Source organism: Paenibacillus campinasensis (assembly GCF_002272015.1).
Classification (GTDB): domain Bacteria; phylum Bacillota; class Bacilli; order Paenibacillales; family Paenibacillaceae; genus Paenibacillus_AQ; species Paenibacillus_AQ campinasensis.
The window spans coordinates 1-57,671 of record NZ_NPBY01000082.1; the positions used below are offsets into that span (position 1 = coordinate 1).

The 57,671-nt window shown below is 53.5% G+C and carries 42 protein-coding genes and 1 pseudogene (1 of these 43 running past the window's edge); 29 read left to right on the forward strand and 14 right to left on the reverse strand.

The window, feature by feature from the left end; all coding sequences use genetic code 11:
• Positions 1-219: 219 nt before the first annotated feature.
• The 10 genes from CHH67_RS23065 to CHH67_RS23110 all read left to right on the forward strand — a co-directional run bounded on the left by CHH67_RS23065 (position 220) and on the right by CHH67_RS23110 (position 15,122).
• The gene (locus CHH67_RS23065; protein ID WP_179292208.1) at positions 220-1,224 is read left to right on the forward strand and encodes an alpha/beta fold hydrolase; all 1,005 of its coding nucleotides are present in this window, start codon (positions 220-222) and stop codon (positions 1,222-1,224) included.
• Between the two features lie 414 nt (positions 1,225-1,638).
• A complete protein-coding gene (locus CHH67_RS23070) occupies positions 1,639-6,723 on the forward strand; it encodes an S-layer homology domain-containing protein (RefSeq protein WP_244908311.1) in 5,085 nt (1,694 codons plus the stop codon).
• Positions 6,724-7,037: 314 nt separating this feature from the next.
• Positions 7,038-7,565: a TlpA family protein disulfide reductase gene (locus CHH67_RS23075; RefSeq protein ID WP_095267723.1), complete on the forward strand. Its 528-nt coding sequence runs from the start codon at positions 7,038-7,040 to the stop codon at positions 7,563-7,565.
• 172 nt (positions 7,566-7,737) lie between these two features.
• Complete coding sequence (locus CHH67_RS23080; RefSeq protein WP_095267724.1) at positions 7,738-8,079, forward strand: Na-translocating system protein MpsC family protein; 342 nt, start codon at positions 7,738-7,740, stop codon at positions 8,077-8,079.
• A gap of 334 nt (positions 8,080-8,413) precedes the next feature.
• A complete protein-coding gene (locus tag CHH67_RS23085) occupies positions 8,414-9,496 on the forward strand; it encodes an ABC transporter substrate-binding protein (RefSeq protein WP_095267760.1) in 1,083 nt (360 codons plus the stop codon).
• A gap of 27 nt (positions 9,497-9,523) precedes the next feature.
• Positions 9,524-10,453 (forward strand): nucleoside hydrolase, encoded by a 930-nt coding sequence (locus tag CHH67_RS23090; protein WP_095267725.1) that lies wholly within the window; start codon positions 9,524-9,526, stop codon positions 10,451-10,453.
• Positions 10,454-10,579: 126 nt separating this feature from the next.
• Entirely contained in the window at positions 10,580-11,401 is an 822-nt protein-coding gene (locus tag CHH67_RS23095) for an ABC transporter permease (RefSeq protein WP_095267726.1), read from the forward strand.
• Between the two features lie 4 nt (positions 11,402-11,405).
• Positions 11,406-12,197, forward strand: a complete 792-nt coding sequence (locus CHH67_RS23100) for an ABC transporter permease (protein WP_095267727.1) — start codon at positions 11,406-11,408, stop codon at positions 12,195-12,197.
• Between the two features lie 17 nt (positions 12,198-12,214).
• Positions 12,215-13,273, forward strand: coding sequence for an ABC transporter ATP-binding protein (locus CHH67_RS23105; RefSeq protein WP_095267728.1), 1,059 nt, complete (start codon positions 12,215-12,217; stop codon positions 13,271-13,273).
• 43 nt (positions 13,274-13,316) lie between these two features.
• The gene (locus CHH67_RS23110; RefSeq protein WP_095267761.1) at positions 13,317-15,122 is read left to right on the forward strand and encodes an adenine deaminase C-terminal domain-containing protein; all 1,806 of its coding nucleotides are present in this window, start codon (positions 13,317-13,319) and stop codon (positions 15,120-15,122) included.
• Positions 15,123-15,305: 183 nt separating this feature from the next.
• Here the strand turns inward: CHH67_RS23110 and CHH67_RS23115 are convergent, their stop codons facing one another.
• Positions 15,306-16,682 (reverse strand): helix-turn-helix domain-containing protein, encoded by a 1,377-nt coding sequence (locus CHH67_RS23115; RefSeq protein ID WP_095267729.1) that lies wholly within the window; start codon positions 16,680-16,682, stop codon positions 15,306-15,308.
• Positions 16,683-16,908: 226 nt separating this feature from the next.
• On the opposite strand from CHH67_RS23115, the gene CHH67_RS23120 reads away from it, so the two are divergent.
• Positions 16,909-17,520, forward strand: coding sequence for an RNA polymerase sigma factor (locus CHH67_RS23120; RefSeq protein ID WP_095267730.1), 612 nt, complete (start codon positions 16,909-16,911; stop codon positions 17,518-17,520).
• Positions 17,481-18,452: a hypothetical protein gene (locus CHH67_RS23125; protein WP_095267731.1), complete on the forward strand. Its 972-nt coding sequence runs from the start codon at positions 17,481-17,483 to the stop codon at positions 18,450-18,452. Before CHH67_RS23120 ends, CHH67_RS23125 begins: the two co-directional genes overlap by 40 nt.
• Before the next feature lie 93 nt (positions 18,453-18,545).
• On the opposite strand, the gene CHH67_RS23130 is transcribed toward CHH67_RS23125, so the two are convergent.
• Positions 18,546-19,481, reverse strand: coding sequence for an ArsR/SmtB family transcription factor (locus tag CHH67_RS23130; protein ID WP_095267732.1), 936 nt, complete (start codon positions 19,479-19,481; stop codon positions 18,546-18,548).
• A gap of 117 nt (positions 19,482-19,598) precedes the next feature.
• Here CHH67_RS23130 and CHH67_RS23135 point away from each other — a divergent pair, with 117 nt between their 5' ends.
• Positions 19,599-22,409: a glycoside hydrolase family 2 protein gene (locus CHH67_RS23135; protein ID WP_244908308.1), complete on the forward strand. Its 2,811-nt coding sequence runs from the start codon at positions 19,599-19,601 to the stop codon at positions 22,407-22,409.
• A 222-nt stretch (positions 22,410-22,631) separates the two neighbouring features.
• On the opposite strand, the gene CHH67_RS23140 is transcribed toward CHH67_RS23135, so the two are convergent.
• The gene (locus CHH67_RS23140) at positions 22,632-23,804 is read right to left on the reverse strand and encodes an MFS transporter (protein WP_095267734.1); all 1,173 of its coding nucleotides are present in this window, start codon (positions 23,802-23,804) and stop codon (positions 22,632-22,634) included.
• Positions 23,805-24,108: 304 nt separating this feature from the next.
• Here CHH67_RS23140 and CHH67_RS23145 point away from each other — a divergent pair, with 304 nt between their 5' ends.
• Together CHH67_RS23145 and CHH67_RS27245 are read left to right on the forward strand one after the other, a co-directional pair.
• Positions 24,109-24,699, forward strand: coding sequence for a TetR/AcrR family transcriptional regulator (locus CHH67_RS23145; protein ID WP_095267735.1), 591 nt, complete (start codon positions 24,109-24,111; stop codon positions 24,697-24,699).
• 15 nt (positions 24,700-24,714) lie between these two features.
• Positions 24,715-24,812: pseudogene (locus tag CHH67_RS27245) on the forward strand (transposase); the annotation flags it as partial.
• 220 nt (positions 24,813-25,032) lie between these two features.
• On the opposite strand, the gene CHH67_RS23150 reads toward CHH67_RS27245, so the two are convergent.
• A complete protein-coding gene (locus tag CHH67_RS23150) occupies positions 25,033-25,692 on the reverse strand; it encodes a M50 family metallopeptidase (RefSeq protein WP_095267736.1) in 660 nt (219 codons plus the stop codon).
• 168 nt (positions 25,693-25,860) lie between these two features.
• On the opposite strand from CHH67_RS23150, the gene CHH67_RS23155 reads away from it, so the two are divergent.
• The 9 genes from CHH67_RS23155 to CHH67_RS23195 all read left to right on the forward strand — a co-directional run bounded on the left by CHH67_RS23155 (position 25,861) and on the right by CHH67_RS23195 (position 40,220).
• Positions 25,861-27,828, forward strand: coding sequence for a TerB N-terminal domain-containing protein (locus CHH67_RS23155; RefSeq protein WP_095267737.1), 1,968 nt, complete (start codon positions 25,861-25,863; stop codon positions 27,826-27,828).
• A gap of 142 nt (positions 27,829-27,970) precedes the next feature.
• Entirely contained in the window at positions 27,971-29,308 is a 1,338-nt protein-coding gene (locus CHH67_RS23160) for an ATP-binding protein (protein WP_095267762.1), read from the forward strand.
• Complete coding sequence (locus tag CHH67_RS23165) at positions 29,305-31,491, forward strand: DEAD/DEAH box helicase (protein ID WP_095267738.1); 2,187 nt, start codon at positions 29,305-29,307, stop codon at positions 31,489-31,491. Before CHH67_RS23160 ends, CHH67_RS23165 begins: the two co-directional genes overlap by 4 nt.
• Positions 31,492-31,915: 424 nt before the next feature.
• Positions 31,916-32,929 (forward strand): LacI family DNA-binding transcriptional regulator, encoded by a 1,014-nt coding sequence (locus CHH67_RS23170; RefSeq protein WP_095267739.1) that lies wholly within the window; start codon positions 31,916-31,918, stop codon positions 32,927-32,929.
• A gap of 266 nt (positions 32,930-33,195) precedes the next feature.
• Complete coding sequence (locus CHH67_RS23175; RefSeq protein WP_179292210.1) at positions 33,196-34,185, forward strand: ABC transporter permease; 990 nt, start codon at positions 33,196-33,198, stop codon at positions 34,183-34,185.
• A 25-nt stretch (positions 34,186-34,210) separates the two neighbouring features.
• Positions 34,211-35,095, forward strand: coding sequence for a carbohydrate ABC transporter permease (locus CHH67_RS23180; RefSeq protein WP_095267740.1), 885 nt, complete (start codon positions 34,211-34,213; stop codon positions 35,093-35,095).
• Positions 35,096-35,211: 116 nt separating this feature from the next.
• Positions 35,212-36,822, forward strand: a complete 1,611-nt coding sequence (locus tag CHH67_RS23185) for a type 2 periplasmic-binding domain-containing protein (RefSeq protein WP_425320454.1) — start codon at positions 35,212-35,214, stop codon at positions 36,820-36,822.
• 56 nt (positions 36,823-36,878) lie between these two features.
• Entirely contained in the window at positions 36,879-38,219 is a 1,341-nt protein-coding gene (locus CHH67_RS23190) for a glycoside hydrolase family 30 protein (RefSeq protein WP_095267742.1), read from the forward strand.
• Between the two features lie 303 nt (positions 38,220-38,522).
• Entirely contained in the window at positions 38,523-40,220 is a 1,698-nt protein-coding gene (locus CHH67_RS23195; protein ID WP_095267743.1) for a sigma-54-dependent transcriptional regulator, read from the forward strand.
• A 162-nt stretch (positions 40,221-40,382) separates the two neighbouring features.
• On the opposite strand, the gene CHH67_RS23200 is transcribed toward CHH67_RS23195, so the two are convergent.
• Entirely contained in the window at positions 40,383-40,880 is a 498-nt protein-coding gene (locus tag CHH67_RS23200) for a metallophosphoesterase family protein (protein ID WP_095267744.1), read from the reverse strand.
• Between the two features lie 521 nt (positions 40,881-41,401).
• Between CHH67_RS23200 and CHH67_RS23205 the strand changes: the two genes are divergently transcribed.
• The 3 genes from CHH67_RS23205 to pdxA are packed head-to-tail and all read left to right on the forward strand — an operon-like array spanning position 41,402 to position 44,706.
• Complete coding sequence (locus CHH67_RS23205) at positions 41,402-42,391, forward strand: 2-keto-3-deoxygluconate permease (protein WP_095267745.1); 990 nt, start codon at positions 41,402-41,404, stop codon at positions 42,389-42,391.
• Positions 42,392-42,409: 18 nt separating this feature from the next.
• Positions 42,410-43,708 (forward strand): four-carbon acid sugar kinase family protein, encoded by a 1,299-nt coding sequence (locus CHH67_RS23210; protein ID WP_244908309.1) that lies wholly within the window; start codon positions 42,410-42,412, stop codon positions 43,706-43,708.
• Complete coding sequence (gene pdxA, locus CHH67_RS23215) at positions 43,705-44,706, forward strand: 4-hydroxythreonine-4-phosphate dehydrogenase PdxA (protein ID WP_095267747.1); 1,002 nt, start codon at positions 43,705-43,707, stop codon at positions 44,704-44,706. Before CHH67_RS23210 ends, pdxA begins: the two co-directional genes overlap by 4 nt.
• A gap of 142 nt (positions 44,707-44,848) precedes the next feature.
• Here pdxA and CHH67_RS23220 read toward each other — a convergent pair whose 3' ends face one another.
• The 9 genes from CHH67_RS23220 to CHH67_RS23265 form a co-directional block, all read right to left on the reverse strand.
• Positions 44,849-45,679, reverse strand: coding sequence for a DUF4367 domain-containing protein (locus CHH67_RS23220; protein ID WP_095267748.1), 831 nt, complete (start codon positions 45,677-45,679; stop codon positions 44,849-44,851).
• Between the two features lie 19 nt (positions 45,680-45,698).
• Positions 45,699-46,358: an RNA polymerase sigma factor gene (locus CHH67_RS23225; RefSeq protein ID WP_244908310.1), complete on the reverse strand. Its 660-nt coding sequence runs from the start codon at positions 46,356-46,358 to the stop codon at positions 45,699-45,701.
• Between the two features lie 356 nt (positions 46,359-46,714).
• Positions 46,715-47,767 (reverse strand): hypothetical protein, encoded by a 1,053-nt coding sequence (locus tag CHH67_RS23230; RefSeq protein ID WP_095267749.1) that lies wholly within the window; start codon positions 47,765-47,767, stop codon positions 46,715-46,717.
• 124 nt (positions 47,768-47,891) lie between these two features.
• Positions 47,892-48,899 carry an alpha/beta hydrolase gene (locus tag CHH67_RS23235; protein ID WP_095267750.1) on the reverse strand — a complete coding sequence of 336 codons (1,008 nt, stop codon included), beginning with the start codon at positions 48,897-48,899 and terminating at the stop codon, positions 47,892-47,894.
• A 71-nt stretch (positions 48,900-48,970) separates the two neighbouring features.
• Entirely contained in the window at positions 48,971-49,732 is a 762-nt protein-coding gene (locus tag CHH67_RS23240; protein ID WP_095267751.1) for a kanamycin nucleotidyltransferase C-terminal domain-containing protein, read from the reverse strand.
• A 249-nt stretch (positions 49,733-49,981) separates the two neighbouring features.
• Positions 49,982-50,560, reverse strand: a complete 579-nt coding sequence (locus CHH67_RS23250; RefSeq protein WP_095267753.1) for an LOG family protein — start codon at positions 50,558-50,560, stop codon at positions 49,982-49,984.
• 344 nt (positions 50,561-50,904) lie between these two features.
• Complete coding sequence (locus CHH67_RS23255; RefSeq protein ID WP_095267754.1) at positions 50,905-51,882, reverse strand: electron transfer flavoprotein subunit alpha/FixB family protein; 978 nt, start codon at positions 51,880-51,882, stop codon at positions 50,905-50,907.
• A 381-nt stretch (positions 51,883-52,263) separates the two neighbouring features.
• A complete protein-coding gene (locus tag CHH67_RS23260) occupies positions 52,264-53,031 on the reverse strand; it encodes an electron transfer flavoprotein subunit beta/FixA family protein (RefSeq protein ID WP_095267755.1) in 768 nt (255 codons plus the stop codon).
• Between the two features lie 59 nt (positions 53,032-53,090).
• A complete protein-coding gene (locus CHH67_RS23265) occupies positions 53,091-53,681 on the reverse strand; it encodes a fatty acid metabolism transcriptional regulator FadR (protein WP_095267756.1) in 591 nt (196 codons plus the stop codon).
• 700 nt (positions 53,682-54,381) lie between these two features.
• Here CHH67_RS23265 and CHH67_RS23270 point away from each other — a divergent pair.
• Complete coding sequence (locus CHH67_RS23270) at positions 54,382-56,562, forward strand: (Fe-S)-binding protein (RefSeq protein WP_095267757.1); 2,181 nt, start codon at positions 54,382-54,384, stop codon at positions 56,560-56,562.
• A protein-coding gene (locus tag CHH67_RS23275; protein ID WP_095267758.1) for a 3-hydroxyacyl-CoA dehydrogenase/enoyl-CoA hydratase family protein crosses the window boundary here: on the forward strand, positions 56,559-57,671 show its 5' end (the start). It continues 1,326 nt past the right edge of the window; only the first 1,113 of its 2,439 coding nucleotides appear in the window; its start codon is at positions 56,559-56,561; the stop codon falls past the right edge of the window. The genes CHH67_RS23270 and CHH67_RS23275 overlap by 4 nt, the downstream gene beginning before the upstream one ends.

Below are 57,671 nucleotides of genomic sequence, written 5' to 3' on the forward strand. Positions count from 1 at the left end.
AGTAGGCATCCCGTGGAAGCGCAAAGCATCAAGCCCGGCATGTGGCGCAAAGGCAGGAGGCCGGGCGAATAATCCGCCTCCGGACCGGGTTAGATCAACGCCCGGAGACGGAGGTTATCTTTTTCGAATTTTGATACCCTTACTTCAATCGCGTGTAGGATGCTTAAGCACTCATTGTCTGTCTTCCTACAGCGCAGGTCGAATAAGGGAGGAACCGCAATGTCGTTTCGTATCGTTCATGGGTACACGCCGCCGATCCGGTCGAAGGACGGAAGCCATCCGCCGAAGAGCATCGCCTCTATGGAGATATTCAATCTCAGAGGCTTCCCGCAATGGGTGGTCCTGCGGGGGCATGACACCGACAATCCGCTGCTGCTGTTTTTTCACGGCGGGCCAGGAGCTTCGCAGACTGGAGCGCAGCGCAGATATTTGGCGGGGCTCGAAGAGAAGTATACGGTGGTGAATTGGGATTACCGTGGAGCGGGGAAAAACTATCAGCCCGGAATCCCGCCTGAAACAATGACGATCGGCCATCTGCTTAAGGATGCCCGCGAGCTGGCGGTCCAGCTTCTACAGAAATTCGGGCAGCGTCGACTGTTTGTCATGGGTCATTCATTCGGCGCCTTGTTCGGGCTGCGTTTTGTCAATGTTTACCCGGAGCTGGTGCGCGCTTATGTGGGCATCAATCAGCCGACAGACCGCGCGGCAGAGGAAGGACGCTCGTATGAATGGGTATATCAGGAGGCAGAGAAGCGAGGACTGAAAAAGGCAGTTGCAGTGCTGGAGCGTATGGGGGCCCCGAGGAACGGTCTATATAAAACGATGAGTGATTTTGTCCAGCAGCGAAAGCTGTTGACAAAGCTGGGGGGCGTCGCTTTTGAGCAAAGTCCGACTCAGATCAATGTAATCAGCAATCTGTTTACCCCCGAATTGTCATGGCCGGAGCGGTTTCGTTTCATGAAAGGGTTCTCGTTTAGCAACGAGCATCTCTGGGATGAATTTGTGGGACATAATCTGTTTGAGCAGATTCGGGAAGTTCGGGTTCCGGTGTATTTTGTGGCTGGGGCGCATGATCGAATATGTCATGACCTCATTATGGAATACGTTAAACAGCTTAAAGCGCCAAGCATCCATGTGGACGTATTCGAGAAATCCGGGCATCTTGCCTGCTTCGAAGAGCCGGACAGATTCATGAGGCTGATGACAGAAGAAGTGCTGGTATAGTCGAAGAGCGGATGAATGAGGCGTAATAAGAGGATAAGGGAAGTAGATTTTACAGGTTGACCATGCGGCGTTTGTTCATTGATCTATGACGCGACCGATTGGTGCTGATCAAAAATCCTGTGTTCCTTTAATCAAGAAGAAAAGGAGCCGGGATTTTTTTTGATTTCATTTTGGCATTGTAGAGTTTTTGTAGAGATGCAGCTGGTATCATTACTAAGTTAGGAAGAAAGTAACAAAGAGTAGGTACTTAGTAACAAGGGAGAACGATCACAATCTATAGGTCGCATCCATTGTCCTGATGAATGCAGCTAGCGAGACATATACAAAAGAGTGCCACTAATCAAGGGGAAAGAGGAGAGGAGAATTATGTTGAGTACCAGATCATCTTTACGGAGGGGCCGACGGTATTTGTCGATGCTCTTGACGATTGCCATCGTCTTGAGTTCATTTGCCCCCGCCGCTGTCGCCAGCAGCTCAGGTGCGGGAGGGGCTGTTGAAGGCGTTACTTACTTCGTCGACCATGATAACTGGGGAGGGCCGGGTTCAACCGGAATAGATGGAGACCTGGATATCGGGATCAAGAATCAGAACAATTCCCCGGCAGACAACTATGATAAGTTTCCAATCGAGTTTAAATTCGATGTGGACAAGCCGGTACCGGGTGATGCCGAGGCTTACCTGCTTATTCGCGCTTATGATGTGGATGAGGAAGACGGGAACTATAACGATAGCACCAACGGCGAATGGGACCGCGTATATTTCTCGTCCAATCCCGAGCATATCCGCATGAACCAGCGCTACACGCAGTGGAAATATCCCATTCCCGGTGCGAACATTCCGAATAATGGTTATATGAATGAGATGCACCAAGACGCTTATGTCGGAGCTCTTTCGGGCAGCGACACCAAGTGGAATACGACGGTACTCCCGATCGAGGCCGGCAAAATCGTGCAGGGAGAGAACTACGTAGGGATTACGATTCATCACTACTATCAAGATCCGAGCAATCCCAACTCCAATTGGCAGATGACGGTGGACTGGGGGCAGCTTGTTATTAACGGAGGCTCCCGCAGCAAAGGGGAGATTACTTATGCAAGCCTTGAACCCGGCAGCGTCAATAATGAACTCATTGTTAATACGGAGTTTATGCCGAAGGTGAACGGAGACTTCTCCATTGAGGTCAGCTTAATTGAGAAGGCTACAATCGGCGGGGATGTCGTGGATCAGAACCTGGCCATCGGGCAGAAGCGGATCAGAGGCGGCCAGGCGAACACACTCAACAAAAATGAAATCGTCCTGAAGGACGTGAGGCTCGATCCGAATAAAGAATACACGCTTAACGTGATCTTGTATGAGGATGGGGGAGCGCTCACAGAAAGCCCGAAGGATGTCAACAATACGCCAATCAGTATCGACATCGATCCGATGGAGGTACAGCATATCTATACGATGTCTACATTTGATCCGAAGGTCGAAGACATCGAGCTGAACAACAGACCTCAGTATGAGCCGACATGGTTTAGCCTGAACGATTTCGAGGACAAGTTGTTCAAGATCAATGGGCGGCAGGATAACACACTTGAAAAAGTTAAAATCGTGACGCTGCCCGATCCGTCCACCGGTCGCCTCGTCTTCGGACAAGATGATGTCGCCGCAGGGGACGAGCTGAATGCTGCGGAGCTAGGGAACCTGAGATTTATCCCGACTGCGAGCGGCGGGTTCAATCAACCGGTCACCTTCGAGTGGAATGGTTACGATCAGGACAAGAAGAAGTACGCACAATTCAATGCCGAAGTCGTCATTTCGCCGAACCTGGCGCCAGTACTGGACAATGTCAACATCCCAGTGAACAAGGGAACAACTGCTGTTCCGGTGGGAGATGGCATAAACCGGGCGGTACAAGATGACCAGGCACCGTTGCAACCTGACCATGTGGCAGTACTTTCACTGCCATCTACCGGGACTTTGATGCTCGGACAGACAGCGGTCACGCAGGGAATGGAGATCCCTTGGGCGCAGCTGCCGGCATTGACGTATGTGCCGGAGAGTGCGAACCAGACGGGCACGGTGACGTTTTCCTGGAACGCATCAGACGGACTTCAGTATGCGAAAGATCCGGCAACCGTCACGATTACCATTAACCATCCTCCTGTCGCTCTGGATGTCGTGAAGACAGGACTTGAAGGCAGGCCGGTCGTTATCCCAGCAGTAGAGTTTAAAATGACCGATGCGGATGGAGACGACCTGAAACTCATTGACATCGTCAACGTGGATCCATCCATAGGGAAGCTTCAGTATACTACGGTAACCGATGGCACTTACCGGGACATTGCGGGACCGATTGATTACGCTACCCTGGCCTCCGTTATCTTTACGCCTGCAGCGGATCTGCCACTATACCCTCCGGTTGTGACCCAATGGAGGGCACAGGACGGGAAGCAGTTCTCGGAGCAGCCAGGCAGCATTACGATTACGTATGACGGAAGACCGATTGCTCACCCGCAAATCATCGAAGCTGAGGAAGGTTCCGGTGTTATTCCGGTGATCCTGACGGGAGAGGATGCGGAGAGTGCCGTTCTGGCCTATGACATTATCAGCCAACCGGCTAAAGGAACGCTGGAGCCCTCCGCAAATGGAAGCCAGCATTGGATATATCGTCCGGATCCAAGCTTCGTTGGCGGGAAAGATTCATTCCGGTTCACCGTAACGGATGATGTATATCATCAGAGCAGCGAACCGGCTGAAGTGACGATTGTTATTAACCGTACCCTCGATGGGTGGGTAGGCGATCAGCAGCAGGGAGATAACGAGGTCGTTACTGCCATCCCAGGCAAACCTCTCGCGCTTAACGCTGTCAGCTCCCTGCATGCGCAGAAGGTAAACGCCATCGTGAACGGGGTTGTGGTTCCGCTGACCGAGGTCAATCCGGCAGGAGCCGAGGCGGCGGGGTACCGGACTTGGAGCAACAGCCACTGTATCATGGCGCTGGGCATAGCTCCAGGAAATTGCGTTCTTCCGATGGATACGGCAGCCGGCCTGCACCTGGTTACATTCGAGGCGTTTAACGGAGCCGGGCAATCACTCCCTGCGGAGATGAAGCTGCAGGATAACCAGTTCAAGGTGGTGGGTACGAACCTGACACTGCTGGCGAAGCCTGAGTCCATTCCAGGGGACGGTAAATCAACGACGGAATTAACTGCTGTCGTGAAGGACGGAGACGGAAAGCCGGTGGAAGGGGTCGCGGTGACTTTTGAAGCGCCCGCAGGTCAGGGCGAGTTCGTGGGTCCACATACGGCGGTAACGGACCAAGACGGCAAAGCGGTGGTTGTGTTTAGATCACCAAAGATTAGCGGCGTGAACAATGAGACGATTGAAGTCACCGCAACCGTGGATGAGCCTGCACGAGGATTGTACGGGAAGGACAACATTCAGATTACGTTCCAGCCGGCTGTCGTTCGAGGCATGATTACAGAAGGCGAATCTCATCGTCCTGTCGCCCATACTCCGATCCGGATTACACTTGATCTAAATGGCGATGGCATCATCGAGGCGGGCGTCGACTTCATTGCAACCGTGGTAACGGACGAGCACGGGGCCTACTCGTTGCCTGTTCCGAAGGGAGATGCCACGTACAACGTGGAATTTACCCGGGAAGTTATGATCGGCGGCGTTCCGACGCCAGTAACCTATGCGCAGAAGGCGAGAGTCGATAAAATCGCTGGCAACAGTGAAGTGTTTGATTCGGAAAAGACGGTCACAGGCATGGTGTTGTTCCAGAAGAGCAACGGCCTCACCAGTTTGCTGAACAACAGCATGATTGATAACATGAAGGTTTATCTGAAGGATGAGAATGGCGTCTATATTACGGATGCGTCCGGCTCCAAGAAGCCGTTCGAGTTAGGTAAACAGGGTGTCTTTACCGCAGACGGATTGGAAGCCGGGCAGAAGTATGTGCTTGAAGTATGGTATGAGATGGAGATTTATGACGAGCATGGACCGACCGGCAAGTACAAGGAAATTGCGATCAACGGGAAGCGTGATCCACAGAATCCGGATGTGATCCGCTATCCAGAGATTGCATTGAAAGCCAACGGGGAAGTGAATCTCGTACAAGATCTTGTAGATCCGTACGGAACCATATCAGACGGCCATACCCAATTGCCGATCGAGGGCGCTGATGTAACCTTGTATTATGCCAACACGGCAAGAAACAAGGCGAACGGCGTGACACCGGACACGAAGGTATACTTGCCGCCGCTGCCTGGTTTTGAACCTAACAACAATGAAAGTCCGAGCCAGAAGAGTGACTCGAAGGGCTTCTATGCTTACATGGTCTACCCTGAAACTGATTATTATCTGGTTGTTCGCAAGGACGGCTATAACAGCTACACAAGCCAGACGATTTCCGTAGAGTGGGATATCGTCAAACATGATGTGAAGTTATATCGGCCAGCGAGCGGGGACGTATCAAGTCCGGCTCAGCCGGGGAGCAGCCCTCAACAGCCTGCCGTATCCCTGGATCTGGCGGTAGACAGCAATCTTGTTCAGGAAGGGTCGGAGTCCAAACTGCGTGTTTGGTACAAGAACGAAGCTGCTTCTCCTCTGCAAGGGGGTGTAATTACCATCACGCTGCCGGACGGCACGGAAGTGATTGATGCCCAGGGCGGTCAGGTGGAAGGCAACACGATATCCTGGAGCATCGGACGTCTGGCAGGCCAGCAGTCCGGGGAGTTTATCGTGACATTGAAATGGCCGCAGCTGGATAGCAAGGAAGCGGTGTTTGATATCAAAGGCAGCTTCACAGCGAACGGACAGGGGGCTTCGGAAGCGCGCGGTTCGTTGAAGATCCAAGTCTTCTCTACGCGCTATGAATCGCTAAGTCACCAGCGTTACATTCTCGGCTACCCGGACGGGGAGTTCAAACCGAACCGGTCCCTGACGCGTGCTGAATTGGCAGCGATTGTTGCCCGTCTGACGGAGAATAGCGTGCTGGATACCCCGATAGCTTATTCCGATGTTCCATCGGATTACTGGGCTGCCAACTATATTCGAATTGCAACCAAGCATGGCTATTTCAACGGATTTGCTGACGGCACCTTCCGTCCGGATGTTCAGGTGACGAGAGGCGAGCTGGCGATGGTCATGACGCGATTCCTTGATCTTGAGGTCAGCCAGTCAGGAGAGATGCACTTTAACGATATCGATGGACACTGGGCATCCGATGCGATCGAAGCTTTATATCGCAATAAGTTCCTGAGCGGCTATCCGGACGGATCCTTTAAGCCGCGGAATTCCATCATACGTTCTGAAGCGGTGACCTTGATTAACCGGATGCTGTATCGTGGTCCGCTGCAAGGCCTTGAACCATTGTTCCCGGATATGCCGAAGTCGCATTGGGCATTCGGGGATGTCCAGGAGGCCACCATCTCCCATGAGTCGGTGCGTCAAGCGGATGGAAGCGAGCAATGGATCCGAAACATCGCGGATGATGTGAAGTAACCGAAGCGAGGCGGAGACGCAAGAAGACAGACGCTTTGCTTTGAAAGCCATCCAGGCATGTCCGGGCTATGCACGGCTTGCATAGAGGACAAGATGTGACTGAAACCAAACCCATAGGAAGGACATTCTTAATAAGTGGCCTTCTTATGGGTTTTTTTTGCGTACATCATGCAGGCATGTAATCTCTGTTACTGGAATCAATTGTACTAGGTGGTAAACTTTTGATTAGGCAATATCATTTTCACCTAAAGGTACGATGGCTTATTGCCGATAGGAATTACAGGTTCTGATATTTAAAGGGTGGAGGAGCTTTTATGAGGGGAAAATGGAGTCTAATTGGAACAGGCATCATTTTGCTGGCTTTTATCGCGGCTGTTCTTATGGTAGTGACGGATTATAAGGCTCCGGCGAAATCTCGGGAATCGGCTGCTGCACAGCTGACGCTTAATCGCCTTCAGGATCTGGAGCCGGTGACCGTTGATTTTGCGGAGAAGCCGACGGTGCTGTTGTTTTTTACATCATGGTGCCCATATTGCCAGGAAGATGCACCCAAGATGGTCACGCTACACGAGAAATACAAGGACCAACTTAATCTGTATGGCATTAATCTTGCTCACCGTGATGAAGAAAGTGAAGTGAAGCAATATGTTCAATCGTTTCAAATCGAATATCCTATCTTGCTCGATGAAGACGGTGAGGTATACGCTCAATATGCCGGAAACGGATTTCCATCGCTGTATTTTTTCGATTCGGAGGGGAACGTTATACAGGAGCTTGTAGGGGCAACTGATATCGATACCATAGAGCAGCTTTTTGTCTCTTTCCTGGAAGGATATCATTGATTCGGATGGCTAATGCCGGACATTCCCTGGTTGCTTAAACCTTCATTGTTCGGGTTTTATAGGTTTTTTGAAGCTAAAATTGTTCTTAAAGCTTGCCCAATGCCGAATATTTATGTATAATCAAACGTGTCAACGCTTCGAATGTACGGTAGTAAATGATGAAGGTGGTATCATGGAACTGCTGGACAGCAATGAGAGCAAGAAGAAGATGTGCCAGTATTACAATGAAATCTCGAAGGAACTGTTCGGCTTCGGTACCACTCTCCTGAGAGTGAGCATCGATCAGAATATTGTGACCTTCTATGCGAAACACCGGCGCTCGCCGCGCTCCGACGCCCTGGAAGGGGAGGCCCCCGGCTTAAAGCTGGAAGTGGACTTCCGCATGTCTGTCTTGTATAAGAAGAAATTCCGGGAGAAGCTGGAGGAGCACATGGGGCTATCCATTGAAGCTATATTGCGGGATTATGATGCGTCTACACAGTGGGCGATCACGAATGTCATTTTGAAGTCTTGACGGTCTCAAGGCCCGGAAGGTTCACAGGATGACAATCCCTGACAATTTCATATGATGGCGTTTGACTTCGGATTGATTCTGAGGCAAAAACCGATGATACGATTGACTGGCGGGTATCGCTTTCCTTTGTTTACGAAGAAAAGTGTTCTTGTTTTCTACAAGAATGCTTTTCTTTTTGTTTTTTTATAATAAGAAATCATCTCAGAGGGGCAAAAGGAGGGACGGGGCAGGATCATCTTAGCCATGCGATCATTCCACCGATCAGAGGATGGATGAGAAGAAACAAGCCAAACCTTAAACTAACATTATATTTCAGGAGGTCTATAGAACAATGATGAAAAAATGGTTGAGCGGGGTAACTGCAGTCGTTATGACATCGGTATTGCTGGCAGGTTGTGGTGGTGCAGGCAACACAAGTGATAATGAAACGGCAGGAGATACGGGCGGCAGCGCTGCGGCGCCAACGAAGCTGGTTGTTTCTACTTGGGGATTCTCTGAGGATTTTTTCAACGAAGAAGTGTTCGGTCCATTTGAGAAAGAGCATAATGTCGATATCGTGGTTGAGGTCGGCAACAACGCGGAACGTCTGAACAAGGTTCGTCAAGGCACATCCGAGGTTGATGTGATTTATCTGTCGGATTATTATGCACAGCAGGCCATTGATGAAGGATTGTTCGAATTCATTGACCGCGCGAACATTCCAAACGTTAACGATATCTATGAAATTGCCCAAGCTCCGCTCGGTGAGAATTATGGGCCCGCGTACACGGTAGGCCAGCTCGGGATTGCTTACAATCCAAACCTGGTGTCCATAGAAGTCTCGTCCTGGAGCGATCTGTGGGATCCGGCATTTGCGAACAACCTGACTATGCCTAACATTACGGCGACAGCAGGTCCGATGGTTGTGGATGCGGCATCGTATGCTGCAGGCAAAGACAGCTTTGATGAGGAGGCGGCTTTTGCCAAGCTTCAAGAGCTTAGCGGCAACATCGTCAAGTTCTACAGCCAGACCTCTGAATTCGTGAACATGTTCGCTCAGGAGGAGATTGCCGGAGGCCCGATCATGGAGATGTACTTTAAGGATCTGCAGGTGGCTGTCCCTGATGCCAAATTCGTTACGCCAAGCGAAGGCGGTTATGCGGTTATGAATACGATCAATGTCGTGAAGGGCACCAAGAACAAAGAGCTGGCTGAGAAGTTCATTAACTGGCAGCTGAGCCAGGAAGTACAGACTGCATCGGCTAAAGCCAAGGTAGACTCTCCGGTCAATACCAAGGTGGAGCTGACAGCGGAAGAGGCGGAGGGCATTACGTATGGTGCGGAGCTCGTGGAATCGCTGAACAAGCTGGACATGGAGTTTGTAAACCGCAAGGCCAAAGAGTGGACGGATCGCTGGAACCGTGAGATTGCCCGCTAATGGCCTGCTAACAGGAGCTGATTGAATATGAATAGCCGGATCATCCTTGATGTAGATACCGGAATTGATGACGCGCTGGCGATTATACTGGCCGTCAAAAGCCGCAAGCTGGACATGCTCGGGATTACAACCGTCTGCGGAAATGTATCGTTGCAGCAGGCGACAGAGAATACCTGCAAGGTGCTGGAGCTGATAGATGCGACTGACGTGCCGGTGATTGCCGGCGCGGCCAGCCCGCTGATTCGCAAGTCCCATTATGAGCACCGCGTTCATGGCCAGGACGGGCTCGGCGGGGCACTGCCCGAGCCGCCTGTGTCTAAGCAGGCGCAGGAAGGATTCGCTCCGGACTTCATCATCGAGCAGGTGATGAAATACCCGGGTGAAGTCACCCTGATCATGACCGCGCCGCTGACGAACCTGGCACTGGCGCTGATGAAGTGTCCGGAGCTGCCTCGTTATCTGAAAGAGGTCATCTTCATGGGCGGTGTCGTACGCGGGCATGGCAATGTGACCCCGACGGCGGAATATAACACCTTCGCCGATCCGGAGGCGGCCAGGATGGTGCTGCATGCCGGGATCGATCAGCTTACACAGGTCGGCCTGGATGTCACCAGGCAGACGCTGCTGAACGATGCGGCCATCGCGAAGCTGACGGATTCAACACTTCGCAGTTATGTGGCGAAGAGCACGGAGATTTACATCAACCGCTATGAGCAGATGAATGGCGTGCGGGCTTGTGCCCTGCATGATCCTCTGGCTGTGGGCGTGGCGCTGAATCCGGAGCTGGTGGGCCGCAGGAAGTATTATGTGGACGTCGAGACCGCAAGCCGGCTGTGTGATGGACAAATGGTGTGCGACATTCAGAATCGGCTGGGGCAGGAGCCCAACCTGCTGGTCTGTGAGACGGTGGATGCCGATCGGTTTCTGGAGATGTTCATCGGGGTTCTGAATTCCTGATCCCCGCCCCCTTCGGGGCGGCGCGATCAACAGCAAGATGCGTTGCATGCAGCAGAACAACAGGATATTGATGTAATGATGTTTGGTATGTTATAACACTCATTCCTAATGTACAGGAGTATCACGATGAAAAAATCAGCAGTGTACTGGCTACTGCTGCCCGGATTTGTGTTCCTGGCGGCGTTCATGGTCATTCCGATCGTCCTGACCATCGGGTCGACTTTTGTTCAGGAGAATGCGTTCACCCTTGACGGGTATTTGCATTTCTTCAAGGACCCCTACTTTCTGAAAATATTGCTGACAACACTGCAGGTCAGTGTCGTCACCACCCTGGTGTGTGTGGTGCTCGGATTTCCGACGGCTTACTATATTTCGCGCAAGGCGCCGCGGCGGAAAGGGATACTGCTCGCGCTCGCGATTTTTCCGCTGTTAACGAGCCCGGTTGTGCGCTCATTCAGCTGGATGATCATTCTGGGGCGCAAAGGGCTGATCAACAATGCCTTGGTTGGGCTTGGCCTGATTGATCAGCCGCTGGATATATTGTACACTCCGGCAGCGATGATGATTGGTTTGACACATCTGTTCCTGCCGCTGATGATTATTTCTCTTGTCGGGGTGCTGGAGAATATTGATCAGGATCTGCTTAAGGCAGCCCAGAGCCTGGGCGCCTCGCGCTTTACAGCCTTTCGCCGGGTGGTATTCCCGCTGGCGGTACCGGGACTTGTGATCGGGGCTGTGCTCGTCTTCGTAGGCAGCCTGACCGCGTATACAACGCCGGCGCTGCTTGGAGGCAAGCAGCGGGTGATCGCCACGTTCCTGTACCAGAATGCCATGACGCTCAATGACTGGTACCTGGCTTCGGTCATCGCAGCGATTATGATTGCCATTACGTTTATTGTGGTCGGCGTCATGAACAGAATGGCCAAAACTTTGAATCCGAAGGGGTAGACATATGCGGGAGAAACATTTCGGTCTAGGCCTGTTCAGCCTGCTGGTCTTTATCTTTCTGTTAGGGCCGCTGCTGATCATATCCGTCACTTCATTTGAGCCCGGGACGGTGCTCAAGTTTCCGCCAGAGGGCTTTTCGCTTCGCTGGTATGAGAATATTTTTAAGACAGGCGGATTTATCCGCACGTTTCAAATATCGATCATCGTTTCGCTGCTTGGGAACCTGCTGGCGTTAATCCTCGGGATCCCGGCTGCGTATGCGCTGAGCCGTTATGATTTCAAAGGCAAATCGCTTCTGAACGCCATCTTCCTGTCCCCGGTGCTCATTCCCGGGATCGTGCTTGGTTTTACCCTGATGAAATATTTGATCGTCGTGTACCAATTGCCGATGTATCTCGGGCTGCTGATTGGCCATACGATTATCATGCTGCCGTTCATCATCCGGGTCATTGCTTCCAGCTTGTCGAGCTTCGACTTTGCGGTTGAGGAAGCGGCGCTCAGTCTGGGGGCGGGACGCGTGAGAACGTTCTTCCAGGTGGTGCTGCCTAATATCCGTTCGGGGATTCTGGCAGCGGTGCTGATCGCTTTTCTGGAGTCGTTCAACAACGTGGACATCTCGGTCTTCATGACCGGGCCGGGCGTAAGCACGCTGCCGATTCAGATGCTGACGTATGTCGAGAACTATTTTGACCCGACCATTGCGGCCATATCTGTGCTGCTGATGGTGCTGACCGGGCTGCTCATGTTCTTCATTGAACGGATTATGGGCGGACTGACTTATTTCACTAAACGATAATTGGAGGCGCACAAGTGATGGCATTGCTGACATTGGACCAGGTATCGGTCGCGTATGACAACCAGACGATTCTCAAGGATTTCAGTCTGGAGCTGGAAAAAGGCAAGCTGCTCTCCCTGCTCGGACCGAGCGGCTGCGGCAAAACAACAACCCTGCGCCTCATCGCAGGTTTCCTGGAAGCGAAGCAGGGCAAGTTCCTGTTCGGTGGCAAGGATTATACCCGGGTTCCGGTGAATAAGCGGAATTTCGGTTTTGTGTTTCAGAGCTATGCGCTGTTCCCGCATTTGTCCGTCTATGACAACGTCGCTTTCGGTTTGCGGATGCGGAAGGTGAAGGACCGCGATGTTTCCGAGCGGGTGATGCGCATGCTGGAGGTTGTGAACCTGAACGGCTTCGAGAAGCGGTTTCCGCAAGAGCTGTCGGGTGGTCAGCGTCAGCGGGTGGCGATCGCCCGGGCGCTGGTGATTGAGCCGGATCTGCTGCTGTTCGATGAGCCGCTCAGCAACCTGGATGCCAACCTTCGGGTCAACATGCGGGTGGAAATTCGCCGCATCCAGCAGGAGCTTGGCATTACGACCCTGTACGTATCCCATGATCAAGAGGAATGCTTCTCCATCTCGGATCAGGTGGCCATTATGAACAAGGGTATTGTGGAGCAGCTGGATCGTCCGGAGACGATCTTCAAATATCCTGCGACTGAGTTTGTGGCACGATTTATCGGATTTCACAACTTTATTGAATTTGACGAGCGGTCCGATGCAGGAGATGCGATCTCGCTCAAGGTGGGTGGCCGGCTGTTCACGGCAACCGCGAATCCTGGAACGGTGCGTCCAGGCGCTCGCAAAGGCGCCATTCGTCCCGACGACCTCATCGTCAGCGGAGATACTGGCCAGGAGGCCGCGAATGCGCTGCCTGGGATGATCAAGGTCAGCACGTACCTGGGCCGCAGCTATCAGTATGTCGTTGAGACCGAGCTGGGTGATTTCACCGCCAATCAGGAGATGGAGACGCCATACTTCAGCGGGCAACGGGTGAACCTGATTTTCCCGCAGGACAAGCTCGTGCTCGTGGAATAGAGCAGGCAGCAGGAAGCAGCAGATGAAGAAGGAGATTATGCCGATGCGTGCAGATCAACTGATTGTGAATGTAAACGTGTATAACAGTTCCTATAAAAGATTCGAGCCGAATAACGTAGCGGTTCTGAATGGCAAGTTCATGTATATCGGGCCCGGCGGCCCGGAGCTGCTGGAGGCGGATGAGGTGATCGACGGCCAGGGGAAGTATATGATCCCCGGGCTGATCGACATCCATCTGCACATCGAGAGCTCGATGGTGACGCCGGCTACATTTTCTCATGGACTGCTTCAGTGCGGGGTCACTACGATTGTTGCTGAGCCGCATGAGATGGCCAATGTGTTCGGACTGGAAGGGGTGCAGGAGATGATGGCCGCCAGCCGCGAGACGGTGGTGGACATGTTCTATTCCATTCCTAGCTCCGTTCCGGCCACGCCGATGGAGACAACTGGCGGCTCCATCGAGATTGAGGATATGGATGTGCTGCTTGCGACGGGGGAGATCATCTGCCTCGGGGAGATCATGAACTACGTGGATGTTATCCGGGACCCTGATTGCAAGACAAATCAGATTTTGCGACATATCCGCCAGAACTATCCGGACCTTGTCATTGAAGGACATACTCCGAAATTGCTAGGACTGGACCTGCATCGGCTGATTTATGCCGGAGTTGATTCCGACCATACCCATCAGAGTATTGAGGGATTGGAGGCGAGAATTGCAGCGGGTATGTTCATTGAGATTCAGGAGAAATCGATGACGCCGGAAGTGATGAAATATTTAATGGAGCATGAGGTATCTCAGCATTTCTGCTTTGTTACGGATGATGTGATGCCGGATACCTTCGTTGCGCGCGGGCATCTGGATCATATCGTTCGTAAGGCAATAAGCATGGGCATGCGCCCTGAGGATGCGATTTATGCGGCGACATCCACCCCGGCCTTGCGCATGAAAATGACCGACCGCGGCAGCATTGCTCCGGGCAAGGTGGCAGACTATATGCTGCTGTCGGATATTAGCGCACTGGCGATTGAGCGGGTGTACAAAAATGGACGGAAGGTGTACGACGCATCAGAGCCTTATGAGCAGCAGCGCAGCAGCGGACAGTTCCCGCCGCATTTTTACCGGAGTGTGAAGCTGTCTTCACTGGGTGCGGATGATTTTGTGATCCGTGTCGCCGACGCCGGCGGCAATGACAGGGTTAACGGAACGAGAGCTGGGGATCAGGTGCATAGCAGAACGGAAGCTGTCCGGGAGAGTGGTTCGGCTGCCGTTCCGGAAGAGGATGTATTCCGCTGCCGGGTGATGATGGTGAAGGACGGATCTACCTTTGTTGAAGAGCATATTGCCCAGGTGAAGGCGGTTGACGGAGAACTGCAGTGGGAAGGCAGCGAGTATGGCCTGATCGCGACCTTTGAGCGCTACGGTATGAACGGCAACCGTGCTTACGGTCTCATTGGAGGCGACACCATTAAGCGCGGGGCCATTGCCACAACCTATTCACATGACAACCATAACCTGCTGGTTGTTGGACGGAATCGGGCTGACATGGTGCTGGCTGCGAACCAGGTAATTGAGAGCCAGGGCGGCTTCTGTGTGGTTGAGGACGGGCAGGTGCTGTCCATGCTGAAGCTGCCGGTGGGCGGCATTCTGACGGAAGAGCCGCTGACTGAGGTGTCCCGGCAGGTGAAGGAGCTTCGCTCGGCGATGCTGTCACTCGGGTATGTGCATTACAACCCGATTATGTCGCTCAGCACGCATTCGCTTGCCGTCAGCCCGGCCTTGAAGATCACGGATCATGGCCTGATTGATGTGAATGCCGGTAAAGTGGTGCCGTTGATAGTGGATTGATCTTTTCTTGTGTGATTTTATAGACGAAAGACCCTTTGGTCGTGCCTTGTTTAGGCGCGGTCAAGGGGTCTTGTTGTCGGCGTTTAAAGCTTCTAACCTCCGCCTATACCGTGTACAAACAAAGTGAGGAATATAGTAGGGATTGTAATGACAGCAGGTAATATTACGCCACTAACAATTATTTTAGTAAACTTTTTGTTCATGAGATGTACACACCTCTTCGTTTAATTTTTTAAATCTTTGCTGTTGAGCAGAGTCAGCTATGTTTCTATATTGGTTAAACATAGTAAGGCATCTTATGATAGTTGCTTCACTATTTATTTTAGCAGAGAATTCTAATCCCTCAAGTAAATAATCTAGTCCATTTGATTGATTATTCCGCAAATAGTATTTTCCTAGATCAGCTAGGAATTGTGCATATTGCTCAGCCATGATCGGTTTATTGTATTCTCCGAACACGGTGTAATAAGTCTTATAGGGAATATAATCCTGAAAACGGATTAAAATCGAATCAATGTTGCAATCATATTTATTGGCGGCTCTGACTATATAACAAAGACCAACAAAAATTTCGTCAGGTCGTTCAGATAGATATTCAATGTAATCTTGCAAAATTTCTGTTTCTCCGGATAGTAGGCGCAATAGATACTGGTTGGCGGTGGAGAACTCGTTAAATTGCTTAATAACAATCCTGGATTCTTCCGAATCCTCCTGAATCCAACTGTCCGCATTGCAATATAATGTGGCATAATATATTGCTTTTTTATACTCTCCGAAATGCTCGTAAACGCCAGATTGCAACAGTCGAGCATAAAGCATATAAAAATATATAGGGCGAGCGGGTTGTTTTTGATCAGTGTGTTTGCATTTGGAGCGAAGCAAGAGATCATATTGTATGGATGCAATACGATACATTTCCTCTGATAATTCATTAACCTTCCCCCACTCATGCAAAGAGGCATATACATGAGCCAGATGCTTTAACCCTTCTAATTGGTCAATTTCATCCAGGCGGTCTACATAGGGCTCGAACAAAGTAGCGGCGCGTAAATTCTGTTTGAGATCGTCACCTAAAGAGAGGAGAAATAAACGGTAATGACAAATAGCCAGCCGCTCCGAGTGTTGATATTTCTCAATAATACTTACACCGCGGTAGAGTAGCTTTGCTGCTTCTTTCATATCCTTGGCAAAGAGTTCCTCTGCCACATCAAAAATCATAGAACCATAGCTGATGTCCTCCAGCAGATTATGTAAAATGATTTCAATACAGTCGAGCCGTCCAATTTCCGCGGAGCGGATCAGAAAAGGGCGCAGTCTCCGCCAGTTCGGTGCTGCCAAGGTAAAGCACTCCTCGGCGAAGCGGGAGTAGAAGTGATCCTCTTCTAATTCCATAGCTTTGGTAATAGCATCCAGTTGACTTACGGAAAGAGGTTGATTTTGGTTCGCGATTCGGCTTAATGATCCAGAATTGATGTTAGCTTTAGCAGCGAACTGAGTCAGGGTTAAATTATTGTCTTGTATGTATTTTAATATCTCTGCTCGTATTGTGTTCAGTACCATATAGAACACCATCCTTTGAAATCCATTATCTGGATTAATAAACCACATATATCAAAATAATATATACTAATTTTACATTGGTCAATATTTCCTTCTGTAATTAAATCTGGTAACCGAAATCCGGTGTTAACCTCTCTCTTCATCATAAAAATAGCGGCCGCATCAGGATGGTTGGCAGGCAGATTTTTCACTCGTTAATTGTTATACAGATAGATACCTAAAGGAGGTGGGTCTCACGTTACAGGAAAATCAACAAGACGCCAGGCAGATCGAGAGCGTCGTTGCGAGTGTCCAGCGGGGTGAAACCGAGCGGTTTGCTATCATCATCGATGCCTATCAGCAGCAGATATTCCGTTATTGCTGCAGAATGCTGGGCAATGTGCAGGATGCGGAGGACGCTGTTCAGGATATTATGGTGAAAGCCTACCAATCGATCTCGAGGTACAGGCCGGAAGTCAGCTTCTCTGCTTGGCTGTACCGTATCGCCTGCAATCACTGCCTGAATCTATTGCGGAGGCGCAAGCTGCATAGGCAGATCATGAACATTTTCAGACCGTCGCTTCTGGCCGCAAGTCCCGAGCAGGAGATGGAGAAACGCCTGTACAGCTATCCCTTGGAGAAGGCGCTGGCGGAGTTGACGCCGGAGGAACGAAACATCCTCGTATTGCGTGTGCTGGAGCAGCGGTCTTTTGCCGAGATGAGTGAGATTTTGCATATTAGCGCGAATGCGCTGACGAAACGGATGACAACAATCAAACGAAAGGTGCAGGCGGCAATGGCTGCAGAGGAGGAGATGACATGCCAAGAACCGAATTCGGTCATGAGCACGAAAATATGATACGAAAGCTTGCCCGTGAAGAGCATTTGCCAAACATCGATGTGACGGAGAGGGTCATGCAGCGAATTCATCACAGATCGTCTTCCAGGCCATGGCGGAGGCTGCTCAGCCCTATGGGCGCCGTAATGGGGATGTGTGTCTTGCTGCTGGTATCAGCAACGGCTTACGCGACCGCCGAGTTTATTCAGATACGGAACGCAGCCGGAGAAGTCAAGGTTCAGTACGTCTCCCCGGAGTCCAGGCCGGAGGCCGCGTCAGGGGACGACAAGTTTAAGAAGCAGGTGCTGGCCGAGGCGCAGCCCGGAGAGCTTATCGCTTATTACGTCAAGGACAAACGTGTGGGCGGAGCCAAGGCTGCCGGAGAGCAGGCTTCGTTGAAGTTCGCCTATAAGGAGCGGAAGCTGGAGGATTATGGAGCGTTTGTCCGGGAGATGAACAGAGTGGACGTCCCTGTGATGCCGGAGAAGATCGGAGAATACCTGTTTGACTACGGCACGGTACGGCCCTATTACACGGTCAATTCGATTGACGGGGATGTCTCGTTATACAACCGCACGGTCGCCGAATTGACAGCCAGGGCGCAGTCGGAGGCAGGCCGCCTGTTCATGGCGTCGATCCCGTGGACGCGAGCGTCGTCGGTAAGCGGGATATACTCCCTGGAAGGGGCGCATATCGGCATCCATGCCATGATGCTGTACGGCGCGGATGTCAAAGTTCAGCAAGAGGCGGAGAATGAGGCCGAAGTATTAGAACTGGGCTCCCGCACCATCATTTACAATGATGTTCAGAAGGAGCATGTTCAATACCGTTATCTGAACTGGTACAACGAAGAACAGGATGCCTACTACTCCCTGACCATGGATGGCGGGAAAACATTAACCAAGGAACAGCTGCTCAAGCTGGCCGAGGAACTGATGAATAACGGTTTATAGTCTCATGCTGCACAACGAACCCCCGGTGCCATCCGCTATACGGATGGCACCGGGGGTTGTTTGGTTGTTGCGGCTGTGAAGGAGGTGCCCCAGCTAGGCTCCCTCATGATTGCGTACAAAGGACAGCACGATGTCCTGGGGATGATCCCCAAAGCCGGAGCCGAACAGGTTCATGCCATTGGGATGAGCAGCATCCCGGCTCACCTCGAAGCGTACGCGGATCGGACGGTTGAACGACAGCTCCAGGTCCCCGATGGTCGTAGGACTCGCATCCTGTCCGTTGACCTGGCTTCCGCTGCCGGTGATGCGCCATTCGGTCAACAGGCCGTACTCGCTTCCGCTCCTCCATCGCTCGGGGGTGAGCTTGCCTTTGCGGTCTCCGAAATCGGCGGGGCTCGTCCACGTTCCGACAGGGAGATCGTTGATGATCAGCGAAATATCGGAGGGCCAATTCGAATTGAAGGAAGGGGCCTCCGAGCACAGCTCCGCGCGCAGGCGAAGCTCGTCGAGTGCGGCGCCGGGCGGCATCGGATTGGCGAAATAATATTCGACATAGCCCGCTCCCGAGAACCACAGAAGTGCGGCCTCGGTTCTCTCTGGCATGTAGAACGCGCGCGGATCGTCAGGCGAGCCGATCAACGATCCGTCCCTCGCGGCCATGCCGCAGGTAGGCTCAATTGAGCAGTGTGAGAACATGCCGATCGGCATATGAATTTCCTCGATTCGCTGCAGTCCCTCACCCGGCCTGGTCGGCAGCTCCAGGAAGATCGAGCGGCAGGTGACGGCGCAAATCTTCTCCCGATTCGCCCCTTGACTGGACACAACGAGATCGGCCTGCTCCAGCATCTGAACATTGATGGAAACGGTCGGCTGCGCAACGCCAAGCACCTCGGCAAGTTGACCGACACTCATCGGTTTTTCCCCCAGCGCTTCGAGAATCCGAACCCGGACATCGCTAGACAATGCTTTGGCTACTTCTACAATCCGCGAGGCGGGATAACGGTAGGTTTCCTGTTTCCATTCACTCATCGTCTCGTTCCTTTACTGAAGAGATTGTATGGTTCCAAGTGTACACTGAAATTTATATATTGTAAATTTATAATATACATTGCGATTTTTATATATAGATGCTAGAATAGGGGCAAATTGAAACCAAAGAAAGGTTGTGTTGTTATTATGGCGATCCCTGCAGCACCTGCCATTTCTACAGAAATCCCGCGTCCGGAGTATCCTCGACCGGATTTTGAACGAACCGATTGGTTGAACCTGAACGGCAAATGGTCATTCCAGCTTGAAGATTCGGCAGCAGATGCAACGCAGCAAGGAAGCGGCTCTGACGAAGCATATGCGCAGCGGGCTGGCGGTGCGGCGGCTCTGTTCGACTCCGAGATCCAGGTGCCGTTTTCCTGGGCAAGCCCGTTGTCCGGTATCGGAAGCGACACGAAGGGCGTCGGCTGGTATCGGCGGGCGGTGCAATGGAAGCCTTCTGAAGAGGGGGCGAATGTTGTTCTGAAGTTTGGCGCCGTGGACTACCGCTGTGATGTGTGGGTGAACGGCCAACATGTTGGCGCTCACCAGGGTGGCTACAGCCCGTTCGAGTTCGATGTGACCGCTGTGTGGCAAGCAGAGCAGGAGAATGTCATTGTCGTGCGTGCGGAGGATAATGATCATGACTACCAGACCCGGGGCAAGCAGGGGTACGGGGAGATCAGGGGCATTTGGCAGCCAGTATGGCTGGAGTCTAGACCGCATACGCATATTCGTCAATTCAAGTTTGAGACGGCTATTGACGGAACGGTTCAGCTCACCACGGTCATTCATGCGCATGAAGCGGGGAAGGCAGAGCTTGAGCTGTCTTTCAGAGAAGGGGCAGTGAGCCATAAGGATGAGTGGGAGCTGGAGCAGGGATTGAACGAGCACACGACCCGGTTTCAGGTGAGCGATCCGCAGCTATGGAGCCCGGAGAACCCGCATCTGTATGAAGGCGCGCTCCGTCTGTCCGGATCGTTCGGGGAAGATGTGGTTCATACGTATTTTGGCATACGCGAGATCGGCACAGCCGCATTCGAAGGGCGGGACTATCGCTGGATTACGCTGAATGGCAAGCCGGTCTACCTGAACGGCACGCTGGATCAGTCCTATCATGCGACAGGCTACTTTACGTATCCGACCGATGAGGAAATGCGCGATGAGATCTATTTGATGAAGCGGCTCGGGCTGAATTTTGTCCGTATTCACATTAAGCCGGAGGAACCGCGCAAGCTGTACTGGGCGGATAAGCTGGGCATTCTGGTGATGGAGGATATGCCTTGCTTCTGGGGCAATCCGGATGAGCAGGCGCGTTCCGCTTATGAGAGCGAGGCGCTAGAGGTGATCCAGCGCGACTGGAACCATCCTTCCATTTTCTCTTGGGTGATGTTTAATGAAACGTGGGGTCTGCGCACGGATGGCGAGGCTGCCGGAGTCACAGGAGATGCATCGCAGCAGAGATTCTATCTGCCGGAGACCCAGGAATGGGTGCGAGCCAAGTACAAATGGGCCAAGGAGCTTGATCCGACCCGTATTGTAGAGGACAACTCCCCGTGCAACTATGATCATGTCGAGTCGGACATCAATACATGGCACTTCTATCTCAATGGATATGAGGTCGTTCGGGAGCATCTGGAGGAGGTTGTGCAGAAGACCTATCCGGGATCGAGCTTTAACTATATCGACGGCAATGTGCAAAGCGACGCGCCGCTGATGAACAGCGAATGCGGCAATGTGTGGGGCATTCAGGGCGGCGCTGGCGACAGCGACCTGGCTTGGCACTACCGGTACATGCTGAACGAGTTCCGTCGCCATGACAAGATGTGCGGCTTCGTATTTACGGAGTTCCGCGACGTGACAAATGAGTTTAACGGGTACTACCGTCTGGACGGTACGGACAAAAAATTCGGATATGAGGATTTTGTGCCCGGTATGACGATTGCAGATTTGCATACGGCTGATTTTGTTGTTATCGACGCTCCGCCTTGCCAAACGGTGGAACAGGGATCGACGGTGGCCGTCTCGCTGCTGGGATCAAGCTACTCGGATCAGTATCATGGTCAGCAGCTCCGCCTTGAGTGGGAACTGTCGCATGACGATGTGGGGACGCGGATTGTCTCCGATTCGGGTTCACTGGATGTGGCATGGAAGGGTTACGGCGTATCCCCTCTGGCGGATCTGAACCCGCGGATGCCGCAGCAGGATGCGGTAGCCGTTCTGGGCGTTCGGCTCCTGGATGCCGAAGGGCGTGTAGTGACGCGGAACTTTATTACATTTGATGTGCGCGGGGCACAGGACGGGGACACGGATGCAGAAGGAACAACGATCCGCATTCCGGTCGGCGACTTCCGTGAGCACTCCTTCGAATATATGTGGGATGCGCTCCAGGGCGCCAAGGTAAATGGCGGTGGCGAAGGGCGGTTCGTCTACGACGTCCAGCTTCCGGGTCAGGAAGAAATGCCGTTCATCCGCGATATTGAGGTGCTGTTCGAAGCCGGGGCGAAGCATCTGCTGGCGCGCAATATCGAAGGCGAGCGGCTGAATCCGGATGGTACGGACTATATGCACGGGGCGTCGGCTAACGTGGAATACAATCCGAGCACCTATTACATGACGGATGAAGAGATGCACTCTTCCCGCGTATCGGTCTGGGTGGACGGTGAACAAGTAGGCCAGTTCGTGCTGATGGACGATCCGGCCGACAGCCGCGGCGTGCTCTCCTGGCATTACCAGCCGGTTCATAACCGGCTTGAGGAAGCCGGCTCTTACGGATACCTGTGCCGGGCACAGGTGCCGGGGAGACTGGCCGCGTCGCTGAACCACAAGCGCAGCTTCCAGCTGGAGCTGCGGGCAGAGGAAGGCGGCATCAGTCTGTACGGCCGCAATGCCGGCCGCTATCCGCTGGATCTGCAGGTGCGTTGCCGGTAACATCCAGGCGGCAGACCGATGTCTGGCTGGCTGGCAGTAAGAAGGCAAGCATCATAGAAGGCGACCAGGGGCTTCCGGGTTGACCGAATCACGAAAGAGGCTGTCCCAAAGTCATCGTAGATGACTAGGGACGGCCTCTTTTATAAGGAAGTAATAAATATTAAAATTGTAGCCTCCGCTATAAATCCATTTCTTCTGTTATTAAATATTCGATGTTAAGCATTAATTCGCTGACTCTATCGCCGGATACCGTGATGACATGCTGGACAATACAAACACGGCAATGATAGCGATGAGTACGCCGATTATACCGAACCAAGTAATGGATGCAAGAGAAATATGGTTAACGATCAGCCCGCCGATTCCTGCGCCGAAGGCCATGGCAAGCTGCATCATGGAACTGTTCAAGCTTAGCATGACGCCCGAGGATTCAGGAACGAGCGTAATCAGATTGAATTGCTGTGCCGGAGCCGATGACCAGGCGGCAAAAGACCAGAGGATCAAAATGGCGAATACGGCAGTGACCGACTGTCCGACGAAGGATAGCAAAATCAACGAAATGACGTGAAGTACCATCCCTGAAACGAGCGTGAAAAGAACGCCACGTTTATCCGCGCTGTAGCCGCCGACTTTCGACCCAATCAAGCTAGCGATGCCGAACACGAGCAGGGCTGCGCTAATCAATGATTCATCTAAATGAGTCACTTCTAGCAGAAAAGGGGAGATGTAGGTATAAGCGAGAGAATATCCCCCTAACCAGAAAAAAGTAATCGCCAATGCAACCAAAACCTGAGGTTCTTTTAACAAAGCTAATTGCTTGATCAGACGAACAGGCTTGTCGCCCTGAATACGTGGAAAGACCGAAGCAATAACAAACATGGCTATGACCCCGACAATTGCGATGGCCAGAAATACAGATTTCCAGCCAAAAGCCGAGGCTACCAATCTGCCGAGCGGGACTCCGATAATGAGCGATGCAGTTAAGCCCATGGTGACGTTGGCGATAGCGCTGGCCTGCTTGCCTGGCGAAGCGATTTTGGCGGCGATGCTGAGCGCGTTAACAGTAACCACCCCGGCACCTAACGCCGTAATGATTCTCGCCGCAATGAAGAAACCAAAGCCGGACAATATAAATGTCAGCAGATTTGCAGCAATAAAGAAGCCCAGGGAATAAAGGAGGAGCTTGCGCCGGTCCATTTTAGCCGTCAGCGCCATTAGAATAGGCGTTCCGACCGCATAGGCCAGAGAATAGACTGTAATGAGCTGGCCTGCTGCCGCAACGCTTGTTCCTAATGCCCCTGCGATCCTGTCCAAAATCCCGGAAATAACATAATTAGATGTTCCTACTAAAAAGGTGATCAAGACTAGAACGTAAATTTTCCATGTGCTTTTCATCATTCACACTCCTGATGTGTTTTAAAAATCTCGGGACTATCGTTACTAACCGACAGGCGGTCTCGAATAATATAAAACGTTTGTGCTCCTTCGTAGCGACTGTTATGAAACGGACATGGTTCTCTCTCCTTTTGTAAAAAGCGACATTCGTATTGCTTCTATACATCACTAGTAGCTTGAACAACACGTGTTGTATTTGTATGCTATAATAACAACCGAATGGTTCGCAATCATCAATAATCTTGAACCGTTGTATAGACAACACCGTTTCTATAATGTCGTTTTACTGGGGGGGATCTTAACCATGACAATTAATAAGAATCAAGCAGATCCTCGTGTGATACGTACACGGCGGCTCCTTCAAGACGCTTTTGATTCCTTAATTCAAGAAAAAGATTTTGATTCGATAACCGTTAGGGATATTGCAGAGCGGGCTACTGTTAACAGAACGACTTTTTATGCGCACTTTGTAGATAAATTCGAAATTCTTGAGGCCAGATTAATGGAATCATTTATGACGATCATAAATCGTAAAATAAGTGGTCATGAAGTTTTAACTGAAGAAACAATTCGGAGTATTTTCCTGGGGTTATGCGAATTTCATAAGGATCTAGGCACTATATGCAAAAAAAGAAATACATCGCTTGTACCTGCATTCGAAATTCAAATAAAGAAAAAAATTCAAGCGATACTTCTTTCCTTGATAGACAAAGACAAGATGCTACTGACTCCAAACACGCAATTCTTAATAAATACGGCTTCTATCATGTTAAGTTGGGGGATGTATGGTGCGGCTTACGTATGGAACAATGAGGGGCGTCTAATAAGTGCGGAAATATTCGTTGAGCAGACTATGCCCTTAGTGATGAACGGAGCCAAAGAATTGCTGGGATAGGTTCTGTCGCTAATGAAGAGCAACCGGAATTTCCGGCGACTCTTGCTTCGCGGCTTACCAAAAGTAAGTTGGAAGTCGGGTGGCTTTCGTTTGCCCATAATCTGCTCAAATAGGCAATGATGAACCAAAAAGCGCGAGTCTCGGGGGCTAAGTAACCTTCAAGACTCGCGCTTTTATGCTTAAAGTTAGAGACAAGGCCATCCCTGCCTAGAAAAAACTACGTTTAGGACTGCTCCTTTTATTCATATTGATGAGTACCGGAAGGCGAACGAATGGTGTTGCAGTCATTTGACTCGCTTCTGGTACTGGTCTAGTTCTGACTTCTGTCAGCACCTATCTTTTTTGCCAGAAGAACTGAAGCGCCACCTTGGCACACCACAGGGCAAAGAGAAAGAAGAGCAGCGCCCACACAATCGCAGGCAAAAAGGTTAAATTCGCCAGATTGGTGGCATCGCCTGCATGTCCGGGGGCGGTCAGCGCCCGCATGCCCAGGCTTAACGGCCCGACAACGGATTCCTCCAGACAGAGGAAGGCGAGCAGCAGATAATAAAAGTTGCGTATCCGGACACCGAGGAAGTAAAAGATCAGGTTGATGACGATGAAGATGCCAAGCCACCAAACACCGTACCCCGAGCGCACGAAGAAGATGAGCATCACCAGCGCAAGCCCGGTAATGAGCAGCAACCCCTGCTCCTGCTTCTTCTTGGCATACAAATAAAACATAAGGATGGCAAATAACGATGCAGATATATATCCTGCCAGAGACACGATGATCGGTCCCCAGCCGGCAGTCAGAACAGAGTAGGTAACACCGCTGTGGTCCGGGTTCAGCTCAATGCTGAGCACACGCCCTGACATCAGAAGCGTCACAAAGGCGTGCCCGAGCTCGTGAATCATCGTATCCAGGATGCGGAACCAGGAGGAGAATGGAATTAGCCGGGTCAAGAACGCGGCGACTGCAAGAAATAACACTGCTTTGAGCCATTTATTCATTGGGAAGTTTCCTTTCCAGCTATCGTCGGCTGACAAATGGATTCAGTATATTATAACATGATCGGGTTCATAAAGATTCGCGCCGTTCGCTCCCGGAAAAATGCGAAAATACATTCGGGTCCGCTCGTAAAATGGTATAATTGGAGTTATGATGGAGGTTCGTTAAGGATGAGTGAAACGAGTAAACCTAATGACATTCACAATAGACATGTGCGCCATAAAGTCGTGACCGAGGGCGGCGTCCGGTTTGCTGAAATCGAGCTGGGCGGCGAGGAGCGGGATCTGCCGCTTCCGACCCGGGAGCCGGATCTGTTCGATTCGCAGCTGGGGCAGGGGAGCGATGCGGCGCGTTCCGGTGCGGGACAGTCCGGTGTCGGCGATAGCCCTGCCTCTCTTGTACAGCCGGAGGAGTCGCTGGACTTGGACTGGAATGAAAGCTTTCGCTACATATCCAGGGAGCAGCAGTTTGTGCAGCAGGCCAGAGAGCTGGCCTGGCATGTGGAGGAAGCGGCGCCGTTTGTCCCGTTCAAAAGCTACTGGCCTACCTATGATCAGATGACGCGCGACCAGCACAGGTGGTATTTCTACTGGCGGGAGGAGGTGCGGTCCGGACGCTATCCCGACACGGACTTGTCCTACCTGTTTATCTATGTGTATGAGCTGATTCACGGCATAGGCTGGAGCGATCCGGCGCAGGGCTACGCGCTGATGAATGCGGTATGGGAAGCTTATCGCGGACGTTATCCGAAGCTGGATACGTACTTGCGGGAGTGGCTATATGATTTTATGCTCGTTCATGGCCTGGATATGCCGGTGAAGGAGATTCCGCAGCGTCTGCCGCGAAGCCTGTCCAGCGTGCTGAAGGAGCTCGAATGGCTGCGGCGCTTCTCGGCTGATCCGGTGGACCTCGGCTGGGATTACCTGCTCGACATCATCGATTATGATGTGGAGAAAAGCCGCTTCTACCGGGAGGGCGGACGCAAGGCGCTGCAGCAGCTGTCTCCGAAGGTGATTGCGCTGGCGGACAGCTACTCGGCCCGCTATGAGGGGGGGCGCCTGATTGAACGTTATCGCCCCCGTCCCCGTCAGGTGACGCGGTATTTGTTCCGCAGCGCTGTATATGATCATGAGATGTATGGACGGACGGCAAGCGTGACGGTGCTGATGCTCAGCGAGCATGCTCCGCTTCGAAGTTACATGACCCAGCTTGTCCGGCTGACGGAGAACAAGCTGCGGGAGCTGAAAGGTTATAAAGGCAGGCTCCGAGGGATTGAGGTGCCAGCGGAACTGGAGGAGCTGGTAGGCCGTTTTCTGAAAAAAGAGTTGCATCAGGAAGCCGAGGATGAGCGCAAGAAATCCGCGCCGGCCGTGAAGATTGACAGCCGGAAGCTGCGGCGGCTGCAGCGGGAATCGGACGAGGTGCGAGATATGCTGCTCACGGACGCTGCGCATACGGATGCAGCGGTATCGGCTGCTGCCACTAAGCAGCAGGCAGAGGCTGCTGCGGCGTTGACCGATTCGCCGGAGGAGCGGCAAGGAGTGCGCGAGGCAGCTGGGAAGGCGAAACCGCTGGAGCGGGAGACCCCGCCTGCCAAGCGTGGCGGCAGCGAGCAGGCGCCGCTGTTCCAAGCGGTGATGGATTTTGATACCGAACCGCCAGTACGAGCGCCGTTGGCAGAGACTTCCGTGCATCCAGCGGCGGCGGCATCGCCAAACTCGGCAGAGGTGCCAGCGTCTTCAGAATCGTCAAAGTCGTCAAAGTCATCAGATTCGCGAGAATCGTTCGCAACGTCAGATTCCTCAAAGTTGCCTGTCCCGCCTTCATTACTGCCAGAACGGCCGCTTCATGTGTCTGAGCAAGGCGAGGTGATGTGGAACACCGCCTCGCTGGATGAGGAGTGGCAGCAGCTTGCTGAGCGGCTTGCGCCTGTTCATCTGGCGCTGCTGCTTGCGCTCAAGCACGGGCCGGACCGGGAAGCGATGCAGCGGGCGGCGGATCAGGCAGGCTCCATGCCGGAGCTGCTGCTGGATGAGATTAACGATGCTGCAATGGATACGATTGGAGACCTGTTGGTCGACGGGGATGCCATTGTGGATGAATATAGGGATAAGTTCGAAACATTGATGCGTGTCTGAGGAAATGAAGATGAGGATACAGATGAGGATAAAGTTTTAGTCGGCTTAGAAATCAGCATGTGAAACAGCATGCTACGCGGAGGGCCGGAGGAAGGATCAGAACGATAAGCTTTAAGTGGAGAACCAGAAGAGGTGATGAATGATGAACGAGCTGAAGATTCCCAAGCGGCTCACGACGGCGATCGTCAATTCGCTCACAGCCGGGGTCGTGCCGAGAGTGGGGCTTGAGTATATCGCGGTTGGACGCAAGCCCGAGGTTGAGTCGATCCTCAGAGACATGGACAACATCGCCGAGGGCGGGGCAGCCTTTCGCCTGATTACAGGGCGCTATGGCAGCGGCAAAAGCTTCCTGCTGCAAATGATCCGCAACTACGCCACAGACCGCGATTTCGTCGTGGCCGATGCCGATCTGTCGCCGGAGCGGAGGCTGGTAGGAACGAAGGGACAGGGGCTGGCTACGTACCGGGAGCTGATGACACATCTCTCGACGAAGACCCGCCCGGACGGCGGTGCGCTGGAAGCCATTCTCCAGAAATGGATCGCCTCCGTTCAGCAGGGGATCATGCAGGAGAAGGGGCTGCGTCCCGGGGATGCGGAACTGGATCAGGAGGTTGAGCTTAAGATTTATGCGGTGGCAAACAGCATGCGCAACCTGGTGCACGGATTTGATTTTGCCAAGGTGCTGGCCGCTTACTGGAGCGGTTACAAGCTGGCTGACGATGACCGGAAGGGAGCGGCGCTGCGCTGGCTGCGCGGGGAATACCCGACACGGACGGAGGCGCGCAAGGATCTCGGCGTCGGGGTCATCATCGATGACGACAACTGGTACGATTACATGAAGCTGTGGGCCGAGTTTACGGCGACCATCGGGTATAGAGGGCTTCTGCTGTTTATTGATGAAGGTGTGAACCTGTACAAAATAACGAACAGCATCTCGCGTCACAGCAACTACGAGAAGCTGCTGACGATGTTTAACGACACGATGCAGGGCAAGGCGGAGCACCTGGGCATCTATTTGGGCGGCACGCCGCAGTTTGTGGAGGATGAGCGCCGCGGACTGTTCAGCTATGACGCGCTCCGCTCCCGGCTGATCGACGGGCGCTATGGGAGCAGCGCGCTCAGAACCTACACATCCCCGATCCTGAAGCTGGACATGCTGTCTCATGAGGAAATTCTCGTGCTGCTGCAGAAGCTGCGCGATATCCATGCGCTGCATTTTCAGTATGAGGTGAGCCTGACGGATGAACAGCTGATTGCCTTTATGCAGATGGCTGTGGGGCGTCTGGGCGCAGAGGAGCTGCTGACGACCCGGGAGGTGGTCCGCGACTTCATGGACGTGCTGCATACGCTGCATCAGCATCATGATGTGACCTTCGAGGAGCTTCTGGGCGAGCGGGCCGCGATGCGGCCGGATGACAAGGAGCGGAAGGAGCAGCCGGCGGATGAACTGGATGATCTGCTGGCGGAGTTTGAGTTATGAGCGGGCATCCGTTCTCCAGGCTAGCGCCGTTTATTCAGGAGTTTATTTACAAAAAACGTTGGGAAACGCTGCGGGAAGCCCAGGTGGAGGCCTGCCGCGTTCTGTTTGATACGCCGAATCATCTGCTGATCGCCTCGGGGACGGCCTCGGGCAAGACGGAGGCGGCGTTCTTCCCGGCGCTGACGGAGCTGTACAACCGGCCACCAAGCTCGGTGGGCATCCTGTATATCGGGCCGCTGAAGGCGCTGATCAACGATCAGTTCGAGCGGATCACCGAGCTGCTGAAGGAGGGCCAGGTTCCGGTCTGGCACTGGCATGGGGATGTGGCACAGGCCGAGAAAACCAAGCTGATGCAGAAGCCCTCCGGCGTGCTGCAGATTACGCCGGAATCGCTGGAAGGGCTGCTGATGAATCGTCCGAATGCGATCCCGGCCCTGTTCCAGGACCTGCGGTACGTCATTATCGACGAGGTTCACGCCTTCATGGGGGCCGATCGCGGAATTCAGGTGCTCAGTCAGCTTGCCCGCATCCAGGGGATGGCCTCATGCGCACCGAGACGGATCGGCTTGTCGGCCACGCTTCGCGACTACGACACCGCCGCAGGCTGGCTCGGTGCAGGCACGAAGCAAGCCGTTGAGGTGATCGCGCCGCAAGGGGCGCGCAAGCTGCGCCTGTCGGTGGAGCATTTCTCCTTCCCTGACGCCAGGGATGAGAAGCAGGCGGAGCAGCTGGAGCTGGCGCGCAAGGCTTATTATGATTTTGTGTATGACAACACCCATCATAAGAAAGCCCTTGTCTTCACCAACAGCCGCTCCGATGCGGAGCTGACAACGCTGGAGCTGCGCCGGATTGCGGCCAAGCGGCAGGATCCGGATGTGTTCCATGTTCATCATGGAAGCATATCCGCCATGCTGCGCGAGGAGACGGAGGCCGCCCTTCGCAGCGGGCCTGGCCCTGCCGTTGCCGCCGCGACCTTGACGCTGGAGCTCGGCATCGATCTTGGCGAGCTGGAGCGGGTCATCCAGCTCGGCGCACCGTACAGCTGCTCCAGCTTTGTGCAGCGGCTCGGCCGCTCCGGACGCCGGGGGAGCCAGACGTCCGAGATGATGTTCCTCTGTCCGGAGGAAGAGGACGAAGAGGCGCAGCTGCCGGCACGGATGCCGTGGACGCTGCTGCGAGCCATCGCGGTCATCGAGCTGTACGTCCGCGAGAAGTGGGTGGAGCCACTATCCCTACGGAAGAAGCCGGTCGGCGTGCTGTATCATCAGACGATGAGCGTCCTCAAGAGCATGGGAGAAGCTGCGCCTGCGGACTTGGCCAGGGAAGTGCTGACGCTGCCCGCTTTCCGCGGCATTGAGGCCGAGGAATACAAGCAGCTGCTTCAATATCTGCTGCAAACCGATCATATCCAGCGGACGGAGGAAGGCAGCCTCATCATCGGCCTTGGCGGGGAGAAGATCGTGAACAACTACCGGTTTTATGCCGTGTTCAAGGATGACGAGGAGCATGTCGTATACAACGGCTCAGAGGAGATCGGCTCCATTACGACCGTGCCGCCCCCGGGCTACTGTTTCTCGCTGGCGGGCAAGCTGTGGAAGGTCGAAGAGGTGGACACGAAGCATAAGGCGCTGTATGTGAAAGCCGCCAAAGGCAAGGTGGACACCCTCTGGCTTGGAGCCGGCGGGGATGTGCATACCCGGATCATGCAGAAGATAAAGGAAGTGCTGATGGACAGCACGATTTACCCTTATTTGGCGCCAGGGGCTGCGAACCGGCTGGAGCGCGCTCGCAGGCTGGCGCGGGAGAGCGGGCTGCTCAGCAGCGTGGTCATCCCGGCAGGCGGAGACTCGCTTTTTATTTTGCCCTGGGCGGGCAGCAAGCAGTTTCGTACTCTTGAGCGCTTGCTGAAGCATAATCTGTCGGATCGGCTTGCCTTGCGGTCCATTGTGCCGATGGAGCCGTATTACATGGTGGTTGCCGGCCGGACGGATGACAGGACGCTGATGGAGCAAATTCTTAATGAACTGAAAGCTTGCCAGGACGCAAGCGATTTGCTGGATGCCGACGAGGCTCCTTATCTTGGAAAATATGATGAGTTTGTGCCGCCGCAGCTGGTCCGCACCGCCTTTGCGGTGGATGGACTGGATGTGCAGGGATTGGCTGACGTGCTGAAGGAAGACTGAAGTTCTTCATGAGTCTGAAGTGCTGAATGAAGGCTGAAATGCTGAATGAAGGCTGAAGTGCTTAAAGATTCCTGAAGTGCTTGATGAGTCCGGATGAGGTGCGTGACGGGGAACGGGCAAGTGTCTGGAGTCGAAGCTTGAGAAGAGGGGCTCTATGTGTGGAGGCAAGGCTCACTAGGGCACAATAAGGTATGATCGTTGCCTGAAGAGTGTTTGTTGTCTCCCCCCCTTAGCACCATTATCCCTTTGATTCAGGGGGGCTGCCTGATCAAACGGGATAATGGTGCCAGGCCTCAGGACGACAGGCTTCGCGCTCCCGGCACGACCGGTTTCTGGCTAATAAACGAAAAAAAACATTGTGCTGAAAACGTTTTTATGCTAATTTGATTTTATTAAAACGTTTTTAGAGAAAAGGACGAAGGATATGGGGAAGGTAACCATTAAAGATGTGGCAAGGGAGGCGGGAGTCTCCATTTCGACGGTGTCCAATGCCTTGAATGATGTGGATGTGCTTAATCCGGAGACCAAATCCCATGTGCTGGAAGTGGCCAAGCGGCTCAATTACGTGCCGAATCTGAATGGCAAGCTGTTGAAGTCCGGAACGACCAAGATGCTTGGGTTCTTCACAACAAGCGTGGCGGGTCCGTATTTCTACACGCTGGTGGAATCGATGTCGCGGGAGTGCGACCGGCTCGGCTACGGCTTGAACGTGTTCGTTACAACGGATAAGCAGATCATTATGAGTAATATTCTTGGCGGGCGCGTGGATGGGGTCGTTATATTCGAAGAATTGAGAATTGACGATCAGGATATCGCCGCGATGGAGAAGAACAAGGTGAAGGCGGTCTTTCTTGATCGCGTCATTCGCAGTGAAGGCATGGGAAGCGTGATCTTCGACTCCTATGAGGCCGGCTATGAGGCAACCCGGTATTTGATCAGTCTGGGGCACCGCAAGATCGCCTATATTTCAGGCGTCGATACGATGTTTGACAGCGTGCAGCGGAAGGAAGGCTACCTGGCGGCACTGCGCGAGGCCCAGTTTCCGGTGGACGAGGACTATATTTTGCAAGGCTATTTTGAAGAAGAGGGCTCTTACAATGCCGTCAAATCATTCATTCACAACCATCCGGGCAAATTGCCTGACGCCTTCCTGGCGGGGAATGACTTGAGTGCAATCGGCTGCATACGCGCGCTGAAATCCCTTGGCTATGACGTTCCGAACGATATTAGCGTCGTAGGCTTTGACGACATTGATATTGCGCAGTATTTTTCGCCGCCGCTCACGACGGTGCGAAATCAGATTGCCAGACAGGGCATGCTGGTGGTGAACCATCTGGTCCGGATGATTCAGAACAAGGAGCAGGGCAAGGTGGAGAAGCTGGCTGGCGAGCTGATCGTGCGCGGATCGAGCCATATCAAGTTGTCCCGGCCGTCTTGAAGCAGCGAAGGCAGAGAAGGCGCGGCGCGGCGGGCCTGCTCCGTTCCCAGGCAGCGGCTCGCGTCTGCACAAGGAAGCGGCTCACGTGTGAACCGACGTTTTGTTACGGCTAAGGACCGGTATCTGAAGAAGAATGAAGCTGCAAGATCGATGCCGGTCTGTTTTTTTAATGCATGAAGGGAGGCGATCGCCAAAAAATAAAAACGTTTTAATAACTTGGAGATGCAAAAATCATTCTCATAGCAGTTTAAAGGGGGGCGAAGCCAATGGGCAAGCCGGCTGCAGTTCACTCAACCGGGCCCGCTAAGGCCGGTCTGAACGGCAAGAAGCCGATGGGCCAAAGAGTCAAGGAGTTTGCGGTAGACTTCATGCGGCAATGGGAGCTTCAGTCCATGATATGGCCAGGCGTCATTTTCATGATTATCTTTTGCTACATACCGATTTATGGGCTGACTATCGCATTCAAGCATTACACCGTGATCGACACGCTGGACTCTGCGCCATGGGTTGGATTAGAGAACTTCAGAATTATTATGTCGGACCGGTATTTCTGGGATTCGGTGGTCAACACGCTGGGCATCAGCTTCTTGAAACTGGCGATAGGATTTGTCATTCCGATTATTCTGGCGGTCATGATTTATGAGGTCAGATGGGGGCGCTTCAAGAAATTCGTGCAAACCGTTTCTTACCTTCCGCACTTTCTATCCTGGATTGTGCTCGGCGGGATGCTGATCACTTGGCTTTCGACATCGGGGCTGTTCAATCAGATTCTGGTGGAGCTCGGACTGATCTCGAAGCCGCAGAACATCCTGCTTGATCCAGGCAAGTACTGGTGGATTGCCACGCTGTCGGATGTGTGGAAAGAGGCGGGCTGGGGAACGATTCTGTATCTGGCGATTATGGCCAAAATCGATCCCACATACTACGAAGCGGCCAAGATCGACGGGGCAAGTCGTCTGCGTCAGATCTGGTATATTACGATCCCGAACATGAAGACGATTATCAGTTTGAATTTGATCCTCACTGTAAGCGGTTTATTAGGCTCGAATCTCGATCAGACACTGGTGCTGATGAACTCGCAGAACCGGGAGAAGGCCGAGGTCATCAACTCCTACGTATATCGGATGGGGATGACGCAAGGGGACTTCTCTTATGCGACGGCCGTCGGGCTGGGCGTATCGATCGTGTCGGTCATTCTGCTTGTTACCGCGAACAAAATCACGAGCAAACTAAACGATAATCAGTCCGTTCTGTAATGGCAAACGAGAGGAGGCTTTACGCTTGAATTCAAAGATTGCAAAAGGGGATCTGGACAGCCGAATCTTTGATGTCGTCAATACCGTGCTGCTGGTGCTGTTTACGATTATCATCGTCGTTCCGCTCTGGAATGTTGTTGTGTCATCCTTCAGCTCGGGCAGATCCTTGGCGGAAGGCGGATTTATATTCTGGCCCAAGGAGTTTTCCCTTGAAAACTATCAGGCCGTGTTCCGGGACGACTCGATTTGGCAGGCATTCTTTATTTCGGTTGCCAAAACGGTGATCGGGGTGGCCACCCACGTCTTTTTCTGTGCGATGGTCGGCTACGGCTTGAGCAAAAAGTATGTTCGCGGACGGAAGCTGTATGTGGTGATGGGGGTCATTACCATGTTCTTCTCCGGCGGTATGATTCCGACCTATCTGTTGATCAAATCGCTCGGATTACTGAACAGCTTCTGGGTATATATCATCCCGGCGCTATTGAGTTTCTATGATGTCATTATTCTGATGAACTTTTTCCGCAACGTGCCGGATTCGCTGGAAGAGTCGGCGAAGATTGACGGCGGGGGAGACTGGCGCATTTTCCTCAGCATCTTCATCCCACTGTCCATGCCGGCGATGGCAACGATCGCCCTGTTCAACGGGGTCGGGCAATGGAACGATTTTATGACGACCAAGCTATACATTACGGATCAGTCATTGTACCCGCTGCAGATGATGCTGTATGAGATCATAGTCCAGTCCCAGACGCAGACGATGCAGAATATGGGCTCAGTGGCCATCCAGACGACCACCAAAGGGGTTCAGCTGGCCACCATTGTAGTGACAACGCTGCCGATTGTCATAATTTACCCGCTGCTGCAGCGGTACTTCATCTCAGGCATTATGCTAGGGGCGGTCAAGGAATAGGCATGCCCGAATAACGGGGGAGTCCAATCACGATGCCCCGAATTGAGGTAAGCGCTTTACCTAATATAAAGGAGGACAAGAAGATGGGCAACAAACAAGCGTTTTGGAAAAAAGGGATGGGACTATTCACCGGCGTACTGACACTTGCGCTGGTTGTCACGGGCTGCGGATCAGGCGGTGACAGCAATTCGAATAAAGAGAACTGGATTTCGATTGAGGACCGGTACACACCGGACCCGAACACGCCGGCCTGGCAGCTGGATACGAAGGAAGAGATCACCGAGCTGACCTGGTATGTGAATGCGGATTGGTGGAACACCGATTTTGGCAAGGATGTGGTGACCCAAAAAATTAAAGAAGACCTGAACATCGACATTAAATTCATTACCGGCGACGATACGAAATTGAATACGTTTTTTGCTGGCGGCGATATGCCGGACCTGATTACAACCTTTGACTCCAACTCTCCGGTGATGCAGAAGGCGGCAAACTGGGCGCTTCCGCTGAACGATCTGGCTGAGAAATATGATCCGCATTTCAATCAGGTAGCGGCGCAGGATACGCTGAATTGGTTCCAGCTATCGGATGGCAAGACGTACGGTTACCCGAACTACTCCAATACCCAGGAGGATTATGACAGCGGTAACATTCCGGCCAAAACAGCGTTCATTATCCGCAAGGATGTGTACGAGGCGCTTGGCAAGCCAAGCATGGGCACGCCGGAGGAGTTCAAACAGACGCTTAGCGAGATTAAGCGTGAATTCCCGCAGCTGATTCCGTTTGGCTTCAATTCGATCGGTGAAGGTACCGGGTCCCTGGGCGATGTGCTTCAGGATTTCATCGGTGTGCCGCTTGAGGATGAGAACGGCAACTTCTATAACCGCAATCTGGATGAAGACTACATTACCTGGCTGAAAACATTGAATGAAGTATATCGCAGCGATGCCATCAGCGATGACAGCTTCGCGGATGACGGCACGGCATTTGAGGAAAAAGTGAAGGCCGGCAAATACGCTACGATTCTGCTGGACGGTACACCGCAGCAGGGGGGCAACCTGCAAAGCTTCATGACCCACAATCCCGGCAAGGAATATATCGCGATTGACGGCCCGCAAAGCACGGTTGGCAACGAACCGACCCTGAACCAGTCCGGAATTACCGGCTGGATGATCAGCTTCATTACGAAATCAAACGCCGACCCGGCCAAGTCGATTCAGCTCTTCACCTATCTTCTGAGTGAGGAAGGCCAAATGCTGATGAACTATGGCATCGAAGGCGAGACCTATAAAGTGAACGCGGACGGCACGGTAGAGTTCCTGCCGGAGGTGAAGGAGCTTCAGCTGAACAACCCGGATGCATTCAAGAAAGACTACCGCATGGGTGAATTCATGTTCTTCGGTCACGACCGTCACAAGGCGCTGAGCGGAGATGCCTTCCCGGATGCGATCAAGCAGATGCAGGAATGGGGCAAAGGCAAGCTGAAGCCGCATTTCATTCTGGAGAATATCAACCCGGCTCAAGGCACACCGGAAGCGCGGTCGCTCAGCACGATCGATACCAAGTGGAACACCACGCTTGTAAGCTTGATTCGCGCCAGCGACGAAGCCCATTTCAACAATATTTTGAGTGAATACAAAGCCTTCATCGAAGATAATAACTGGAACAAAATTCTGGAGATTCGCAACGAAAAAATGAAAGCGAACAAGGAGAAGCTGGGCCTGCAATAAGAGGAGCTCGTCAGCTTTGTTAGGATAGGAAGTAAATTACATCTGGAGGGAATGACATGTTGGATACCGTCATCTATCAATCAAGCGGGGAGAATGAACTGTTCATACAAAAGACAAGGGATGAGCTTCCTCCCCAAGCTTCCGGTGAACAGTCCCATACGGTCGTTGTGGACGAAGCGCAGACCTATCAGGAAATGGATGGCTTCGGCGCGTCCTTCACGGACTCCGCAGCTTACCTGATCTATCAGGTGCTCGATTCAAAGCAGCGGGCAGAGCTTATGGTTAAGCTGTTTGATGCCAAGCAAGGCATCGGCCTGTCCGTTCTGCGCAACCCGATGGGCGCCTCGGACTATGCCCGCGATTTCTACAGTTATAATGATCTGCCTGCTGGGGAAACAGACCTGGAGCTGAAGCAATTCTCCATCGAGCATGACGAAGCGGACATCATTCCGCTGCTGCAAGAGGCGATGAAGCTGAATCCGGACCTGAAGCTAATGGCTTCGCCATGGAGTCCGCCAGGCTGGATGAAAACGAGCGGCTCCATGATTGGCGGGGAGCTGAAGCAGGAATATTATTCGGTGTATGCGGATTATTTTGTACGCTATATTCAGGGTTATGCGGAGCATGGTCTGTCGATCTACGCGATTACCCCGCAGAACGAGGCTCTGTATTCCCCGGGCCACTATCCGGGGATGATTATGCTGCCGGCAGCGCAGGCGGATTTCATCAAGCATCATCTGAAGCCGCGGTTCCGGGCGCATGGAATCCACACCAAGATCCTTTGCTATGATCATAACTGGGATAAGCCGGAATACCCGCTGGAAGTGCTGGAGCAGGCGGGGGAAGAGGTGGACGGTGTGGCCTGGCATTGGTATGGCGGTAAACCTTCAGCGCAGACCCAGGTGTATGAAGCCTTCCCGGACAAAGAGGTGCATTTCACAGAAGGGTCCGGCGGGGAGTGGATTCCGCCGTTCGAGCAGGCCTTCTCCAACGTGATGCGCACGGGAATCGAAATTTTGCGGAACTACAGCAAATCCTTGGTGTTATGGAATATGGCGCTGGATGAGCAGAATGGCCCAACCGTGCCCGGGTTCGGAACGAGCACATGCCGCGGGATCGTAACGGTCAATCAGCAAACGAAGGATCTGACCTATACGCTGGATTATTACGCCCTGGCTCATTTCAGCAAATGCATCCGCCCGAAAGCGGTGCGTGTGGCTTCCACCAGCGGTGAACTCGTGCGATCCGTCGCTTTCAAGAACACCGACGGGTCGGTAGCGGTCGTGCTGTTTAACGACAGCGATAAGGCCGAGAACGTGACGCTGCAGGTGAGAGGCGAGGAATGCCTGCGCTTCAGCATGGAGCCGAAGAGTGCGCTTACCTTCTGCACCGCCTGACTCCTGGCGTTTAAGGATGATCGTCGGAGCTGTCTGATTCCAATAAGTCTCTAAAATAAAAAGGTTGGGCGAAAAAACGTAAAGTTATCCGTCCAGCCTTTTTTGTGTGCCTGCTATTGGAGGAATGCAGCGAGGCGGAGGCCCCTTCCGGAAAATAGGTCTTATTATTTCACCTGTCTACCGTATGGGGAGCATATCACTTTCTGGAAATCTCCTTTTCGTTTTCACAAGGTCAGTTGGTTATTTGCGGCGGAAACGTTAGAATAAAGGAATAGGTCTAATGAATTTATAGGTGGATATATCATGACGATTAAAACATTGTTTATAGCTCCTTATCCGGCAATGATTCCGCTGATTGAGGAATGTCAGCAGGAGGAGCAGGATCTGGACATTCATATTGAGCTTGGCAACCTGCAGGAAGCGATTCCGGTTGCGAAGGAAGGTGAGCGCCAAGGCTATGATGTCATTATTAGCCGGGGCGGTACGGCGAAGCTGATTGAAGCCGAGGTAGGCATTCCGGTCATTGATGTGCATGTTTCCGGGTACGATATGCTGCGGGTGCTGACCTTGGCCAATGATTTTCCAGGCAAAAAAGCGATTGTTGGCTTCTCCAACATTACGCTGGGGGCCAAAGCGATTACCGACGTGCTGGACATCGGGGTAGAGGTGTTTACCATCGAGAAGGCGCAGGAAGTGGACGAGCTGGTCAAAGACCTGAAAATGAACGGTTATGAGCTGATCATGGGCGATGTCGTTACGATCGAGGCAGCGGCGAGATACAGTCTGGAGGGCATTCTTATCCAGTCCGGGCGCGAAGCGATATTCGAGGCGTTCATGAAGGTGAAATCCACTTATCGCTTGTATCAGAGCAAGCAGCAGGAAATTTCGTTGCTGCATGCGCTGCTTCAGGAAACAGCCTCGAACTTTGTCGTGCTGGGCCCGCAAGGGCAAGTGGTATACGAGCATTGGACGGATTTTGCAGCATGTCCCGTTCCGGTCAGCGAGCTGCGAGGCGGCGGCCTTCAGGATTCGGAAACGCAGGGCGCCACCGAAATCCGGGAGGTACCTCAAGGCAAGCTGAAGCAGAAGCGGGTGCGGAAGGTCGTTCGGGGCCAAGTGTATGATCTGTACACCTTCTCCGAGCTGCGGGAGCGCGCCGGCCTGAGCGGGGAGCGAATCGAGGCGGTGTCTCAGCTTCCGATGATTGTGGCGAAGAGCCCATCGATGAGTGAGACACTGGATGGTATCGCGCGTCACCTGTCCAGCACCTGTCTCGTGCTGATCGGGGAAGCGGGAACTGGGAAACGGCTGCTATCGCAGTATATCCATTATAAGAAGCATGCCGGGGAAGGGCTTTATGCGCATCTGACGGCCCGGCATGTGCTGGATGCGATGGACGCCGTGGATCCGGATGTAAGAACGGTCTATATCAACGGTCTGGATGAATTGTCGCCTGAGGACATATCCAGACTGGTGTCGGTGCTCGGAGCTCAGCATGATCCTCACCGGACTTATGTGCTCGCACTGGAACAGGAAACGCCGGCCTACCGGCCGCTTCTGTTCGATGAACGAAGTGTCCGCGTGCATATTCCCTCCCTGCAGGAGCGCAAGGAGGATATCAGGCCGCTGGCGACCTATTACATTGCCGCCTTCCACGGAACGCTGGGCACTTCGCCCATTAAGATCAAGGAGGAGGCGCTGGCGCTGCTGGAGGCGTATCACTGGCCGGGGAATGTGGATGAGCTGAAGGCGCTGCTCAAGGATGCCGTTACCGGGGAGAAGGGGTATGTGATCGGCAAGGCGAAAATTGCCGGGCTGCTCGCGAAGAAACCGGCGCAGGCAGAAGTGCCCGAATCCCGGGAATTCCTGCAGGGAACGCTTGATGAGATTGAAAAGCGGATCATCCACGCCATTATGAAGGAAGAGAATGACAATCAGACGCGGGTTGCGGAGAGGCTCGGGATTAACCGCTCGACGTTATGGAGAAAGCTGAAGCAGTAAGCTCAGCTTTCTTTTTTTTGTATGGTGGCCCATGCGGCAGTTGGCCTCCTTGCCGGGCCTCTCCCGCGGCATGAGCCGGTACTGTTGCGTTGATCGATCGGATGATGATCATCGTGCGGCAGCCGTCATTACACCAAATGCCGCCAACATGAAGCCGCCTGTTTACTTGCGGTCAAAGAACACATGCCTTGCCTGCAGTTGCCCGTTATCGGTCGTCAGAATGCCGAAGGAGAACTTCGGCTGCCGCCGGCGGTCCGTGGGCGAGCCGGGGTTGAACAGGAGTATGCCGTCGACCCTTTTGTGTACCGGGATATGGGAGTGGCCGAACACGATGGCGTCCACGGGCTGCTGATCAAACGCGCTGCGGGCATTCTGCTCGGTTGAACGCGAGCCGATATGGCCATGCACGAGCCCGATCCGGTATGTATCGGCTTCTACAATGCGGGTCAGGCCGAGCTTCTCCCGGATCACGGGCGGATCGGTATTGCCGGCAACTCCGGCTACGGGAGCGTAGCGGCTAAGCAGCTCATAGACGCTCCAGTCGGACCAGTCACCGGCATGCAGAATCAGGTCAGCTCCGGGCAATACTTTGAGGAGAGGTTCTGGAAGACTGCGGGCTCGGATGGGCAGATGCGTGTCGGAAATCACGATGATTTTCATAGTTGATGATCTCCTTTCAACTAGTAATGTCAATCACTCCGCCTTTGCGAAAGGCGAAAATCAGTTCCGGGCAGATCTGCGCACAGCTGCTTGTTGAGGCTTGCTTTTCGAACGCTTGCCACCGTATCCCCTTTGATCAGGTTAGGAAGGAGAAGGGCTTTGCCAGGGAATGCTCATTTCTTCTCGATCTATATTCGTCCGTTTCTAGCTCTAGGCTTTTCTTTTCTCTGGGTTCCTCTCGGCCGTCTCCTGAACGAAAGGGATAATCATGCAAAGTGGAAGGTAGGGATATCGCATACAAAATATTATACCCGTTTCGCTTACCAAGCATATACGCGTGCATTGCATCAGGTATCATACCGTCTAGGACATCTCGCACATTCGAGTGTTTAAAATTGCAACAATTATTTTAAAGTATGTTGCAAAATTTTAAGCAAGCATTTACAATAATCCCTGTAAACGATTTCAACTAATGAAAAAGTGTTTCATATTGAAACAATATGTGGGGGAGTGTTAATATAATGAAGATTAAAGCGACGTTAGAACGAATTCCTGGAGGTATGATGGTTGTTCCGTTGCTAATTGCAGCAACGATCAATACATTAGCTCCAGATCTGCTTCGTATCGGGAATTTTACCGAGGCTTTGTTTGTTAACGGTGCGAGCGCGTTGATTGCCCTGTTCTTGCTCTGCACAGGAGCGCAGATTAATGTGAAGTCGTTCGGTGTATCTGTAGGAAAAGGTGCCACACTGCTCGTGACCAAATGGGCTGTCGGTGCGATATTCGGTCTCATCGCGTATATGTTCGCAGGAGACAATGGCTTATGGCTCGGACTTGCGCCGATCGCTGTCATTGCGGCAATGACCAACAGTAACGGCGGATTGTTCGTGGCGCTGGTCGGTCAGTATGGCAATAAGGAAGACCGTGCAGCATACTCGCTGCTGGCGCTGAATGACGGACCGTTTCTGACGATGGTAGCTTTGTCGATCTTTGGTGCGATGGGCTTTGTGGACGGAATGTTCTCCTTCGTTTCCTTCATCTCCGTGCTGCTGCCGATTATTGTCGGTATGGTGCTGGGGAATCTGGATGAAGAGATGCGCAAGTTCCTGGACAAAGGAAGCTCGATGCTGATTCCATTCTTTGCATTCGCGCTTGGTATGGGCATTGATTTTGGTGCGATTGTCGAAGGCGGGTTGTCCGGTATTATTCTGGGTCTGTTGACTGTATTCGTAACAGGTACTGCAGGTTACTTCGTGTTTAAGGCGCTGAAATGGAATCCGATTGTCGGCGCAGCGGAAGGCTCGACGGCAGGAAATGCGGTAGCGACGCCTGCGGCGATTGCGGTAGCGAACGCGTCCTTCGCGGCGTTCACCGATATTGCGACGGTACAGGTTGCGGCATCGGTGGTTACTTCGGCGATATTGCTGCCGATTTATGTCGGATTTTTGGTGAAACGACTGGAGAAGAAGGGGTATTCATTTGAGGCTAAGACAGCCGAGACCGACTCATAAAAGGTGTGATCAACAGTGATGAATCAAATCGGAATTATTGCAGATGATTTAACGGGAGCCAACGATTCGGGTGTACAGTTGGCGAAGAAGGGCCTGAGCTCGACGGTTGTCTTTGACTACCGTCATGCCAAGGCCGACGCCGTCTCCGATGTGCTGGTCGTCGATACGGACAGCCGGGCCCGCAGCCGGGAGGAAGCCTATGAAGCGGCGCTTGGCGCCGCCCGTTTCCTGAAGGATCGGGGCTCCCGGCATATATACAAGAAGGTGGACTCCACGCTTCGCGGTAACATGGCGGCAGAGCTGCTGGCGGTGGAGCAGGTGTTCCAGCCGGATCTGGTGCTGATTGCGCCCGCTTTTCCCAAGATGAACCGCACCACGGTGAACGGACATCATTATGTCGGCGGCGTGCTGATTACAGAAACGGAATTTGCGAGGGATCCGAAGACGCCGGTTCAGGAAAGCTACATTCCGAAGCTGCTTCAGGCGGATGCCGATCGCAAGGTAAGTCTGATAGACTCGGATATGCTGCGCTTGCCGGAAAGTGAACTCCGGGCCCGAGTGACAGCGGAGCTGGAGAACGGCAACACCTGGTTCGTCTGCGACAGCCAGTCGGAGGAGGAGCTGGTGGCGATCGCATCCTTCTTCGCCAAGCTGGACAAACAGATCCTGTGGACCGGTTCGGCCGGATTGATAGAATATTTGCCGGAAGCGCTGCAGCTGTCGCCAGCAGGCAGCGGAGACGAAGAGGTTGCCTTGACGAAGAAGACGCTTGTTGTGTCCGGCAGCTTGTCCCAGACGACAAGAGGCCAGCTTCAGCGGGTGAAGGAGATGGAACAGGCGCATTTCATGGAAGTGAGTCCGGAGGAGCTGATTCGGCAGAACGGTTCGTCAGCTTCGTATGTTGAAGAGATGCTGAACCATTCGGATAAGGACTATTATGTCCTGTATGTCGATGCCTCGGAAAGCAATCGTGTGCTTGGCAGAGAGGTCGGGGCGGAGCTTGGCCTGTCCCTGAATGAAGTAAGTGAAGCGATATCCAGCGGGCTTGGACAGATTACGAAAGCGCTGCTGAAGGCGTCCGGTGAGATCGAGGGTCTGATCTTAACCGGCGGTGATACGGCCAAAGCGGTCTGCACGGAGCTGGAATCCGGGGAGATGCAGCTGTACTCCGAAGTGGAGCCGGGGCTGCCGTTCGGAAGGCTTCATGGAGAGAGCGGAAGCTACTGGGCGATTACGAAGGCCGGCGGGTTCGGAAATGATGAATCCTTGGTGGATGCATTGAAATATATGACAAAACAGAAAAAGGTGAGAGTATGAGCAACCATAAACCCGTGATCGGGATTACGATGGGCGATGCGGCTGGCGTGGGTCCTGAAATTATTTTGAAAAGCTTGAGTTATGAAGAAATGTATCAGATCAGCAATCCGCTCGTCATCGGTGACCGCAAAATTCTCGAGCGGGCCAAAGCGTTCGTAGGCAGTGAGCTGAACATTGAGACCATCACAGTGGATCAGCTGGATCAGGTATCCTATCAGCAAGGGACAGTCCATGTGCTGGATCTGGATCTGCTGCCTGCAGATCTTCCGGTAGGACAGGTGTCCGCAGAGGCGGGACATGCTGCATTTAAATATTTGGAGACGGCGATTACGCTAGCGAAGGACAATAAGATTCAGGCGATCTGCACGGCTCCGCTGAACAAGGAAGCGCTGCACAAGGGAGGCCATAAATATCCGGGCCATACCGAGATTTTGGCGGATCTGACCGGCACGCAGGATTTCTCCATGATGCTGTCGGCACCGAATTTGAAGGTCATCCATGTCACCACGCACGTCGGACTGATCGATGCGGTGATAATGATTCACCCCGAGCGGGTCTACCATGTGATCAAGCTTGCGCATGATACGCTGCAAAAAGCGGGCATCCAGCAACCGAAAATCGCGGTATGCGGCATCAACCCGCATGCGGGCGAGAATGGGCTGTTCGGCTACGGAGAAGAGGAAGAGAAGGTTATTCCGGGTGTTGAGAAAGCACAGTCCGAGGGCATTAACGTCGTAGGACCGCTGCCTGCGGATACACTCTTCTTCCGGACGGTGCGCGGCGATTTCGATATCGTGGTCGCGATGTATCACGACCAGGGGCACGGACCGGTCAAGGTGCTTGGCCTTGATGCAGGGGTTAACATTACAGTAGGCCTGCCGATTATCCGCACGAGTGTGGACCACGGTACGGCATTTGACATCGCCGGCAAGGGAATTGCGGACGAGAAGAGTCTGATGGAGGCGCTTCGCCAGGCTGCGGAGCTTGCTCCGAAGTGAATGGAAACGCCTGCGATGCTCGGGTGTGCATGACCGGCACCCGAGCGGGACATAAGGCTTGTTCTGCAACATAATAAAGAAGCAGTTCTCCAGGGCTTGCGGTTAGCAAGCGGAGACTGCTTCTTTTTTTGTAATCAGGGGATCATTTTCTGATATAGGCTTCAGCGATCTGAATCAATTCGTCCTCGGTAACCTGCTGATCCAGTGTGGCCAAGGTATAGGCATGTCTTGTTCCGTCCGGCAGTTCCGCAACCCAATCGAGAGATACTGAGTTCGATGACAACCAGTTTGTCTGGATAACTTCCACCTGGTTGATATTCAATTTCTTCTTGGTTACTTGCGTCTCATCATTCCAATACGTTGTGAGCGTACCGTCTGGACCGAGGTTGACTACCCGGAGATCAACCCCGAGATCCCCTTTCTTGTAGGTGCTGGTCACTCTCCAGAACGTATCCGCCAGCGGGACAGGCATCGTGGCATAGTCTTTGCCTGAGGCGACGGCTTCTTCGTGAAGCTGTTTGGCGATCGTTGTTCGTTCCTCTTCCGTCAACGGGGTTATATCGTTCTGCATGAACATTTGAATACTGCCCGTCTCAAACGTATAGCTGCCTGTCAGCTCATCCGGTATGGTGACCGAAGGGTCTTTAATCATGGAACGAAGATCGGCTAAATTATTGACGTCAAGCGGATTTGCACGTATATCGATTTTCTGATCGGGATTATGGGGAACAACATAGATCGCGGCGGCTTCCCCTGGTCCAATCTCATCTGTCCATACCTTGTTGGAGATATGAACCCGTTTATACTCTTCCTCGGTCACCTGAGGTCTCTCAGGGAAATCTTGCGCATTCTTCTCTTCGTATACCGTCTCGCCTTTTTCATTCTGCAGCGTATAGTACTGAATCGCCGCAAAGCCGGTAGAAGCCGTAAGCAGCATGCCTGCAAGGGCCAGCAACCCCACTTTATATTTCATATAAAATCTCTCCTTAGGTTTATGCCCGGTCTGGAGCTTGTTCATGACCTGACGGGTGAAGTCGGGCTCTGGCGGGGAAGCCTGCTGGATGATGTTTCTCAGTTCCTGATCGCTGGGTATCTTCATGGGACTTTTTTTCTCCTTTCACCTGGGTATAATACTTGCGGAATTTAGCCGCGCACCGTTCATATTTCTTTCGTAAGCTGGCGCTGTTCTTCTGCATAATGAGGCTGATTTCTTGGTAACTCTTCTCTTCAACACATCGCAATATCAACAGGCTTCGCTCCTCGGGCGACAGCTTGGACATCGCCTGAACGACGGAGTGATGATAGTACTTGGCGTCAATGTGCTGATCGATAGGGGTGTTGTCTTGGTCTTTCTGATACAGAAAGGGCAGGTAGCGTGAAAGTTTCCGTTTGCGGAGCACGTCAATGCATTGATTGCCTGCGATGGTGTACAGCCAGGCTTCAAACGGCATGTCCTGCTTGTAAGCTTTCAAGGAGCGATATGCCTTCAGAAACACCTCCTGACTGCAATCCTCCGCTTCCGCATAGTTCCCGAGCATATGATAACAGTATTGAAAAATGCTCCGTTGGTATTTGCGCATAATGATCTCATATTGATCAACTTTTCCTCCAAGCACGTCCGCCACGATCCGGGACAATGGATGATCATCCACAATGTTTCACCTCCTATAATCGCTAGTCATGTATTACTACGAATGATCGCCTGCCTAATGTGACATGCGTTCGGCTATTTTAAGTCCTAGTATAAGGGGAAGAAGCAGGTTGCCTGTGCCGAAGGATTCGCGACAACGACACGTATTGCATACCTGGTGCTGCAGCGAACATCACAAAACAGCCTCCCGGCATGTAGTCGGGAGGCTGCTTGTTTCTTTCTATGTGATAGGGAATCACGGGGTTAAGGTGCTTGTTGAATCGGGAAACTACGAGTGCCAGAGGCTCGTAGGCCGCGTGTGATCTCAGGTATCTGCCGATCGTTCATGCTACCGATCATCATACCCGGACGAAATCGCTACAGGCGGCCGCTGCCCTTCACTTCCGGGTTGGCATCCACAATCGCCATCGTGACCTTCCAGAGCTTCGGCAAATAACGAAGCACATCGGCGGCCCGCTCATGCAGATTGTTGCTTGAAGACAGACCGAGGTCGCGGGTCAGATCCTCAAATAGCGGCAGGTATTTCTGCTGCATCTCCGGCGGGGCATCTGCTGCCAGAATGAAGTGGCAGCGCGCATAGGTGGCCGTCATCCAGAACACAGCCTCCCGGTGGCTGCCGCTCTGAATTAACGCCTGGCTGCCGTCAATGGCTACACGTCTGGCCGCAGCCGTGATGTCGCTGCTGAAGAAGAAAGGGGTGCTGGCAACCTTGGCAGCAGCATCGAAGGTACGAGCCAAGCCGTCCAGATGCCCCGATGCCTGCTCCGGCGTCATCTGTGCACATCCGAGAAGCTGCAGCAGCTCCTCGTACAGATCCGGCTGTCCGTATTGCTTCAGCACATCGTGAACGGCAGTGTAGCGAAGCCTGACAGTTGGGTTGCGTAAGGCCGCCACGAGCAGCATATGGGTCGTGACACCGGTCGGAAACAGCCACGATGTCACCTGCTCATGCCAGGGAGATGCCGGGTTTATGGTGCGAAGGCCGTCGACGATTCGTTGCCGCACATGCTCACAGCGGCGGACAACCCAGGTGCGATCGGCGAATTGACGGGATACCTCGGATTGTAATCGGCGGAGCCGGCCTGACGGATCGGAGATTAAAGAATCGACCCGGAAGCTGCCTGCAAGATGATATGAACCAAGAACCCGTTCCGGTGTGCCGAGGCTCTCCCACGGCATATAGGTCACCTCCAGCAGCGCATCCTGGTGAATCAGCTTTCCCGGCTTGAGCCTCGGACTGTCCTCATCGGTGACAATCACCACATCGATGTCCGATGCCGGGGCAAGCTCGTCATGATCCGGCTTACCTACGGTAGAACCGCTGAAATAAGCGCCCACATATCCAGGGCTCCCTGCGGCATAGCGCATGACCCAGTCGGCTGCTGCGGCTCTTGCGGATCCGATATTCATCGTTCTCCCTCCTCTAACCGTGTGACTTGGCCTGCTGATGATGACAGAGGCCCTTGTCTGAGGTTGAAACCTATGCGCTGTCCCTAGCTGCGTAACGGATTGGTTTGGAAATCTAGTGCTGTACTTAGCTGCCCGCGCCCTGAACCTGCACGGCATGCTTGCGGGAGTTATTGCCTGCCTCCTCAGCTTCTTGCGGGCGAGTGGATACATAGGCTGAAAGGAATTCGGCGATCTCTCGTTGGTACCCTTCCGGATCGAACGACAGCGCCTTCGCATGACCGGCATCCGGTACGATGAACAGCCGCTTCTCCGCCGGTCCGTTCTCATATAATTCATAACCCATATCGACAGGGACGAACAGGTCACCGCTGCCGTGGATGAACAGGATCGGCGTCTTGGACTGCCGAACCTGAGTCAGGGCGGAGGCCTCCCCGAAGAAGTACCCGGCCCTCAGCTTGGTAAGCAGGCTGGTCGTCTGAAGGAGAGGGAATGCAGGTAGCCGGTACATTCTTTTCAGCTGATAGCGCAGCTGATCTCGGACGGAAGTGTATCCGCAGTCTTCGATGATCGCTTTGACATTCGGCGGGAGCGGCTCGCCGCTGGCCATCATAACGGTCGCCGCGCCCATCGACACCCCGTGCAGGACGATCTGTGCATTCGCTCCGGTTCGCTCCATGACCAGCCGAATCCACTTGACGATATCCTTTCGTTCCGGCCAGCCAAAGCCGATGTAATGGCCTTCGCTCAGGCCGTGCCCCCGGGCATCGGGCAACAGCACGTTGTAGCCGAAATCCTCATGATAGATTTGGGCAAAGCTGCTCATCTGTTCAGCATGGCCCGAGTACCCGTGGGCAAGAATGACGGTTCTGTCGGTGCCCGTCTTCGCCGGCAGGTAGTATGCATGGAGCTTCAGTCCATCCTCGGAGACCTGACTCCAGCTCTCGAAGCGCTGCGCGCTCCACCATTCCTTGCTGCCCGCGAAGGGGTCCTCGACATCTGCATTCGCCGCAAGGTCCGGGTTTCCTTCCAGAAAGTCCTTCTCCGCGCGGGCAACGCCAACTTGATAGAAGTAAAAGCTCGCGGCCACAAGGATGAACATGATCGTACACAAAATGATAATGGCTGATAGCATGGGTGACTAACCTCTTTTATATATTATATTGGCTATGTACGGGTTCCGATGACGCTCAGTTGCATGGGGGGTTAAAAAGGAAGCTCCTTCACCCTGTATTCGATACCGAGCTCTTCATACCACTCGTTCAGTCCTGTCCATATCTGTTCGCAGCGTGCATATACCAGCTCCGCATCATGCAGCTGCCCGCTCATCACAAGCTCGACCAGTTCCTCGTATCCGGCAGGCCTTGACGGCATCTGAAGCGACTCCTCGAATGTCCGTGCTCTCGTATTGTAGAAGGCTCTGTTCGCGAGGCCGATCAGCTTGGCGCTTTGCCAGGCCAGATCCTTGGCCCCGAGGGGGAGGTAGCTGTAGTTGCCCGCTTGCTTGCTGTTGCGGATTTTGCCCATCGTTTCATACGCTTCCCAAATCATGAACTCTCGCATCACATCCCGGATGGCTTCATCGGAGGCTTGCAGCGGCAGCGCGCGAAGCTCGTCCAGCAGATGCTGCGGATCATAAAGGGCCTGCAGGTGAACATAAGCGCCGGCCTTGATGGCCCACGCATCGTCGACCGCTGAAGCGGATCGCCATGCCTCGTGCTTCTGCTTCATGCCGATTTCGATTTTGAATGGATGATAGATAAATTCGTGGCCGGGAAGGGAGACCCCGTCCTTCGTGATCACACGAAGTTCAATGTCAGAATAAGGCCCGTCAATTCCTTGCGCGACCGAGCCGTACAGGCCAATGGCCAGAATATCGTCTCCGTATAGATCAAGCAGCCGTTGTGTTACGCGATCAATGATTTCCATCTTAGCTTCTCTCGTCGTAGCGGCAGGGTAAGGCAGCATAGGATGACTCTCCTTTTAAGGTTGTTCAGTTATGAAAGTTATAGTCCGATTATACCTTAAAAAATGGTCACAGGCCTACGAGATAAGCCGGGTTTTGGAGCATGAGTCGTTTCCGCTAGCGGGATTCTTGACACTTGGGGGCCGGAGTAACGATGGTGTTGCTGAACCGTGCGTGTGCGAGCTTGAGGATAGTTGGCTCGCTTCCTGTCCGTTTGAAATGTCGAGAGGCCCCGATAGGGACCTCTTCGTTTAGTCAAGCTCCTTCCATTTCATATCCAGCGTTGGGGGCGTGTAGCTCTTCATCAACTCCAGCAGTTTCAAAGGGTCTTCGGATATGTTGATGAGATTTAAATGCGAGGCATTGACGAAGCCTTCTGTAATGCTGTATTGGATAAGATTCATCAGCGGCTCATAATAGCCGCGGACATTCAGCAGTCCGATCGGCTTATGATGAATCCCGATTTGGGACCAGCATAATACCTCGAACAGCTCTTCATAGGTGCCGAAGCCGCCGGGAAGGGCGATGAATCCGTCCGCATATTTGCCCATCGTGGCCTTGCGCTCATGCATATCTTCCACTTCGATAAGCTGGGTCAAGCCGTTATGTACGATTTCCCCCCGGAACAGCCCCCGGGGCATGACACCGATCACTTCACCGCCAAGGGCAAGAACCGTGTTGGCAACCTCCCCCATCAATCCGACGCGCGATCCGCCGTACACGAGCCGGTATCCGCGGCGGGCAATCAGCTCGCCAAGCTCAGCTGCTGTTGCTTTATAATCCGGGTGCTCGCCCGGATTGGAACCTGCAAATACACATATCGATTTCAAATAAGCCACTCCTAACAAGATGTTGTGATATCACTGAATGATTATACAATATATAGAAAAATATGTCATGATAAGGTCAGTATCTGCCCCTTCATACTAGGATAGCCCTGTTATTATACTACTCGCCTTATGTTAAACCTCTTGCTAGAAGATTCCCTCTATATGTAAAATTTATGACATCACAACGAGAGACAGCCCCCGACATCCGCGGCCACATCGGATATACGGGAGCTGCCCTTTATGAGTTGCCTATGCGCATAATGACAGTGGGGCGCAGTCGATCATACAACGCCCGGCCGTATCCGGGAGGAAATCGTCAGGTGTGGGAATAGACAGCGGGCTGACTAAGACACCAGCACCTTGCGGAATTCCTCGGTCAGCAGCGGCACGATGTCGAACAGGTCGCCGACGATGCCGTAATCGGCCACCTTGAAGATCGGCGCTTCGGGATCTTTGTTAATCGCGATAATGACCCGCGATTGGCTCATGCCGGCCAAGTGCTGGATGGCCCCGCTGATGCCGCAGGCGATATAAATTTCTGGCGTTACCACTTTGCCTGTCTGGCCGATTTGAAGAGCATAATCACAGTATCCGGCATCGCATGCGCCGCGGGAAGCGCCAACGGCTCCGCCAAGCAGGTCGGCCAGCTCCTCCAGCGGCTTGAAGCCTTCCGCGCTCTTTACGCCCCGGCCGCCCGAGACGACAACCTTGGCTTCGGAGAGGTCGATTGTGCCTGTGGTGTTCCGGACGACCTCCTTGATTACGGCGCGAAGGGAGGGTGTGGGGTATGCCACGTCCTCAATCGCAGGGTCGCCGCTGCCGGACGGTTCGGCTGGTGGAATGTTGTTCGGGCGAACGGTGACGACCCAGGGGCCGTTCTCGAACACGCGCTTCTCAAAGGCCTTGCCAGCATAGAGCGGGCGCGTGAACACCACCTGACCGTCCTCGCTTTCGATGGTGGTGACATCCGAGATTTGGCCTGCGCCAAGCGACGCCGCTATGAGCGGGGCTAGATCGCGGCCAATCGCCGTGTGCCCGAACAGCACGGCATCCGGCTTGGCTTCGTTCAGCACAGCAGCTATGGCAGCGACATAGGCGTCCGGATTATAGTGCTCCAGGTCGTCATGCTCCACGGTGTATATGGTCTCCGCGCCATACGGCTTCAGCGCGGTCACGGCCTCCGTGACATTCGAGCCGATGACCACGAGGCGGATGCTGTCTCCGTCTGCGGCGATCCGGCGGGCAGCTCCCAGCGTTTCCAGCGCGACCTGACGCAGCTTCCCGTCGCGGTTCTCCGCATATACCAATATCGTTTTGCTCATCACATTACCTCCTTAGGTTCCTATCGAGATTGGAAAAGACCGTTTCCCCATGCCACATCTTGAAGCAGTGAAACAAGCGGCAGGCTGGCGTGAGGGCGGGTGAAAGCATGGTGAAAAGCGTGCATGACGGACATCCCGTAGGCCATACAATCAGAGTACACAGCCAAACAAAGGATAGCTGGCTCAAGAGATGTAACCGCATACAATTGCAATTGCGTGTGAACAGTTGCTGCCAGATGGCGCATAAGCCAGCAAGAATAGCAGCGATCCCTACAAGCAAGCTGCTGGATGAGTGAATTAGGGTCCGGCAAGCAGGCAGCGGATACGTGGATAAGCGGGTAAAAAGACAACCGCGCTAGCGTGTAGACCCCGCTGTCCTCCCTAGATCACCTTGGATTGTGTCCGCAGCAGGGTGACCAGCTCGCGCGCAACCTCAGCCGGCTCGCCTTTCAGCATACGGCCGGCGCTTCGCTCCGGCGGAAGCGACAGGTCGCTGCGCCGTGTAGCCGGGAGGACATCGTCCTCAGACAGGCCGAGGTCATCCAGCGTAAGCGTCTGCAGCGGCTTCTTCTTCGCTTTCATAATGCCGGGCAAGGACGGATAGCGCGGCTCGTTCAGGCCCTGCTGCGCGGTAAAGACCGCAGGCAGCTGAACCTCCAGCACCTCCAGATCGCCCTCGGCGTCCCGGTGCACCTCGGCGGTCGTGCCGCGGATCGCAAGCTTGGTGATCGAGCCGGCATGAGCGAATCCGAGCAGCTGTGCCAGCCGGATTGCCACCTGGCCCGAGCCGCGGTCCACCGAGAAGTTGCCGCCGAGGATCAGGTCCGGTGCGGCTGTTGCCAGGTAGGCATGGAGCACTTTCGATACCGCATGCTCGTCATCGGGGATGCGCGCATCGGAGATCAGGACGGCATCGTCCGCACCCATGGCCAGCGCGGTCCGCAATGCCTCTACCGTCCGATCGGGCCCGACGGAGAGGAGCGTTACGCTGCCGCCAGCTTCATCACGAAGCTTGACGGCTTCTTCCACGGCATACTCGTCGTACGGGTTGATGACGAATTTGACACCGTCTTCGGCAATAGATCCGTTATCGATCTCAATTCTCTCCTCCGTATCAAACGTTTGTTTCAGCAGAACAACAATCTTCATCGGTTCAGCTCTCCTTTCGAGTGGTGCCTTCATCAATATGAAAATCAGCAGGCCGTGCGTTATTTCCTGCTGGACACACCATTCAGAAAAAACTCCAGCGTCTCCTCCACCTGCTCGGACAGGGAATACTTGCGTCCCGATATGAGCCAGGAGGTTACCGCTTCGTCCATCGCACCGAAAATGAGGTTGCGCACCAGCTTGACGTTCAGGTCAGAACGAAAGGTCTGCTCCCGAATGCCCTGTTCCAAAATATTCTCGATCAACACAATATATGGCTTCAAGGCACTGCCAATTTCCTTGCGCAGCTCCAGGTCGCTCTGCCGGAGCTCGATCTGTGTCACGTAAGCCAGCTCGGGATTGCTCTCCAGCTCCGAGAAGTGAATGCTGCACACGGTCCGAAGCGCCTCGACTGCGCCGGATGTTCCTTCCACGCTGGCGTGGAACTTTCCGACCAGCTCGCCGAGCTTCTCCTGGAACAGGCGGATCAGAATATCCTCTTTCCGTTTGAAATACAGATAGATGGTGCCGTCTGCGACACCGGCCGCCTTGGCGATCTTGGAAACCTGTGAGCGATGGTAGCCATTCTCGGCGAATACTTTCAGGGCGCCCTGGAGGATCATGTGATACTTCTCATTTTTTTTACTTGTCATATGTTCACCCCGGTGTTAGAATACAGTTAAAATTATGAATGAATACTCATTCATTTCTTGCTTTCCATCATAAAATACGTTCAGGTCATTGTCAACGGCGGGTTGTGCCCAACCAGGATCAAGCGGGCGTAAATGGAGCAGCAGGCATCCTCTGGGATCGAATAACATAGACCTTCATATCGCAATATCAAGATGGCAGTGTACTGCTGAGCTCGGCAGCGAGAGGAGTCGGAAACGGTGACAGCAGCCCGGAACAGCAACGAGTACGGGACTCCGTGTCTGGGCTCAGCCTAGCTTTAGGACTCAGCACTCAGCACTCAGCACTCAGTACTCAGCACTCAGTACAACGGCGTACAGTAGAAGTACGCAGCATTTTAAGCACGTTGTGAATGGTGCTCCGGCAGAGAGCTCAGCAAGCAGCAAGCAGCATGCAGTATCCGTACTCCGCTAGGACAGACGTTTAGCTGACATCGCAGGTACCGCACAGGGCGATCATGGAAGGTCTAATCATGCTCCTTATATGTAAGCGCTTAATATGGTGGTTGTTACAATATTGGACATCCCGCACATGCCGGAAGGAGTGAAATGCCGATGACAACCGGAACAACAGCACCTGCACCATGTCTATTGATCAGTAAAACCATTCAACCGTTCACACTCAGGTGAAGAGGAGGAAATTAACGCAAGGAGCTGAGAAGCTATGTTACTGCAATGGATCAACGCCCTGCTCTTTGTCGGAATTACGGGCTGGGCGGTCTATATGTTTGCCGCCGTGGTTTACCGCCGGTACTTGTACATTCGGCTGGGAAAGCCGGTTCGGCTGACAAGGGAGCTGAAAGCACGTCTGTCCCAGTTTGCCATTCAGGTGTTCGGCCAGAGCAAGCTGTTGAAAGACCGCAGGAGCGGGGTCATGCACTTCATTGTGTTTTATGGATTTATTATTTTGCAATTCGGGGCGCTGGACATCATCTGGAAAGGATTAAGCGGGCATGCGCTGCCGATTCCGGGGTACGAAGCTTTTATTCTGATGCAGGAGATCACCGTGGTGCTCATTCTGGCAGCCATCGGATATGCCGCCTACCGCCGCTATGGCGAGAAGCTGAAACGGCTGAAACGGGGGTGGAAGCCGAGCGTTGTGGTCTATTTTATCACCTCGCTGATGGTGTCGGTGCTGCTGACGATGGCTTTTGAGCGATTGCATGAAGGGCATCCGTGGTCGGCCTTGGCTCCGGTATCTTCGAGCATTGCCGCCGGGTTCGCCTGGATGCCGGAGGCGGCTGTTGCGGCTGCTTATTATGGGTTCTGGTGGGTTCATCTGCTGATTTTGCTCTCGTTTCTGGTGTACGTACCTCAGTCGAAGCATTTTCATCTCATTACCGCGCCAGTCAACATTCTGGTCCGCCGCACCGACCCTCCGAGCAAGCTCAGCAAGCTGGATCTGGAGGATGAGGAGGCAGAGTCGTTCGGCACGGGGACGATTGAGCATTTTACGCAAAAACAGCTGCTTGATCTATACGCCTGCGTGGAATGCGGGAGATGCACCAGCGTCTGCCCGGCTTCCAGCACCGGTAAACTGCTGTCCCCCATGCACATGATTGTAAAACTCCGCGATCACCTTACGGAGAAGGGCGCAGCCCTCACCTCCAAATCCCCGTGGATGCCGCAGGCCATATTCGGTTCCCCGGGCGTCCACCGCATGGCTGCCACGGATCTGGCGCTTGTCGGCTGGAAGGGGGAGGGGATGACAGACATCGGGCCGACGATGGCCGTGCAGCAGCGCGCCTGGCATCAAGTGGAAGGTGTAAGCCCGAGGGATGTCCAGCTGATCGGGGGGGTCATGACCGAGGAGGAAATATGGGCCTGTACAACTTGCCGGAATTGTGAGGATCAGTGTCCTGTGGCGAACGAGCATGTTGACAAAATCGTCGACCTTCGCCGCCATCTCGTCCTGATGGAGGGCAGCGTGCCGCAGGAGGGCCAGCGGGCGATGCAGAACATCGAGCGCCAGGGCAATCCGTGGGGAATCAGCCGCTCGGAACGGAGCAAATGGGTGCAGGAGATCGATCCGGAAGGAACGATGGACTTGAGCATCCCCACCGTCAAGGACAACCCGGATTTTGAGGTGCTGTTCTTTGTCGGCTCGATGGGCTCCTACGATAACCGCAGCCGCAAAATCACCCGCGCCTTCGTCCGGCTCATGAACGAAGCAAATGTCAACTTCGCCATCCTCGGCAATGAGGAGAAGAACTCCGGCGATACGCCGCGCCGACTCGGCAACGAGTTTCTGTTTCAGCAATTGTGTCAGGAGAACGTCGAGATCTTCCGCAAATACAACGTGACCAAAATCGTTACCGCCTGTCCGCACACCTTCAATATATTCAAGAACGAATACCCCGATTTCGGGCTGGAAGCCGAGGTGATTCATCACACGGAACTGCTGGATCAGCTGCTGAAGGAAGGTCGGCTGGTGCCAACACATCCGGTCCGGGAAAAAATCACATACCACGATTCCTGCTACCTTGGGCGCTACAACGATGTGTACGATCAGCCCCGCAATGTGCTGCGCGCGATCCCTGGCGTAGAGCTGCTGGAGATGGCGCGCAGCCGGGAGAACGGCATGTGCTGCGGTGCGGGAGGCGGCCGGATGTGGATGGAGGAAGACGAGGGCAAGCGGGTCAATCTGGCCCGAACCGAGCAGGCGCTGGCCGTATCGCCAACGATGATCAGCTCCGCCTGCCCCTACTGTCTGACGATGCTGGAGGACGGCACGAAGCTGAAGGAGGTTGAGGAGCACGTCAGAACGCGGGATATCGCGGAGATTTTGGAGGAATCGGTCTTTGGTCTGTCTCAAACTCAAGAACAGGAGGTTGTCGTGCAATGAACAAAACCATCGCAAGAACGCCCGCGGGTGCCGGGGTGACCACCCGGACCATCGCTAAAGCAGCCGTGATCGGCTCCGGGGTAATGGGAGCGGGCATCGCTGCCCATCTGGCTAATGCAGGCATTCCATGCCTGCTGCTCGACATTGTGCCAACGTCACTGACGCCCGAAGAGGAACAGAAGGGCCTGACACTGGAGCATCCTCAGGTCCGAAACCGGCTGGCTGCAAAAGCTGTAGCTGCTCTGCCGAAATCGAGCACGGCACCGCTGTATCGGGCGGATGATGCCGCCAGAATTACACCTGGCAATACGGAGGATCATCTGGCGCAGCTGAGGGACGCCGATTGGATCATCGAGGTCGTCACGGAGCGCCTGGATATTAAGAAAAGCATCCTGAAGCAGATCGAATCGGTTCGCAAGGAAGGGGCAATCGTCAGTACCAACACGTCCGGTATTTCCGTAAATGCGATGGCCGAGGATTGCAGCGAGGAGTTCCGGCGCCATTTTCTCGGAACGCATTTCTTCAATCCGCCAAGGCATATGAAGCTGCTGGAGATTATTCCGGGTTATGATACCGACCCTGAGATCACAGCGTTTATGGTCCAGTTCTGTACCAAGCGTCTAGGCAAAGGGGTGGTGGTGGCGAAGGATACACCAAACTTCATCGCCAACCGGATTGGCACATACGGCCTGCTCGTGACGCTGCAGGAAATGATCCGGGGCGGATACACGGTCGAGGAGGTGGATGCGGCGACCGGACCGGTGCTGGGGCGGCCGAAGAGCGCGACCTTCCGCACGCTTGATCTTGTGGGCATCGACACTTTCGGCCATGTTGCCCGCAACGTCTACGATCAGGCGCCAGCCGGGAAGGAGCGCGAGGTCTTCGCGGTTCCGCATGTCATGGAGCAGCTTGTCGCCCGGGGCTGGATCGGGGAGAAGTCCGGTCAGGGATTTTACAAAAAAATCAAGGGTGAGCAAGGGAGCCAGATTCTGTCCCTTCACCTGGACTCCATGGAATATCATCCGGTGGCCAAAGTGAGCTCGGGATCGCTCGAAGCGGCCAAGGCCGTAAAGGGGGCCCGGAAGAAGGTCAAAGCCTTCCTCAGCACC

What these genes read in the sequence shown, in the direction of transcription:
- CHH67_RS23065 (WP_179292208.1), top strand. Translation starts at nt 220, where the DNA reads ATGTCGTTTCGTATCGTTCATGGGTACACGCCGCCGATCCGGTCGAAG.
- CHH67_RS23070 (WP_244908311.1), top strand. Translation starts at nt 1,639, where the DNA reads ATGCTCTTGACGATTGCCATCGTCTTGAGTTCATTTGCCCCCGCCGCT.
- CHH67_RS23075 (WP_095267723.1), top strand. Translation starts at nt 7,038, where the DNA reads ATGAGGGGAAAATGGAGTCTAATTGGAACAGGCATCATTTTGCTGGCT.
- CHH67_RS23080 (WP_095267724.1), top strand. Translation starts at nt 7,738, where the DNA reads ATGGAACTGCTGGACAGCAATGAGAGCAAGAAGAAGATGTGCCAGTAT.
- CHH67_RS23085 (WP_095267760.1), top strand. Translation starts at nt 8,414, where the DNA reads ATGAAAAAATGGTTGAGCGGGGTAACTGCAGTCGTTATGACATCGGTA.
- CHH67_RS23090 (WP_095267725.1), top strand. Translation starts at nt 9,524, where the DNA reads ATGAATAGCCGGATCATCCTTGATGTAGATACCGGAATTGATGACGCG.
- CHH67_RS23095 (WP_095267726.1), top strand. Translation starts at nt 10,580, where the DNA reads ATGAAAAAATCAGCAGTGTACTGGCTACTGCTGCCCGGATTTGTGTTC.
- CHH67_RS23100 (WP_095267727.1), top strand. Translation starts at nt 11,406, where the DNA reads ATGCGGGAGAAACATTTCGGTCTAGGCCTGTTCAGCCTGCTGGTCTTT.
- CHH67_RS23105 (WP_095267728.1), top strand. Translation starts at nt 12,215, where the DNA reads ATGGCATTGCTGACATTGGACCAGGTATCGGTCGCGTATGACAACCAG.
- CHH67_RS23110 (WP_095267761.1), top strand. Translation starts at nt 13,317, where the DNA reads ATGCGTGCAGATCAACTGATTGTGAATGTAAACGTGTATAACAGTTCC.
- CHH67_RS23115 (WP_095267729.1), bottom strand. Translation starts at nt 16,682, where the DNA reads ATGGTACTGAACACAATACGAGCAGAGATATTAAAATACATACAAGAC.
- CHH67_RS23125 (WP_095267731.1), top strand. Translation starts at nt 17,481, where the DNA reads ATGCCAAGAACCGAATTCGGTCATGAGCACGAAAATATGATACGAAAG.
- CHH67_RS23130 (WP_095267732.1), bottom strand. Translation starts at nt 19,481, where the DNA reads ATGAGTGAATGGAAACAGGAAACCTACCGTTATCCCGCCTCGCGGATT.
- CHH67_RS23140 (WP_095267734.1), bottom strand. Translation starts at nt 23,804, where the DNA reads ATGAAAAGCACATGGAAAATTTACGTTCTAGTCTTGATCACCTTTTTA.
- CHH67_RS23145 (WP_095267735.1), top strand. Translation starts at nt 24,109, where the DNA reads ATGACAATTAATAAGAATCAAGCAGATCCTCGTGTGATACGTACACGG.
- CHH67_RS23150 (WP_095267736.1), bottom strand. Translation starts at nt 25,692, where the DNA reads ATGAATAAATGGCTCAAAGCAGTGTTATTTCTTGCAGTCGCCGCGTTC.
- CHH67_RS23155 (WP_095267737.1), top strand. Translation starts at nt 25,861, where the DNA reads ATGAGTGAAACGAGTAAACCTAATGACATTCACAATAGACATGTGCGC.
- CHH67_RS23160 (WP_095267762.1), top strand. Translation starts at nt 27,971, where the DNA reads ATGAACGAGCTGAAGATTCCCAAGCGGCTCACGACGGCGATCGTCAAT.
- CHH67_RS23165 (WP_095267738.1), top strand. Translation starts at nt 29,305, where the DNA reads ATGAGCGGGCATCCGTTCTCCAGGCTAGCGCCGTTTATTCAGGAGTTT.
- CHH67_RS23170 (WP_095267739.1), top strand. Translation starts at nt 31,916, where the DNA reads ATGGGGAAGGTAACCATTAAAGATGTGGCAAGGGAGGCGGGAGTCTCC.
- CHH67_RS23175 (WP_179292210.1), top strand. Translation starts at nt 33,196, where the DNA reads ATGGGCAAGCCGGCTGCAGTTCACTCAACCGGGCCCGCTAAGGCCGGT.
- CHH67_RS23185 (WP_425320454.1), top strand. Translation starts at nt 35,212, where the DNA reads ATGGGACTATTCACCGGCGTACTGACACTTGCGCTGGTTGTCACGGGC.
- CHH67_RS23190 (WP_095267742.1), top strand. Translation starts at nt 36,879, where the DNA reads ATGTTGGATACCGTCATCTATCAATCAAGCGGGGAGAATGAACTGTTC.
- CHH67_RS23195 (WP_095267743.1), top strand. Translation starts at nt 38,523, where the DNA reads ATGACGATTAAAACATTGTTTATAGCTCCTTATCCGGCAATGATTCCG.
- CHH67_RS23200 (WP_095267744.1), bottom strand. Translation starts at nt 40,880, where the DNA reads ATGAAAATCATCGTGATTTCCGACACGCATCTGCCCATCCGAGCCCGC.
- CHH67_RS23205 (WP_095267745.1), top strand. Translation starts at nt 41,402, where the DNA reads ATGAAGATTAAAGCGACGTTAGAACGAATTCCTGGAGGTATGATGGTT.
- CHH67_RS23210 (WP_244908309.1), top strand. Translation starts at nt 42,410, where the DNA reads ATGAATCAAATCGGAATTATTGCAGATGATTTAACGGGAGCCAACGAT.
- pdxA (WP_095267747.1), top strand. Translation starts at nt 43,705, where the DNA reads ATGAGCAACCATAAACCCGTGATCGGGATTACGATGGGCGATGCGGCT.
- CHH67_RS23220 (WP_095267748.1), bottom strand. Translation starts at nt 45,679, where the DNA reads ATGAAATATAAAGTGGGGTTGCTGGCCCTTGCAGGCATGCTGCTTACG.
- CHH67_RS23230 (WP_095267749.1), bottom strand. Translation starts at nt 47,767, where the DNA reads ATGAATATCGGATCCGCAAGAGCCGCAGCAGCCGACTGGGTCATGCGC.
- CHH67_RS23235 (WP_095267750.1), bottom strand. Translation starts at nt 48,899, where the DNA reads ATGCTATCAGCCATTATCATTTTGTGTACGATCATGTTCATCCTTGTG.
- CHH67_RS23240 (WP_095267751.1), bottom strand. Translation starts at nt 49,732, where the DNA reads ATGCTGCCTTACCCTGCCGCTACGACGAGAGAAGCTAAGATGGAAATC.
- CHH67_RS23255 (WP_095267754.1), bottom strand. Translation starts at nt 51,882, where the DNA reads ATGAGCAAAACGATATTGGTATATGCGGAGAACCGCGACGGGAAGCTG.
- CHH67_RS23260 (WP_095267755.1), bottom strand. Translation starts at nt 53,031, where the DNA reads ATGAAGATTGTTGTTCTGCTGAAACAAACGTTTGATACGGAGGAGAGA.
- CHH67_RS23265 (WP_095267756.1), bottom strand. Translation starts at nt 53,681, where the DNA reads ATGACAAGTAAAAAAAATGAGAAGTATCACATGATCCTCCAGGGCGCC.
- CHH67_RS23270 (WP_095267757.1), top strand. Translation starts at nt 54,382, where the DNA reads ATGTTACTGCAATGGATCAACGCCCTGCTCTTTGTCGGAATTACGGGC.